This window comes from Halomonas kalidii, assembly GCF_030010475.1.
In the GTDB taxonomy this organism is placed as follows: Bacteria; Pseudomonadota; Gammaproteobacteria; order Pseudomonadales; family Halomonadaceae; genus Halomonas; species Halomonas heilongjiangensis.
In genome coordinates this window covers 112,204-168,380 of the sequence record NZ_JASCQN010000054.1, presented here as the reverse complement: position 1 = coordinate 168,380, position 56,177 = coordinate 112,204, and the positions used below count along the sequence as shown (strand labels likewise).

Below are 56,177 nucleotides of genomic sequence, written 5' to 3'. Positions count from 1 at the left end.
ATTACACCGCAATGGCCATGCCTTCATATTGAAATATCTGGCATTTCATATGGTTGCGATAGCGTCATTCGACCTTGGTCGAAGCGTGATGGGCAAGGATGGGCTGGAATCCCGCACGGGACAGGTGTTGCGGTGTGCGGGTTTCCGCCCAGAGCCTCGTACTATAGCCGTAACTGAATACGCTACCTTCAGGAACTGCTCAGCAGTGCGAACGAAGGAATGGCCGGCACCCTGCCGAGTGGCTCGGGGATGCATCCCCGGATGGGGTGCAGTACCTGTTGTTGGATCGTGCCCGCTGGGATGCGGAGGCAGCACGCGATCTCCTCCGCCAAAGGGCCATCGCTACGCGGGGCCCGCCTGAAGGTGTCCTGGTCCTGGACGAGACCGGCTTTATCAAGAAAGGTCTGCACTCGGCCGCTGTGCAACGCCAGTACAGCGGCACCGCCGGCCGTATCGACAATCGTCAGATTGGGGGCTTTCTTCTCTATACCGCTTCGGATCATCGTGGACAACCATAGACAAGCTCCGTCTTATGGTGCCTAGAAAACAGTAGCTTATGGCCTTGTGTGGCTGAGCGTGGAGATCACTCTATGTTCTGGATCTGCTCGCGCATCTGCTCGATCAGCACCTTTAGCTCCACGGCGCAGCGGGTGGTGCTGGCGACCACCGCCTTGGAGGAGAGGGTGTTGGCCTCGCGGTTGAGCTCCTGCATCAGGAAGTCGAGGCGCCGTCCCACGGGCCCCTTCTGGCCCAGCTGGCGCTCGACCTCGCCGACATGGGTCGCCAGGCGGTCGAGCTCCTCGTCGACGTCGGCCTTGTGGGCCAGCAGCACCAGCTCGGCCTCGAGCCGCTGGGGCTCGAGGTCGGCCTTGACCGCCTCGAGGCGCTCCAGCAGCTGGGCACGCTGGCGCTCGAGGATTTCCGGCATCAGCCGGCGTACCTCGGCCACCTGGGCGTTCACCGCCACTAGCCGCTCGCGAATCAGGACCGCCAGCTTGTCGCCCTCGCGGGCGCGGCCGGCGATCAGGTCGTCGAGGGCGGCATGGAACAGCGCGGTGGCCTCGGCCTTGACGGTCTCGAGGTCCGGGCCCCGGGCGTCGAGCACGCCGGGGTGGTCGAGCAGCGCCAGGGCGTCGGGCATCGGGGCCTCGCTCACCACGCCGCGCACCTCGACCAGGGCCGCGGCGAGGGCCTCGAGCCGTTCGCGGCTGACGGCCAGTGTCGCCGCGCTGCTGGCCGGCTCGAAGCGCAGGGTGCACTCCACCTTGCCGCGGGCCAGGCGCGAGCGCAGCGCCTCGCGGAAGGTCGGCTCCAGGTCGCGCAGGCTCTCCGGCAGCCGGAAGTGGGGGTCCAGGTAGCGCTGGTTCACCGAGCGCAGCTCCAGTTGCAGGCTGCCCCAGTCGGCTTCCCGGCCCAGGCGGGCGAAGGCGGTCATGCTGTGAGCCATGGGAACTCCTGATGCATCGCGGCGTGGGGCACCAGTGTACCCGATTAAGGGTGTAGAATGGCGGCCCCAGGCCGGCAGCGGCCGTGACGCTCAATCGAACGACGAGAGGTTCTATGCGCCCCAGTGGACGACAGCCCGACCAGCCCCGCGAGATCCGCCTGACCCGCGACTATACCCGCCACGCCGAGGGGTCGGTGCTGGTGGAGTTCGGCGATACCCGGGTGCTGTGCAACGCCAGCGTCGAGGCCGGGGTGCCACGCTGGCTACGCGGCAAGGGCCAGGGCTGGGTCACCGCCGAATACGGCATGCTGCCCCGTGCCACCCATACCCGTGGCGGGCGCGAGGCGGCCCGCGGCAAGCAGGGCGGGCGCACCCTGGAGATCCAGCGGCTGATCGGCCGCTCGCTGCGGGCGGCGGTGAACCTCAAGAAGCTCGGCGAGTTCACCATCACCGTGGACTGCGACGTGATCCAGGCCGATGGCGGTACCCGCACCGCCTCGATCACCGGGGGGTGCGTGGCACTGATCGATGCCATCCGCTACCTGCAGCGCGAGAAGAAGATCAAGGGCGACCCCTTCCAGCAACTGGTCAGCTCGGTCTCGGTGGGTATCTTCAAGGGCGTCCCGGTGGTCGATCTCGACTACCCGGAGGACAGCGGTGCCGACACCGACATGAACGTGGTGATGGCCGAGAGCGGCGGGATGATCGAGGTGCAGGGCACCGCCGAGGCGGGCACCTTCTCCCGGGCCGAACTCGACGCCATGCTCGATCTGGCCGAGAAGGCCGGCACCGAGCTGTTCGCCCATCAGCGCGAGGCGCTGGGGATTCGCCGCTGACATGGTGTTGGCGCGAATGGCGCCGGGGACAGCCATGAGCCACTACCTAACGCAACACGCCGGCCCCTGGGCCGGCGTGTTGCGTTCCGGACGGGCCGGAGCGGCGACGAAGGGCGCGATCAGAGCGTCAGGTCGTACTCGACGATCAGCGGGGCGAACTCGGAGAAGGTGGCGTCATGGTCGATCCAGGCGTCGACCACATGGCGGCGGAAGTTGGGGCCCAACACCTGGTAGTCGATGCGCCAGCCCTCCTGGCGTGAGCGCGGCTGGTCCTGGTCGAGTGCCGGCCACCAGGTGTACTCGCCGGCATCGCGATTGATCTCGCGGAAGGTGTCGATGAAGCCGGTGGGGCCGAACACCTGGTCCATCCAGGCGCGCTCTTCGGGCCTGAAGCCGGGGGTGGTCTGGTTGTCCGCCCAGTTGGCCAGGTCGATGGTCTTGTGGGCGATGTGCCAGGTGCCGCAGATGATGTATTCCCGGCGCTTGCGGGCCATCTTGGCCAGGTACTCCTGGTACTGGGCCATGAAGGCCTGCTTGGCGTTCGGGTCGCTGCCGTCGGGCATCAGGAAGCTGGCGATGCTGAAACGGTCGTAGTCGGCCTGCAGGAAGCGGCCTTCGTGGTCGCACTGCGGGAAGCCCAGGCCGTACATGATGGCCTTGGGGATCTTGCGGCAGTAGAGCCCGACGCCGGAGAAGCCGTCCTGCTCGGCGTCGAGGAAGTAGCCCTCGTAGCCTTCCGGGTAGAGGATGCTGTCGTCCAGCTCGAAGCTCTTGGCCTTGAGGTTCTGTACGCAGACGACATCGGCATCCTGGTCGGCCAGCCAGTCGAGAAAGCCCCGACCGACCGCCTCCCGGATGCCGTTGACATTGATGGTGGCGATTTTCATACATGGTCCCTTTTGCGTCGCGCGTGTATGATACCCGACGTTTCGACGTTTGGGTAAATGGCCTTTGCCCATGAACATGATAAGAGAGGCCGAGGGGGAGAGTGACGGCGTGCCCAGGCAGCAGAACGGCGAATTGCAAGCCTACCAGCGAGAGTTCATCGAGTTCGCCATCGAGCAGGGGGTACTGCGCTTCGGCGAGTTCACCCTGAAGTCGGGCCGGGTCAGCCCCTACTTCTTCAACGCGGGGCTGTTCCGCACCGGCCGGGCGCTGGCTCGCCTCGGCCGTTTCTATGCCCGCGCCATCGCCGACAGCGGCATCGCGGTCGATGTGCTGTTCGGCCCCGCCTACAAGGGGATTCCGCTGGCGGCTACCACCGCCGTGGCCCTGGCCGACCACCATGATCGTGACCTGCCCTACGCCTTCAACCGCAAGGAGGCCAAGGCCCACGGCGAGGGCGGCAGCATCGTCGGCGCCGAGCTCGAGGGCCGCATCCTGATCATCGATGACGTGATCACCGCCGGCACCGCCATCCGCGAGGTGATGGGGCTGATCGAGGCCGCCGGTGCCCGGGCCGCCGGCGTGGTCATCGCCCTGGACCGCCAGGAGCGCGGCAATGGCGTGCAGAGCGCGATCCAGGAAGTCGAAGCCAACTTCGGCATGCCGGTGATCAGTATCGTGACGCTGGACATGGTCCTGGCCTATCTTGAACAGCATGCAGGCGATGATCTCCGGGATCATGCGGCGGCCATTCGTGACTATCGCGCGCGCTATGGGGTGCGGGTCGGCTGACCGCAGCACAGCAGTCATGCCCAGGGGGCGGACAAGGAGAGTGACATGAGACGGGTCATCATCACCATCGTCGGGGCGATGCTGCTGGGCGCCGTATCCCTGTCCCAGGCCCAGACCGCCAACCTGGACCTGAACCTCGGCCAGGACGCCGTGCAGTTCGAGGCGGCCGGCGAGCTGACCGACGGTATCTCCCTGGGTGGTGGCGTGATCGACAGCGACGACCGTGGCGATGCCACGGCCTTCCATGCCCAGTTGCTCGGCGTGGAGCGCAACGCCGACTACGATATCGGCGTGGGTGCCCGCTGGACCCAGTTCGACACCGACCATGGCGACGGCGGCGGCCTGGGCCTCGGCGGCTACGGCTATGCCTATGTGCCCGCCATGCCGGCGCTGTCGCTGGGGGGCTACGGCTTCTACACCCCGAGCGCGGTCAGTACCCGTGACCTGCATGACGGCTACGAACTGGGGGTGCGCGCCCGCTATGCCTTCACTCCCAACGTCGACGGCTATGTCGGCTACCGCGCCCTGCGTGCCGATTTCGACAACGATGGCGGTTCGCGCACCCTGGACAGTGGCCCGCTGCTGGGCGTGCGTCTCACTTTCTGAGCCGCTCCCGAGCCTTTCGCGTCGGGCCCCGGATGGGGCCCGACTGCGTTGCGGGTCACCCTGCAGGAGTTTCATGCTCGATATCGTCCTCTACCAGCCGGAGATCGCCCCCAACACCGGCAACCTGATCCGCCTGTGCGCCAACACCGGCTTCCGCCTGCACCTGATCGAGCCGCTGGGCTTCGAGCTCGACGACCGGCGCCTGCGGCGTGCCGGGCTCGACTACCACGAGTGGGCCCGGGTGACGACACACCCCGGCTGGCGTGCCTTTCTCGAGGCGGTGGCGCCCGAGCGGGTGTTCGCCGTATCGACACGGGGACGGACCGGCTATCATGAGCCGGCCTATCGGCAGGGCGATGCCCTGGTGTTCGGCCCCGAGACCCGCGGCCTGCCCCAGACGATGCTCGACGCCCTGCCGGAATCCCGACGCCTGCGCATTCCCATGTTGCCCGAGAGCCGCAGCCTGAACCTCTCCAACGCCTGCGCGGTGATCGTCTTCGAGGCCTGGCGCCAGCTGGATTTCGCGGGAGCCGGCCTGCCGGGGTCCGTGGAAGCCGGCCCCCCGAAGGAGTAAGCGATGTCGATCAAGCAGCGCCTGGCCAAGTTGAACCCCCGTCAGCAGGAAGCGGTGCGCTATATCGATGGCCCCTGCCTGGTGCTGGCCGGCGCCGGCTCGGGCAAGACCAGCGTGATCACCACCAAGATCGCCTACCTGGTGCAGGAGTGCGGCATGAGCGCACGCCGGATCGCCGCCGTGACCTTCACCAACAAGGCGGCCCGCGAGATGAAGGAGCGGGTGGGCCAGATGCTCAAGGGGCGCGAGGGACACGGCCTGACCGTCTCCACCTTCCATACCCTGGGCCTCAACATCATTCGCGCCGAGCTCAAGGCGCTGGGCTACAGGCCCGGTTTCTCGCTGTTCGACCCCGAGGACGCCAAGGCGCTGCTGCGCGACCTGATGAACAAGGACGCCCAGGTCGACGCCGACCAGATCAACCGGGTCCAGCACCAGATCTCCCAGTGGAAGAACGACCTGATCCTGCCCGGCCAGGCGCTCTCCCACGCCGCGGACGACGACGAGCAGTACGCGGCGAGGGTCTTCGAGGCCTACGGTCGCCACCTCAAGGCCTACAACGCCGTCGACTTCGACGACCTGATCCTGCTGCCGGTGGTGCTGCTGCGCGACGATCCGGAGGCGCTCGCCCGCTGGCGGCGCAAGATCCACTACATGCTGGTGGACGAGTACCAGGACACCAACGTCAGCCAGTACCAGCTGGTCCAGCTGCTGATGGGGGAGCGAAAGACCTTCACCGTGGTCGGCGACGACGACCAGTCGATCTACGCCTGGCGCGGTGCCCGGCCGGAGAACCTGGTGACCCTGGGCGAGGACTTCCCGCGGCTCAACGTGATCAAGCTGGAGCAGAACTACCGCTCCACCGGCACCATCCTGCGCGCCGCCAACACCCTGATTGCCAACAACCCCCACGTCTACGAGAAGACCCTGTGGTCGGAGATGGGGCAGGGCGCGGCGATCCGTGTGGTGGTCAACCGCCACGAGGAGGCCGAGGCCGAGCGGGTCGCCAGCGAGATCCTCACCCGGCGCATCAAGGAGCGGGCCGAGTGGCGCGACTTCGCGGTGCTCTACCGCGGCAACTTCCAGGCTCGGCTGCTCGAGCTCAAGCTGCAGCACTACCAGATCCCCTACAAGCTCTCCGGCGGTACGTCCTTCTTCTCGCGCAACGAGATCAAGGACGCCATGGCCTACCTGCGACTGCTGATCAACCCGGCCGACGACAATGCCTTCCTGCGCATCGTCAACGTGCCGCGCCGGGAGATCGGCCCCGGTACCCTGGAGAAGCTCGCCAACTACGCCACCGAGCGCGGGATCTCGCTGTTCGCCGCCTGCCACGAGCTGGGCCTGGAGCAGTTGCTGCCCACGCGGGCCGTGGAACGGCTGTCGCGCTTCACCCACTTCATCGATGGCGTACGCCGGCGCATGGATCAGGGCGATGCCCTCGCCGCCATTCGCGACATGCTGCGCGAGATGGACTACGAGGCCTGGCTCTACCAGAACGCCAGCGCCCCGACCATCGCCGAGCGGCGCATGGCCAACGTCTGGATCCTGATCGACCAGCTCGAGAAGTCGATGCAGCGCGAGCCGGAAGAGACCACGGCGAGCGAGGAGACCGAGACCGAGGGCGTCGAGGCCGCCATCTCGCGCCTGGTGCTGCGCGACATCCTCGAGCAGCAGGCCGAGGAGGACGATTCCGACCGGGTGCAACTGCTCACCATGCACGCCTCCAAGGGGCTGGAGTTTCCCCACGTCTACCTGATGGGGCTCGAGGAGGAGCTGCTGCCCCACCGCAACGCCATCGAGGCCGGCACCGTCGAGGAGGAGCGCCGCCTGGCCTATGTGGGCATCACCCGGGCCCGGCAGACCCTGACGCTGACCCTGGCGCGTCAGCGCAAGGCCTACGGCGAACTGATGGACTGTGCGCCGAGCCGCTTCCTCGACGAGCTGCCCGCCGATGACCTCGACTGGGAAGGGCGCGCCGACAAGGAGGACCCGGAAAAGAAGCAGGCCCGTGGCCAGGACGCCATCGCCGGGCTGCGTTCCTTGTTGAGCTGAATTGGCCGAAGGCTCCTGCCGGGCTTAGGCTCGACGGATCGACCCATAACGCGAAAGGGCGCCAAACGGCGCCCTTTCGTGGTCTCTTCGGGTAGGTCGGTTTACTGCGCCTCGGCGACCATATAGTCGACGATGGCTTGTACCTCCTCGTCGGAGAGGGCCATGGCGCCGCCCTTTGGCGGCATGGCGCCGATGCCGTTGATGGCGCTCTCGTACAGGGCCTCGATGCCCTTGTCGATACGCGGCCCCCAGGCCTCGGCATCGCCCACCACCGGAGCGCCGGCGGCACCGCTGTCGTGACAGGCGACACAGGCCGAACCGGCGTAGAGCGCCTCGCCATCCAGGCCGGACTCGGCGGTGGCCGACTCCTCGTCCTCTGACGCGGCCTCGTCCTCTGACGCGGCATCGTCCTCTGAGGCGGCATCGTCTTCCGGTGCGGCATCGTCGGTGGCCCCTTCCTCGGCGACCTCGTCGTCACCGCCCACGTCCGGCACGTCCATCACCGGGTCGAGCATGTAGGCCACTACGGCTTCCATCTCCTCGTCGGAGAGGTTGGGGTTGCCACCCTTGGCCGGCATGGCACCGACGCCGTTGGTGGCGTTGGCGAGCAGCTCCTCCCAGCCCTTGTCGACACGCTCGGCCCAGGCAGCCTCCTCGCCGCGCACCGGAGCGCCGGCGGCGCCGGAGTCGTGACAGGCGGCACAGACGCTGCCGTAGATGGATTCGCCATCGGCGCCGCTCGAGCCACTGTCTCCGCCGCCATTGCCGCCGGCAGCGGACGCCGTCCCGCAATCCTCGCCCTGCAGGCACAGCTGGCCCACCGGCGTGAGCCGCTCGGCGATGGCGTCACGGTCTTCCTCGGCCTGGGCGGAGGCCAGGCCTGCGGTCAGGCCGAGGGCGGCAAGGCCCCCCATGATCAGCTTGCTGGATTTCACTCTCACCACCTCTTGACGGTCCTGTAATCAAATCTGCCCGTGGCGACGTCGCGAACGGCATCACGACGGCCGAGGGACGCCCTGGCGCGCACAATGGGCGACAGTATACCGGCAACGCTTTCGGCTGGAAAATGTCGCCGCCAATGACTTTGGCCGCATGTTCCTGGTCCTGCTGGGCTCTCGCTGGACAGGAGGGGGGCAGCCGGGTAGGATGTGGACCGCTCGACGACGCCTTCGTCGCGGGCGACAAGCGCCCGTAGCTCAGCTGGATAGAGTATCGGCCTCCGAAGCCGAGGGTCGCAGGTTCAAGTCCTGCCGGGCGCGCCAATTCCAAGGGCCTGCGAGAGATCGCAGGCCCTTCGTCTTTGCATGGGGTGCCGGAAACGGCCCCGGTACCTGCTCTCCACGGGGAGGGGTGGAGCCGAGGGCGGTGTGGCGCCGGGGCTGGATTTCCTGGTGACCGGCTGATAGGTTCGATGGCTTCGCGGGGCGCCGCCATGCGCGCCCCGAGGGCCGCTGAGGCACGTCCCCGGTATCGGTGTCGTGCCAGGGAATGGCGTGGCATAGGCGCCGCCTATCGCCTCCATGTCGCCATTCAATTTAGCCCATCGGCCAAAAGGGGCTACCATGGCCCCCGTATCCTGATCCACCCCCCACCCATCAAGGAGTGATCCACGCGATGTCCCTGATCAATACCGAAGTCAAGCCGTTCAAAGCCACCGCCTTCCACAATGGCGAGTTCATCGACGTCACCGAAGCGAGCCTGAAGGGCAAGTGGAACGTCTTCTTCTTCTATCCGGCCGACTTCACCTTCGTCTGCCCCACCGAGCTGGGTGACCTGGCAGACAACTACGAGGAGTTCAAGAAGCTGGGCGTCGAGGTCTACGGCGTCTCCACCGACACCCACTTCACCCACAAGGCGTGGCACGACAGCTCCGAGACCATCAACAAGATCCAGTACCCGATGCTGGCCGACCCGACCCTGGCCATCTCGCGCAACTTCGAAGTGCTGATCGAGGACGCCGGCTTGGCCGAGCGTGGCACCTTCGTGATCGACCCGGAAGGCAAGATCCAGATCGTCGAGATCAACGCCGGCAACATCGGCCGCAACGCCGAGGAACTGCTGCGCAAGGTCAAGGCCGCCCAGTACGTGGCTGCCAACCCGAACGAGGTCTGCCCCGCCAAGTGGCAGGAAGGCGAAGCCACCCTGGCACCGTCCCTGGACCTGGTCGGCAAGATCTAAGCGATCGACGACCCGCCGCGAGGCCGTCCCCCGGCCTCGCCCGTCCTCTACCCGGGCGGCTTCCGCCCGGGTACCCGTTTCGCGTCCCGATGCCGTCTGCGCGACCCCTCCGAGGGTGTCGTCATGGGCAGCTCGTGACCATGGTTCCCCGAGACCACGCTTACCGAACATGAAGGAAACCGCTGTCATGTTGGACGACAATCTGAAAAGCCAGCTCAAAGCCTATCTGGAAAAGGTCACCCAGCCGTTCGAGATCGTCGCCTCCCTCGATGACGGCGCCAAGTCTGAAGAGCTGCATAGTCTGCTCACCGACATCGTCGGCCTGACCGACAAGATTTCCCTGCGTACCGACGGCACCGATCCGCGCAAGCCGTCGTTCGCACTCAACCGCCCGGGGGAGGAGACCGGCCTGGTCTTCGCCGGCATCCCCATGGGCCATGAGTTCACCTCCCTGGTGCTGGCGCTGCTGCAGGTCGGCGGTCATCCGCCCAAGGCAAGCGACGAGGTGATCGACCAGATCAAGGGCCTCGAGGGCGAGCTGCGCTTCGAGACCTACTACTCGCTCTCCTGCCAGAACTGCCCGGACGTGGTGCAGGCGCTGAACCTGATGGCGATCCTCAACCCCGACGTCCATCACGTGGCCATCGACGGCGCGCTGTTCCAGGACGAGGTGGAAGAGCGCCAGGTGATGTCGGTGCCGAGCATCTACCTGAACGGCGAGCCCTTCGACCAGGGCCGCATGAGCCTCGAGCAGATCCTGGCCAGGGTCGATACCGGTGCCGCCAAGCGCGAGGCCGCCAGGCTCAACGACAAGTCCGCCTTCGACGTGCTGGTGGTGGGCGGTGGCCCGGCCGGCGCCGCGGCGGCCGTGTATGCGGCGCGCAAGGGCATCCGCACCGGTGTCGCCGCCGAGCGATTCGGCGGCCAGGTGCTCGACACCCTGGCGATCGAGAACTTCATCTCCGTGCAGCAGACCGAGGGGCCCAAGCTGGCCGCGGCCCTGGAGGAGCACGTCAAGCAGTACGACGTCGATATCATGAACCTGCAGCGTGCGGTCACGCTGGTGCCGGCCGCCCGGCCCGGCGGCGAGCACCGGGTGCAGTTCGAATCCGGGGCCACGCTGTCGAGCAGGACCCTGATCCTGGCCACCGGTGCCCGCTGGCGTGAGCTGGGCGTGCCCGGCGAGGCCGAGTACCGCAACCGCGGCGTGGCCTACTGCCCGCACTGCGACGGCCCGCTGTTCAAGGGCAAGCGGGTGGCGGTGATCGGTGGCGGCAACTCCGGCGTCGAGGCGGCCATCGACCTGGCCGGCCTGGTCGCCGAGGTCACCCTGATCGAGTTCATGGATGAGCTGCGCGCCGATGCGGTGCTGCAGAAGAAGCTCAGGAGCCTGCCCAATGTCGAGGTCATCACCGGTGCGAAGACCTCCGAGGTGAACGGCGACGGTACCCGCGTCAACGGCCTGACCTACGAGGATCGCGCCAGCGGCGAGCGCCACAGGCTCGACCTCGAGGGTGTCTTCGTGCAGATCGGCCTGGTGCCCAACACCGAGTGGCTCGAGGGCTCTCCGGTGGAACTCTCCGAGCGCGGCGAGATCATCACCGACGAGCGCGGCATGACCTCGGTTCCCGGTATCTTCGCCGCCGGCGATGTCACCACCGTGCCCTACAAGCAGATCGTCATCGCCATGGGCGAGGGTTCCAAGGCCGCGCTGGGCGCCTTCGATCATCTCATTCGAAGCTGACGACACCCCGGCTCGTGGCCGCCACGGCGGTCACTGCGCCCCCTCCGGCCACGCCGGCGGGGGCGACGTCGTTCGGGGCGAGTTGCTCCACGCCGGGAAAAGATGCAAGGCATCGTCAAGTTTCCCCTATCGAGGCCGAAACTATGTACAGTTAGGCTGTGTCTGAAAGGTCGACGAATGGAGGCAGTTTTCAGATAAGTCCGGATGCCACCTGCTATTCCAGGAGACCACCATGGCCGTCGACGCCTCCGGGCCGCCATCAGGCCCCTTTTCGCCTCCCGGCGGTCGCGTTGCAGCACACCCGATGGGGCAGTCGGCACTGGCCTTCGAGCGAGCGCCGGTGGGCCTGGCCGTGGTCGATGGGCGTGGCCTGCTCCAGATCGCCAACCTGCGGTTCTGTGCCCTGACAGGGCGGTCGCTCAAGGCCATGCGCGGCCGGCCGATCGCCGAGCCGCTGCCGGTGGCGCTGGCGGACGAGGCGTCGTCGGCATGGCATACGCTCGAGCTCGACGACCCCTCGGGCGTCGCCCGTGAGCTGCTGGTCATCGTGCAACCGCTGGACGACGGGAAGTCGAGACTGCTGACCCTGGTGGCGCTGGACGAAGCCATGGCGGGGGACGCCCTCACTGGCCTGGCCAGCGCCTGGCTGTTCCGGGATCGCCTCGTCCACGCCATGGAGCGGGCCGACCGCCTCGACCAGGGGCTCGCCCTGTTGGTGATCGAACTCGACGGCCACGTGGCGTTGCCCGGGCGCGTCGGGCCGGCGGTTGCCCGCGGACTGGAGCGTCAGGTGTCCCGGCGTATCGAACAGACCTTTCGGGGCGAGGACAGCGTGGCGCGCCTGGGCTGGGCCCGCTGGGGTGTGCTGATCGAGCACCCGGTCTCGCCGCAGAGTCTCCAGGTCGCCGCCCAGCGCTTCCTCGAGGCGATGGACGCCCCCTTCGATGCCGCCGACCGGCCGTTGCTGTTGACCACTTCCATCGGCATCGCCCGCTATCCCGAGGACGGTGAGGATGACGAGGAGTTGATGGCCCGGGCCGCAGAGGCGCTGTCCCGGGCCGGCAAGGCGGGGCCCGGTCGCCACGATTTCTTCGATGTCCGTCTGCGGCGCCACCTCGAGGAGCAGGAGGCCTTCCGTCGCCAGCTACTCGAGGCGTTGCTGGCGCCGGGCAAGCACTTCCACATCGTCTACCAGCCCCAGGTCGATCCCCTCGGCGGGACCTGCCAGGGACTGGAGGCCCTGGTACGCTGGCAGCACCCTCGCCGCGGCCTGCTGCATCCTCGCGACTTCCTGCCCGAGGCCGCCGCGATGGGGCAGTTGATCCGGCTGGATCGCTGGGTCCTGGAGCGGGTCATCCTCCAGCATCGCCAGTGGCGGGAGGAGGGCTCGCCGCTGGCCTCCCTCGGGGTATCGGTGAACATCGACGTGGCGATGCTGGAGCAGTCGGTCTTCGACAGTCGCCCGCTGGATCACTTCCTGCGCCAGCAGGGGGAGGATCTCTCCTGGCTCTCGCTGGAGATCGAGGGTGCCGGCCTGGCGGCCAGGGGCGAGGCCCATGCCCACCTGCTCAAGCGGCTCGGGCCGCTGGGTGTCCGCCTGGTGGCCGACGAACTGGGCTGCGACCCCCTCGACCTCTTCCAGCTCTCGGCGCTGCCGGTCGGCCGCGCCAAGGTCAGCCGCCGGCTGGTCAGCGGGCTCGGCCGCCGTCCCAATGCCGATCGCACCCTGGTGGCACTGGCGTCATGCCTGGCGGCGCTGGGGGTGCAGGCCGTGGTGGTGGGCGTCGAGACCCAGGCTCAGCTGGAGGTCGTTCGCGGGCTGGATTTCGCCGCGATGCAGGGCAATCTCTTCTCGCCACCGTTGGGCGTCGCCGAGCTGGCGACCTGGCACGCGGCGCAGGCGTGACGGGGCAATCAGGCCGAGGCGTTGAGCCGCCCCGGCTGGCGGCCGGGGCGGCCGCGGGGGTCGTAGAGGGTCTTCTCCGACACCGCATGGATGAAATCGAGCATGCGCTGGTTGTGCGACAGGCGCATGGCCAGCAGCTGGCCGGCCAGGCCATTGAGGCGGTCGGCGCGCTCGGTCGCGTCGAGGGTGGCGTCCCAGCCCGCCAGGCAATCGGCATCGCTGGCCGCTTCCCGGGCGCCCTGGTGGCCGTCGCGGTAGCCCAGGCGCCGCTGGACCTGGCGGCGCAGCTGCTCCCTGCGCTCGAGCTCGGCGAGCAGGGCCTGCTTCTCCGCCGCGATCCGTGCCAGTCGGTTGCCGTCGATCTGCCCGACGGTGAGCGCCTCGAGCTCTTCCTCGAGCAGCACGACGAGGGTGGCGAGCCGCTCCCGCTGGTCGTTCAGCAGTCGTGCCAGGCTCATGCCTCGTCTTTCCCCAGCATCTCGCGCACATTGGCGATCAGGCCATCGGCGATCCGCTCGGCGCGGATCTCCAGGCGCCCTTCGCGGATCGCCTCGCGAATCTCCTCGACCCGCGCGGTGTCGATGTCCTGGCTGCCGTCGGCCGCATGTCGGCTCAGGTGGGTCGTCGCCGCCGGACCGGCAGCCTGGCCGCTCGCCGGGTTCGGGCCCTTGACCTTCTGGGCCTCGTCGCGCTGCTGCGTCTGACCGGGGTGGATCGGCGGGTTCTGGTTGTCGATCTTCAAGATGGTTGCCTCGTGACCGGTGCCTGTGTCCAGGAAGTGAGTCCAGACAGTGAGTCCCGCAAGCGGGTTCCTGGGTGCTTGACCGGACTATCGGCCGCCTCGCCGGAAACTTTAGGCCTGCCGCGTCGTGGCTGGCAGCCTAGCCAAGGGAGGCTCAGAAGTCCACGGCGAGCCGGGCGTCACCGATGACCGTGGCGGTGACCAGTTCACGGTTGGTGAAGCGCACCCTCACCCGCTCGCCTTCGCCGCCGGGCTCCAGCGCCTCGCCTTCGCGGGTCACGCGAAAGCTCGGTCCTTGCGCTTCGACCGTCACCTTCTGGCCGCGTTCGACCAGGGCGCGAGCCTGGAACTGATGGGCCTGCAACGGCGAGCCGGCGGCCAGCGGCCGACGGGCGACCTGGCCGAGCACCTCCGCCTCGTCGACCACCGCCTGACGTGGCAGCCGGCTCAGGTCGCCGCGGCGGGTCTCCAGCAGGTCGGCGGTGATGGCGGTGCCGGGCGCGATCTCGCGCGCCGCGACCGGGTAGTCGCCGATCACCCCCACTTCCGCCTGCAGGTAGCGCACCTGCCGGCCCTCGGCCCCGCAACGCACTCCCACCGAGACCCTGCCGAGCACCGGTTGGGAGGCATGGGTCAGGAAGGGCTGCGGTGCCTCGCAGGCCGGCAGGCGGGCGGAGGGCGGACGCACCTCGATGACCACGTCTTCGCCATGAGCCTGCGCCTGCTCGTAGAGGAAGGCATGCACCCCGGCCATCAAGGCGTCGTCCGCCCGGGTCGGCTGATGGGCAAGCAGCAAGGCCAGCGCCAGGCAGGCACCGAGCAGCCTCGTGGAAAGGCGGGAGGGGCGGCGGTGGGTGGCATCGGTCATGGCGTGCTCGCGAGGGTCGGGGGGTCGCCAGGAGCATTCTAGCGAAGTGGTCGCCGACGAAAGAGTCGAAATGGACCCGGAATGCGGGGTTGTTCGTCCCTTTGGGATGACGCCGGGCTGGCTATTCTCCATCGTCAACGAATTCCGTATTCAGGGAGAGCGCCGTCGTGATCGATCAGCTCGAAGCCGCCTTCAACTTCCATCAGCAGGCCCTGGGTCTGCGACAGCAGCGCCACAAGGTACTGGCCAGCAACATCGCCAACGCCGATACGCCGGGCTACAAGGCGCGGGACATGGACTTCGCCAGCGAGCTGAAGAAGGCCGTGGCGCACGGATCCAGCGGTGGCAAGGGGCTGGCGCTCGCGCGCACCGCCGAGCGACACATCGCCGGCCAGGGGGCCGCCCCGGCCGGCAACGGCCTGCTCTACCGCGTGCCCGACCAGCCCAGTCTCGACGGCAATACCGTGGACATGGATCGCGAGCGCACCCAGTTCGCCGACAATTCGGTGCGCTACCAGGCCGGTCTGACCATCCTCAACAGCCGCATCCAGGGCCTCAAGACGGCCATGCAGCCCGAATGACAGGCAACCGGAGCAAGGAGCCTCTCCCATGTCGATGTTTTCCGTGTTCGATATCGCCGGCTCGGCGATGAGCGCCCAGTCGCAGCGCATGAACGTCACCGCCAGCAACCTCGCCAATGCCGACAGCGTGGCCGGGCCGGACGGCGAGGCCTACCGGGCCAAGCAGGTGATGTTCGAGAGCCGCGCCGCCGCCCGGGGTATCGGGGGTGTCGGCGTGCGCGAGGTGGTCGAGGATCCCTCGCCGATGCGCCTGGAGTACCGCCCCGAGCACCCGCTCGCCGATGACGAGGGCTACGTGGCCATGCCCAACGTCGAGCCGGTGCACGAGATGGTCAACATGATCTCCGCGTCGCGCTCCTACCAGGCCAACGTCGAGGTCATGAACACCAGCAAGCAGATGATGCTGAAGACCCTGACCCTGGGCGAGGGCTGATCCCATGACATCTCCGATCGGTAGCAACGTTCTCAATACCGTCAACGCCGGCTCGGCCGCGGAGGCCAATGCCCGTCAGTCGGCCGATCTGCGCGACAACTTCATGACCCTGCTGATCACTCAACTGGAGAACCAGGACCCGCTCAATCCCATGGAGAACAGCGAGATGACGTCCCAACTGGCCCAGATCAACACCGTCAGCGGGATCGAGAAGCTCAACGAGACCCTGAGCGGTATCACCAGCCAGATCGATGCCGGCCAGACCCTGCAGGCCACCGGGCTGATCGGCCAGGGGGTGCTGGTGCCGGGCGATCGCGTCCTGCTCGAAACGGATGACGAGGGCGAGGCCCATACCACGCCCTTCGGCATCGAGCTCGAGGAGTCCGCCGACAACGTGCGGGTCACCGTCCACGGCAGCGATGGCCAGGTGATCAACCGCTACGACATCGGCGCGGTGAGTGCCGGCGTGGAGTCCTTCGACTGGGACGGCAAGACCCGCGAGGGCGACACCGCCGTTCCGGGGGCCTACCGGGTGAGCGTCGAGGCCACCCGGGGAGACGACTCCCTGAAGGCCGAGACCCTCAACTATGCCGTGGTCGGTGGGGTGACCCCGCCCGATGACGACGGCGGCGTGCGCCTCGACCTGGGGGCCGTCTATGGCCAGGTCACTCTCGATCAGGTCAGGCAGATCCTGTGATTCGCATCCGCAGCACCACCATCAAGACAAGCCGCTAGGCAGAGGAACCAGAGATGAGCTTTTCACAAGCACTGAGCGGCCTGAATGCCGCCAAATCCAGCCTTGGCGTGCTGGGCAACAACATCGCCAACTCCCAGACCGTGGGCTTCAAGGGGGCGAGTAGCCAGTTCGCCGATGTCTTCGCCAACTCCAAGGTCGGCCTCGGCACCCGGGTCTCGGCGGTGCTGCAGGACTTCAGCGAGGGCAATCTCGAGGCCACCAACCGCAACCTCGACCTGGCCATCTCGGGCCAGGGCTTCTACCGCTTCGAGCAGGACGGCGAGATCGTCTACTCCCGCAACGGCCAGCTCAGCATGACGCCGGATGGCTTCCTCGAGAACGCCAACGGGTCGCGGATCATGGGCTACGGCCTCAATGCCCAGGGCCAGGTGCAGACCGGCGGCCAGCCCCAGGTGCTCAACGTGGCCGCCGACGAGATGCCGGCCAGCGCCACCACCGAGGTGGCGACGACCCTCAACCTCGATTCCCGCGAGGTAGTGGGGGAAGAACTCAGCCAAGTGGAGGTCGATGAGCTGGGGGGTGGTACCCAGACGCTGAACTACCATTATTCCAATAACTTCACCACCTTCGATTCGCTGGGCAATCCGCGCAATATCACCGTCTATTACGAGAAGGCCGGCGCCAATACCTGGGATGCCAAGGTAGTGATGGATGGCTCTTATGACGAAACGCAAGCCAATGACTTTAGCGTAGCGTTCAACCAGAACGGTACCCTGGATGCAATAACCGATAGCGGTGGCGCTGCCGTGCCAGGCAATATCCCGCAAATCATGTTCGACTCCGCCTCCATGGGGGGGGATCCTGAAGACCTGGCGTTCGACCTCGATCTGGCCGGTTCCACCCAGTTCGGCAACGGCTCCACCACCAGCGCCCTGACCCAGGACGGCTATACCTCCGGCGCCCTGGTCGGCATCACCATCCGGAACGACGGCACCATCATGCGCAACTACGCCAACGAGCAGTCGCGCCCGGCGGGCCAGATCGCCCTGGCCTACTTCCGCAACCCCGAGGGGCTGAACCCGGCGGGTGACAACGGCTGGAGCGCCTCCAACGCCTCGGGCCAGGAACTGCTGGGGGCACCGGGGACCGGGGTGCTGGGCAGCATCGAGTCGGGGGCCATCGAGACCTCCAACGTCGACATGGCCAAGCAGCTGGTCGACATGATCGTCTCCCAGCGCGCCTACCAGGCCAACTCCCAGACCATCAAGACCCAGGACGAGCTCCTGCAGACCGCCATCAACCTGCGCTGAGGCGCCTGACCCGGGAGCCTGAACCATGGATCGCATTCTCTACACCGCCATGAGCGGCGCCAAGCAGAGCATGGACCAGCAGTCGGTGGTCAGCCACAACCTGGCCAACGTCGACACCGCCGGCTTCCGTGCCCAGCTGCATGCCATGCGCGCCGTGCCGGTGCAGGGCGAAGCGGCGCTGGCCACCCGCACGTCGGTGGCGGCCAGCACGCCGGGATCGGACTTCTCCCAGGGGCCGGTCATGCGCACGGGGCGCGAGCTCGACGTGGCGCTCGAGGGCAATGCCTGGCTCGCCGTGCAGACCCCGGACGGTGGCGAGGCCTACACCCGTCGTGGCGACCTGCAGGTGGACGGCGATGGCCTGGTCACGCTGGTCGGGCGCCCGGTGATGGGCGAAGGGGGACCGATCATCGTGCCGCTGGGCTCGCGTGTCTCGGTAGGCGCCGACGGCACGCTGAGCGCCATCGGCCCCGGCGAGGATCCCGATGCCCTGGTGGATGTCGGTCGCCTGAAGCTGGTCACTCCCGACGCGGCACTGCGGCGCGGCGAGGATGGCCTGTTCCGCCCGGCGCCGGGACCGGAAGGCGAAGTGGCGGCGCTGCCCGCCGACGAGACTGCCAGGGTCGCCAGCGGCGCCCTGGAGGGCAGCAACGTCGGCGCCATCGAGGCCATGGTCGCGATGATCGACGTGGCCCGCCGCTACGAGATGCAGATGAAGGTCATCGGCACCGCCGACGAGAACGCCCAGCGCGCCAACAACCTGCTGTCGATCCAGGGCTGATGCGCGCCCCGCAAGAGGAACCCCCGACATGATCAAGTCTCTCTGGACGGCCAAGACCGGCCTGGAATCCCAGCAGGTCAAGCTGGACGTCATCTCCAACAACCTGGCCAACGTCAGCACCAACGGCTTCAAGCGCTCCCGGGCGGTGTTCGAGGACCTGCTCTACCAGAACCTGCGCCAGCCCGGCGCCCAGAACGACGTGCAGAACCGGCTGCCTTCCGGCATGCAGGTCGGTACCGGCGTGCGTCCGGTGGCCACCGAGCGGCTGCATACCCAGGGCGGACTCGAGCACACTGGCAATTCCCGCGACCTGGCGATCAACGGCAGCGGCTTCTTCCAGGTACTGATGCCCGACGGCTCCACCGCCTATACCCGCGACGGTAGCTTCCAGCTCGACGAGAACGGACAGATGGTCACCGCCAACGGCTACCCGCTGGAGCCGGCGATCATCATCCCCGCCAACGCCCTCTCGATCTCGGTCGGCGAGGACGGCATCGTCTCGGTGACCCAGCCGGGGACCACCCAGGCGATGCAGGTGGGGCAGATCACCCTCTCCACCTTCGTCAACCCGACCGGGCTCGAGAGCATCGGCGGCAACCTCTACCTGGAGACCACCTCCTCGGGCCCGCGCAACGAATCGATGCCGGGCATGAACGGCGCGGGGCGGCTGTTCCACGAGTACGCGGAGACCTCCAACGTCAACGTGGTGGAGGAGATGGTCAGCATGATCCAGACGCAGCGGGCCTACGAGATCAACAGCAAGGCGGTACAGACCAGCGACGAGATGCTGGCGCGCCTGGCGCAGCTGTAAGGCCTGGTGGCCGGGAGTGAACGCGATGAGACGGTGGATCCCCCTGCGTCCGGCGATGGTGCTGCTGGCGCTGGCAGTGCTGGCCCTGGGTGGCTGTGCCCAGGTGCCCCGGGCCTCGGTGGTCGGCGAGCAGGAGAAGATCGCCATCGCCGCGCCACCGCCACGGCTGGCCAACGGCTCGATCTACCAGGCCCATCGGGGCGCCCAGCCGCTGTTCGAGGATCGGCGCCCGCGCATGGTCGGCGACATCCTGACCATCGTGCTCGACGAGCAGGTCAGCGCCAGCAAGAACTCGCAGTCCAGCATGAATCGCAACGGCTCGGCGAGCCTCGACCTGGCCCAGCTGCCCGACGCCCTCGAGCGGCTCGCCGAGATCGACTTCGACCTCTCGGGGACCAGCGACTTCAACGGCGGCGGTGGCTCCGAGGCCAACAACAGCTTCACCGGCACCATCACCGTCTCGGTGCTCGAGGTGATGCACAACGGCAACCTGCGGGTGCGCGGCGAGAAGCAGATCGCCATCAACCAGGGGGCGGAGTTCATCCGCTTCTCGGGGGTGGTCAACCCGCGCACCATCACCGGCCAGAACACGGTGCCCTCCACCTCGGTGGCCGATGCGCGCATCGAGTACGTGGGCAACGGCTATATCAACGAGGCGCAGCACCTGGGCTGGATGCAGCGCTTCTTCCTCAATATCTCGCCCTTCTGACCGGGGGTCAGCATGAGCACGAGTAGAGCCATCATGACCGCTTCCTCCCTGCGCCTCGTCACGTGGCTGCTCGTCCTGCTGCTGGCCGCCTTGCTGGCGCTGCCGGCCCAGGCCGAGCGCATCCGCGAGATCGCCGGCTTCGCCGGGGTGCGCGACAACGTGCTGGTGGGCTACGGTCTGGTGGTGGGGCTCGACGGTACCGGCGATCAGACCATGCAGGCGCCCTTCACCGGCCAGAGCCTCACCAACATGCTCTCCCAGCTCGGCATCACCGTGCCGCCGGGGACCAACATGCAGCTGCGCAATGTGGCGGCGGTGATGGTCACCGCCGACCTGCCGCCCTTCTCGCGCCCCGGCCAGCGGCTCGACGTCAACGTCTCCTCGGTCGGCAACGCCCGCAGCCTGCGTGGCGGCACCCTGCTGATGACGCCGCTCAAGGGGGCCGACGGCGACACCTACGCCATCGCCCAGGGCAACCTGCTGGTGGCCGGCGCGGGGGCCGAGGCCGGCGGCAGCAGCGTGCAGATCAACCAGCAGGCCGGCGGGCGCATCGCCGGGGGGGCCATGGTCGAGCGCGAGGTGGCGCTGGATCTCGGCGCCAACGGCGGCCTGCTCGAGCTCGAGCTCAAGGAGACCGACTTCGGCACCGCCCAGCGGGTGGTGAGCGCCATCAACAACGAGTTCGGGCGTCCGGTGGCCGCGGCGCGCAACGGCCGGGTGATCGCGCTGGACGGGCCGGCCAACGACAATTCCCGGGTCAACTTCATGGCCCGGGTGGAGAACATCCGGGTCACGCCCATGGAAGCCGCCGCCAGGGTGGTGTTCAACTCGCGTACCGGCTCGGTGGTGATGAACAGCGCGGTGACGCTGCACCGCGCCGCGGTGGCCCACGGCAACCTCTCCATCGTCATCGACACCCGTTTCGGGGTCAGCCAGCCGGCACCCTTCGGTGAGGGCGAGACGGTGGTGGTTCCCGACAGCGAGATCGAGATCCAGCAGCAGGACGCCTACCTGCGGATGGTGGAGGGCGCCGACCTGGTCGACGTGGTCAACGCGCTGAATGTGCTCGGCGCCACGCCCGACGACCTGATGGCAATCCTCGAGGCCCTCAAGGCCGCCGGCTCGCTGCGCGCCGACCTGGAGATCCTGTGATGAGCATGGAAGACGTCGGCGGCCAGTTCGCCCTCGACATGCAGGGCCTCAACCGCCTCAAGCACAGCGCCCGCCAGGACCCCGCCGGCGGGGTGCGGGGCGCCGCCCAGCAGTTCGAGGCGCTGTTCATCCAGATGATGCTCAAGAGCATGCGCGATGCCGTGCCCACCACCGGACTGATCGACAGCAAGCAGACCGAGTTCTACCAGTCGCTGCTCGACCAGCAGTGGTCCCAGACCATGGCGTCCCGGGGCATCGGCCTGGCCGACAGCCTGGTGGCCCAGCTCGAGGGCAGCGGCATGGTGTCGGCGCGGCAGCAGCCAGGCAGCGCCGTCGACGAACTGATCGCCGGCATCCCCCGTGGCGCGCCGCGGCCACTGCAGGACGCCCTGCGCCCCGAGGCGGCGGACGACGAGCCCGAACCGATGGCGCCGGACGACAAAGCGGTGGCACCCGCCAGCTTCATGGAAGCCCTGGAGACCGCGCCGGCCGGTTTCCTCGATCGGGTGGCCGCGGTGCCGTCCGGTGAGCAGGCCGCCGCGGTGAGCCGCGAGCCGGTCTCGGCCTCACGACAGGCGACCCGTGCCGACGGCAGCGACGGCGCGCCGCCCGACCATGTCCAGGCCTTCCTCGACAGGCTCTCCGGCCCGGCCCGGGCGGCCGGTCGCACCACCGGCGTGCCGGCCGAGCTGATCCTCGCCCAGGCGGCCCTGGAGACCGGCTGGGGACGCCACGAGATCGCCACCGCCGATGGCCGCAACAGCCACAACCTGTTCGGCATCAAGGCCGGCAGCGGCTGGGAGGGGGCCACTACCGAGGTCACCACCCACGAGTACCTGAACGGCCGGCGCACGAAGGTGACCGACAGCTTCCGGGTCTACGACTCCTTCGAGGCGGCCTTCACCGACTATGCCCGGCTGATCGGCGACAACCCGCGCTACGCCCGGGTGACCACCGCGCCGAGTGCCGAGCAGGCGGCCCGGGAGCTCCAGGCCGGCGGCTATGCCACCGACCCGGCCTACGCCGACAAGCTGATCGCGGTGATGGACACCCTGGGGCCGACGGGGCCGACGGGGCCGCGGGCCGGCGAGTCGCTGGTCTTCTTCAGTTACTGAGCCCGGTCGGGAGGCGCGGCGGAGGCCTCAAGTTCTCTCCGGCATTGCCGATAAGGGAAGCATTGGCTTAAGGAAACGACAGCATGAGCATTTTCTCCATCGGGCTCAGCGGCCTCAACGCCGCCCAGAACGCCCTGAACACCACCAGCAACAACATCAGCAACGTCTATACGCCGGGCTACAACCGGGAACTGGTGCTCCTGGGGGAGAGCCGTGCCGACGGCGGGGTGCGGGTCAACGACATCCAGCGCCAGTTCAACCAGTACGTGGCCGACCAGTTGAATGCCGCCACCAGCAGCTCCAGTGCGCTGACCGCCTACCAGGGCCAGATCAGCCAGATCGACAACCTGCTGGCCGATCGCGAGGCCGGGCTGGCGCCCTTGATGCAGCACTTCTTCTCGGCGCTGGAGGACCTGGCCGGGGCCCCCTCCGACCCGGCGGCCCGTCAGGGCGTGCTCGGCACTGCCGATACCCTGACCGCCCAGTTCCGCGCCTTCGACGGCTACCTGCAGGACATGCAGGCGGGCATCAACGGCCAGATCGCCGACGAGGTCACCCAGATCTACAACACCACCGAGCAGCTCGCCACCCTCAACCGCGAGATCGCCCTGGCGCGTGCCCGTCAGGGCGAGGCGCCCAACGGCCTGCTCAACCAGCGCGATCAGCTGGTCCATGAGCTCAGCGAGCGCCTGGACGTGCGGCTCAACGTCCAGGACGGCAAGACCTACAACATCAGCCTGCCCAACGGCCAGCCGCTGGTGTCCGGCACCGACCACTATCGCCTCGAGGCCATGGACTCCCCCGGCGACCCGCAGCGCACCGTGCTTGGCTATCGCGACTCGGGTGGCAACCTGGTCGCCCTGCCGGAGAGCACCGTCAAGGGGGGCGCCCTGGGCGGGCTGATGGACTTCCGCGCCGAGACCCTGGACAAGACCCAGAACCAGATCGGCCAGCTGGCCGTCTCCCTGGCGGTGGGCGTCAACGCGCAGCACGCCCAGGGCATGGACCTCAACGGCGAGCCGGGCGAGGAGTTCTTCGCCATCGGCACACCGCGCGCCTACTCCCATGACCGCAACAACGGCACGGCGGAGATCGGCGCCACCCGCTTCGACACGGCCCAGATCCAGAACCTGCGGGCCACCGACTATACGGTGCGGGTCACCGCCGACGGCCCCCCGCCGGAGTTCCAGGTGATCCGCGAGGACAATGGCCAGGCGCTGGATGCCGACGAAGTGAGTTTCGATCCGGCCGAGGGTGAGCTGAGCTTCGGTGGCGTGGTGCTGACCTTCGACGACGCGGCCGACCTGCAGGTCAACGACCGCTTCGAGATCCAGCCGGTGCGCCGCGCCGCGGCCGACATGGAGAGCAATCTCCGCGACCTGGACAAGATCGCCGCGGCCCAGCCGGCCAACCCCGCCGACGATCCGGCGGACTGGGTCTTCACCGGCAGCGGCGACAACCGCAATGCCCTGGCGCTGCAGGACCTCCAGGACGCGCTGCTGGTGGGCGGGCGCGCCTCGCTCAGCCAGGCCTATGCCGGCCTGGTCAGCGACGTGGGCAACCGCACCAATATCGTCCAGGTCAACCTCGAGGCCCGCCAGGGCCTGACCGACCAGCTCAGGGCCGTTCAGCAGTCCGAATCCGGGGTCAACCTCGACGAGGAGGCCGCCAACCTGCTGCGCTACCAGCAGTTCTATTCCGCCAATGCCCGGGTGATCGATACCGCCTCGACGGTGTTCGACACCATTCTCGGCCTGCGCAACTGATCCCGGGGGAGTCACACGATGCGTATCAGCACCGTCACCATGTTCGACCAGAGCGTCTCGTCGATGAACCGCCAGCAGGGCGAGTTCATGAAGGTGGGTCAGCAGATCGCCTCCGGCCGCCGGGTGGTCAATCCCTCCGACGACCCCCAGGCCGCCTCCCGTGCTGTGGGCGTCTCGCAGGCCCAGGCCGTGACCCAGCAGTACGCCGACGCCCGGGTCAGCGCACGCAATGCCCTCGCCCAGTCCGAGAGCGTGCTCAACAGCGTCAGCAACGCCATCACCGGCGGCAAGACGCTGCTGGTCCAGGCCGCCAGCGATACCCTGAGCGACGCCGACCGCCAGTCGGTGGCCTCCGAGTTGCGCGGCATCTACGAGACGCTGATCGGCCAGGCCAATGCCACCGACGGCAACGGCCGCTACCTGTTCGGTGGCTACAAGGACGACAGCCCGCCCTTCATCCGCGATGGCGACGGCAAGGTCGAGTACATCGGTGACCAGAGCACCCGCGCCCAGCGGATCGACGCCTCGCGGCTGATGCCGGTGGCCGACAACGGGGCGAGGATCTTCCAGAGCGTGGCCAGCGGGGCGGGCTATATCGCCGAAGCCGGCGACAACGCGGGCAATGTCACCTTCAAGGGCCCCCAGGTCACCGACCCGGCGGATCCCGATTTCGGCGAGACCTATACCTTGACCTTCGACGAGGACGGTGGCGGCAACCCGACCTTCGAGGTGACGGCCGCCGACGGCAGCGTGGCGGCTGACGGTGCCTACGTCGCCGGCCAGCCCATCGCCTTCGGCGGGCTGAGTCTCACCCTGGACGGCACCCCGGCGCCGGGCGACGAGATCCGGGTCGGCCAGGCCGAGGCGATGAACAGCGACCTGTTCGTGTCCTTCGAGAAGGCCCTGGCGGTGCTGGAGACCCCCACCACCACGCCGGCCGAGAAGGCCGAGCTGCGCAATACCCTCAACACCGTGATGCGCGAGCTCGACAACGGCCTCGACAACGTCCTCACCGTGCGCGCCTCGGTGGGGGCTCGGCTCAACGAGCTCGACGTGGTGGATGCTGTGGGCGACAACCGCATGATCAACTACGAACAGACGATGTCGGATCTGGTCGACCTGGACTATGCCGAGGCGATTTCCGAATACAGCCTGCGCCAGGTGGGCTTGCAGGCGGCCCAGCGGGCCTTCGTCGATATCAAGGGGCTGTCGCTCTTCGACTATCTGCGCTGATACCGACACCGGTTCCAACGGCCATGGGCACGACTACCTCCCGCCATGGCCGCTTGTCCCGCCCAGGCGCCCCGCCCGGGCGGTTTTTTTGCGCTCAGCCGACGCCCGAGAGCGGCGCCAGGGCCTCGAGGAGCTGGCGCAGGAAGTCGATGGCCTGGGCGAACAGCCCCTGCAGGAAGCGGCCGATATCGGTCATCAGCACCATCATCAGCGCCAGGCCCACGGTCAGCGAGGTGGGGAAGCCGATGTTGAACACCGTCAGCTGCGGGGCCGAGCGGTTGAGGATGCCCAGCGCCAGGTTGATGATCAGCAGCGCGCCCACCAGCGGCAGGGCCAGCAGCATCCCCGAGACGAAGATGGTGCCGCCGTAGCGGGCCAGCATCTCGAAGGCGCCGGGATTGAAGCCGCCCAGGCCGATCGGCAGGGTCTCGAAGCTGGTGGCCAGGATCTCCAGCACGATCAGGTGGCCGTCGAAGGCCAGGAACATCAGCAGCGTGATCATGTAGAGGAAGCGCGACAGCACCACCATGTTGGTGCCGCTGCCGGGATCGAAGAAGGTGGCGAAGGCCAGGCCCATCTGCAGGCCGATGAACTCGCCGGTGGCCTGCACCACGGCGAAGGTGACGCGCATCACCATCCCCATGGCGATGCCGATCAGCACCTGCTCGATCATGATGCCGAGCCCCGCCCAGGAGAGCACCGCGATGGTCGGCGGCGTCGGCAGGTTGGGGGCGATCACCACGGTCACCAGGGCGGCCAGGCCCACCTTGGCCTGGCGGGGGACGCTGGAGTGCCCCCACAGCGGCGAGGCCGCCAGGAAGGCGGTGAGCCGGGCGAAGGGCCACAGGAAGGCCACCAGCCAGCCCTGCAGCTGGGCGAAGGTGACGTCCACCATCAGGACATTCCCGCCATCACGAGACCATCGACGGGATGTTCATGAACAGCTCGCGGGTGAAGTCGGTGATCAGCTTGAGCAGCCAGGGGCCGGAGAGCACCAGCACGACGAACACCCCGAGGATCTTGGGGATGAACGACAGGGTCATCTCGTTGATCTGGGTGGCGGCCTGGAAGAGGCTGACCGTGAGGCCGGTCACCAGGGCGGTGAGCAGCAGCGGGCCACCGAGGAAGAGCGTCACCTTCATGCCCTGGTAGGCCAGGCCCATCACCATTTCGGGGGTCATGCGTCGCTCCCGGTCATATGAAGAAACTCTCCGCCATCGAGCCCACGATCAGCTGCCAGCCGTCGACCAGCACGAACAGCATCAGCTTGAACGGCAGCGAGATGGTGATCGGCGGCACCATCATCATGCCCAGCGACATCAGGGTGCTGGCCACCACCAGGTCGATGATCAGGAAGGGGATGAAGATGGTGAAGCCGATCTGGAAGGCGGTCTTCAGCTCGCTGGTGACGAAGGCCGGCACCAGGATGCGCAGCGGCACGTCCTCGGGCCCCTGCATCGGCCCCACCTCGGCGAGGCGGGCGAACAGCGCCAGGTCGGGCTCGCGGACCTGGCCGAACATGAACTCGCGGAACGGCTCCTGGGCCAGCCGCAGGAACTCCTCGAAGTCGATCTGCTCGGCGGTGAGCGGCAGCCAGGCGGTCTCGTAGACCAGGTTGAACACCGGGGCCATGACGAAGAAGGTGAGGAACAGCGCCAGCCCCAGCAGCACCTGATTGGGCGGTGTCGCCTGGGTGCCCATGGCGGTGCGCAGCAGGCTGAGCACGATGATGATGCGGGTGAAGCCGGTCATCATCAGCAGCATGGCCGGCAGGAAGGCCAGGGAGCTCAGCAGCAGCAGCGTCTGCAGCGAGAGCGACCACTGCTGGCCGCCATCCTCCAGCGGCTGGCTGACGATGCCGGGGAGCTGCTGGGCCAGGGCCGTGCCGGGCGGCCACAGCAGTAGCAGCGCCGCGAGCCCCGCCGTCAGGCGAAGAAGGGGGCGGCTCACGATCCGTCTCGCCCCAGCCCGCTGTTGTGCTTCAGCGCCTTGGCGAAGCGCGTCGCGAAGCCGTCGCCCTCGGCGAAGGCCGGCCCGTCCCCGGTCGTCGTCTCACCGGTCGGCGCCGGGGCGGGGAGCTCGTGGAGCTTGCTGACCTGGCCGCCGCCCACGCCGAGCACCAGCCAGGTCTCTTCCACCTGGACGATCACCACCCGCTCGCGGTTGCCCACGCTGGCGCCGCCGACCACCCTCAGGCGGCCGCCGTGCGCCTGGCGGTTCACCCCGACGCGTTTCAGCAGGGCGCTGGCGACGAGAATGATCACCACGATCAGCGCCAGGGCGGCGGCGGTCTTGCCCAGGGTGGCCATGCCGATCAGGGCATCGCCGCTGGCCACGGCGTCGAGGCCGCCGGAGGAGGCAGGGGAGTCGCTCATCGGTTCAGTTTCTGCACGCGCTCGGAGGGGGTGATGATCTCGGTGATGCGGATGCCGTACTTGTCGTCGACCACCACCACCTCTCCCTGGGCGATCAGGTAGCCGTTGATCAGGATGTCCATGGGCTCGCCGGCCAGGCCGTCGAGCTCGATCACCGAGCCCTGGGCCAGCTCGAGCAGTTGCTTGATGGTGATCCGGGTACGGCCGAGCTCGACGGCGAGCTTGACCGGGATATCCATGATCATCTCCAGGTCGCGCGCCGCGGCGCTGCCGCGACCCTGCTCGAGGGGGCGGAAGACGCTCTCGCCGGCGGCCTTGGCCCTGGCGGGCTCGGGCGCGTCGTCGGGGGTGTCGTCGCCGGACTCCGAGGCGGCCTGCTCGGCCATGGCGGCGGCCCAGGGGTCGTCGTCCCCGGGGCCCTCGCCCGGCTGTTGCCCGGCCGTCTCTTGTTCGGCGTTCTCCTGTTCGAACATGGCATCGGCCCAGTCGTCGTCGATGCTCTGATCGGGCTTCTTGGGATCAGTCATGCTTGGATTCCTTGAATGGCGGCGCCGACCCCTTGACGAAGGCGTCGGACGACGCGGTGGTCGGGGCGTGGTCGATCATGCGGATCACCCGCAGGGCCCGTTGCTCGTGCTGGCTGCCGTAGTCGCACTCCATCACCGGCACCCCGTCGACGCGGGCGATGACCGACTCCGGCAGCTCCAGGGGCAGGATGTCGCCCACCTTGAGCGCCATGACGTGGGCGATGCGGGTGGGAAGGGTGGCGAAGTCGGCCACCAGTTCCACCTCGGAGTGGCGGATCTCGCCGGCCATGCGCTTCGTCCAGCTGCCGTCGGGATCGTGGTGGCCGTCGTTGAGCGGGTTGGCCAGCAGATCGCGCAGTGGCTCGATCATCGAGTAGGGCATGCAGATCTGGAAGTTGCTGGCGAGGTTGCCGACTTCCAGGTTGAAGGAGGTGGTCACCACGATCTCGTTGGGCGAGTTGGTGATGTTGGCGAACTTCGATTGCATCTCCGAGCGCAGGTAGCCGATCTCGAGCGGATAGACCGACTTCCACGACTCGCTGTAGGCGTCGATGGCCAGGTTGAGCAGGCGCATGATGATGCGTTGCTCGGTGTTGGTGAATTCGCGTCCTTCCGACTTGGTCACGAAACGGCCGTCGCCGCCGAACAGGTTGTCCACCACCATGAACACCAGGCTCGGCGGGAACACGATCAGCGCCGAGCCGCGCAGCGGCTTCATGGCGATGATGTTGATGTTGGTCGGTACCGGCACGTTGCGCGAGAAGTCGCTGTAGCTCTGGTAGCGCACCGCATCCACGGTGATGTCGGCGCTGCGCCGCAGCAGGTTGAACAGCCCCATGCGGAAGTGGCGCGCGAAGCGCTCGTTGATGATGTCCAGGGCGTGCAGGCGCTCGCGGATGACCCGGTGCTGGGTAGCCGGGTCATAGGGGCGAATGCGCGAGTCGTCAGCGCTGCTGGCGGTGGTCTCTTCCTCGCCGCTGACGCCCTTGAGCAGGGCGTCGATCTCTTCCTGCGACAGCAGATCGTCTTGGGACATGAAGGATCGGTTCCCCGAGGGTTATTGCACGATGAACTCGGTAAAGAGCACGTCTTCGATCACCAGTTCGGGCTGGTGATCGGTCATCGGCGGATCCAGCACCGCCAGCACCTGATCGCCGAGGCGTTGCTTGCTTGACGCGCCGGTCAGCTCGCTGGCCTGCTGGCCGGAGAACATCATCAGCAGGCGGCTTCGCACCTGGGGCATGTGAGCCTCGAGAATCTCCCGGGTCTCCTCGTCACCCACCTTCAGCGAGAGCCCGGCATAGAGCAGGCGCGAGCCGTAGGCATCGTCGGCCAGGTTGACCGTGAAGGGGTCGATCTTGACGAAGATCGGCACACGTCGCTCCGGCACGACCTCGGCCTGGGCCGCCGCCGGCTCGGTGGTATTGCGCTGGCCGAGCACCAGATAGATCGCCGCCGCCGCGGCGGAGGAGGAGAGGACCACCAGGATCACCATGAGCCACAGCAGCTTTCTGGAGCCACCCTTCGATGTCGCCATTGCCTTACCTATCCAGAGTGTTGTGGTGCCAGTCTGCCCAGTATGCGGTCCCGGGCCGATGCACCATGAAACGAACAGGCCCCGGGAAAGGGCCTATCTTGGCTTTTTGCAGCGGCCGGGTCGGGACGCTACCCGAGGCACCGGCTCAGGCGTAGAGGTCCACCCGGCCGTCGAGAGCGATATCGGCCGCGGCCGTCGTGGCTGAAGCCCCGTGGCCATCGAGCTCGTCGCCGGGCTCACCGGCGACACCGCCGCCGGCCGAGCCACGGCCGGCGAAGTCGCGCGGCGCTTCGTCACGCGGCTGTTCGCCCACCGAGGCCTCGCCGAGGCTGATGCCCTGCTCGGCCAGGGCCTCGCGCAGCTGGGGGATCGCCTGCTCCACGGCGCTCCTGACCGGGGCATGGGCCGAGAGGAACTGGGCCTGGGCGGCCTGTTCGCTCACCTTCAGCGAGACCGTCAGCGGGCCCAGTTCGGCGGGGTTGAGGTGCAGCTCGATGCGCTGTTCGCCACCGCGCTGGCCGAGCATCACCAGTTGCTGGCCGACCTGCTGGGTGAATTGCTGGGGCCAGGCCGGGCTGGCGAGCGGTGCCGGCAGGGTGGCCTGGGTGGCAGTCGGTGTGGCGACGCTGGTCGCGCCGGCCGGCTGGCCCTGCAACAGGGCGGCGAAGCCCTCGCCGCGGGCATCGACGGCCGCCGGCGGGGTATCGCCCCGGGTGGCTGGTGCGGTGGGCAGTGCGGCGGGCAGCGGCTCGGCGGGCTGGGCGGCGGGCCGCGCCTCGCCCGCGGCACGAAGGGTGTCCAGGGGGCTGGGGGCTCCGCGATCGGCCGGCGTTCCGCTCGCCGCCAGCTCGATCCCCACCGGTCGGGCGCGCCCGGCATTCACTGCGGGGGCCTGGGCGTCGCGCCCCGAGGCGCCCGGCGGGACTTGGCCGGCCATGGCCAGGGCCGGCCAGGCCTCGGCGTCGGGCAGGGGCTCGTCGGGCAGGTCGCCGGGCAGCGCCTCCGGCGCGACCTCGGTGGTGTCGATCCGGGCAGCGAGCGCCTCGGCGTCTAGCGCCAGCCCGGTCGGGGCGTCGGCCGGCACCGGCGTGTCGGCCCGGCCCGCCCCCTCGATCAGCGCCAGGCGCTCGGCGATCTCGGCCAGGCGGGCGTCGCCGCCTTCCACCGGTTCGCCCTCGCCCAGGGCCTGCATCATCACTTCCCGGCTGCCCCGGGTGAGGCCGGCCGCGAGCTCGAGCGGCAGGCGCTGTCCGGTGCCGGCGGGGTGATCCCCCGGGGCGGTGCCGGGGGCAGCCGACCGGCCGGCCTGGGCCAGCGCCAGGGAGAATCCGGCCGGTGCGCCGGGGCGCGGCGTGCCGGCGGCAGCCGAGCCCTGGCCCGGGGTAGACGCGAGTAACAGCTGAATGTCCATGTCGGTTCTCCGGCGGAATCAGGGTTCGCTCGAGGCGTAGCGTTCGCGGACCAAACGGCCGTTGACCAGGTCGTCGCTGGTGCGCAGCTCCCGGCGCTGCTCCTGCAGGCTCTGCTGCATCGCCCGGCGGGAGACCAGGGTGTCGTAGGAGGAGAGCTTGCGCTGCTCCTGCTGCCACTGGGCCTGGCTGCGGCCGACGCGCTGCTGCTGGGCGGCCAGCGCCTGGCGGGCGCGGGCCAGGGCGTCGTCCAGGGAGTCCAGGAACTGTTGGTAGTTGCGCATGGTGGCCGGGTCGATGCCCTCGCCCATGGCCTGCTGCAGGCGCTGGGCGTACTCCAGCCGGTAGCGGCCCAGCGACTCCAGCTGGCCCGCTACCTGGCGTTCGCTGGCGCGTTCGCCGGCGAGTGCCTGGCCGGCCTGGTCGCGGGCGTCCCGGGCCAGGTCGACCAGGGTCTCGAGCGGCGTGGATGCGGATCTCATCGTGTCCCTCCGAGTACGCTGGCCAGCCCCTGGTGCGATGCCGCCAGGGGGGCGCTGTCATCGATGTGCTGTTGCAGGAAGGCTTCCAGCTCCGGGTAGCGCTGGACGGCCTCGTCCAGCTGCGGGTCGTGTCCGGGGCTGTAGGCACCGACGCTGATCAGGTCGCGGTTGCGCTGGTAACGGGAGAACAGGCGCTTGAAACGCTGCGCCAGCTGCAACTGGCCGTCGTCGACGATGGCGGTCATGGCACGACTGATCGAGGCCTCGATGTCGATGGCCGGGTAGTGCCCGGCCTCGGCGAGTTCCCGCGAGAGCACGATATGGCCATCGAGGATCGCCCGGGCGGAGTCGGCGATGGGGTCCTGCTGGTCGTCGCCTTCGGTCAGCACGGTGTAGAAGGCGGTGATCGAGCCGCCGCCGCGCGCGGCGTTGCCGGCCCGCTCCACCAGGCTCGGCAGCTTGGCGAACACCGAGGGCGGGTAGCCCTTGGTGGCCGGCGGCTCGCCGATGGCCAGGGCGATCTCGCGCTGGGCCATGGCGTAGCGGGTCAGCGAGTCCATGATCAGCAGCACGTCGCGGCCCTCGTCGCGGAAGCCTTCCGCCAGCCGCGTGGCGTAGGCGGCGCCCTGCAGCCGCTGCAGCGGCGAGGTGTCGGCGGGGGCGGCGACCACCACGGCGCGCCGGCGCCCCTCCTCGCCGAGGATGTTGTCGATGAAGTCCTGCACCTCGCGACCACGCTCGCCGATCAACCCCACCACGATGACGTCGGCCCGGGTGAAGCGGGCCATCATGCCGAGCAGCACCGACTTGCCGACACCGGAGCCGGCGAACAGCCCCATGCGCTGGCCGCGGCCGACGCTGAGCAGGGCGTTGATGGCGCGGATGCCGACGTCGATCTGACCCTCGATGGGCGCCCGGGAGAGGGGGTTGAGCGGCGGGGTCTGCAGGGTGGCGCGGGGCACCTCGTCGAGCGGGCCCCGGCCGTCGAGCGGCTCGCCGTTGCCGTCGACCACGCGACCGAGCAGGGCCTCGCCGAGCGGGAAGCGGCGGGCGCCGTTGCCCCCCTCCTCGCCCAGCGGGAAGACCCGGGCGCCAGGCAGCAGGCCGGTGATCTCGGCCAGCGGCATCAGGAACAGCTTCTCGCCGGCGAAGCCGACCACCTGGGCCTCGGCATGGCGTGTCGCCTCGTGGCGATAGGGGGCCGGCAGCTCGATGCGGCAGGCGCTGCCCAGCGGCGCCTGCAGGCCGATGGCCTCGATCACCATGCCGGTGGCGCGCACCACCCGGCCGCTGGCGCGGAAGGGCGGTACCCGTTCGACGCGTGCACGCACCCGCTGCAGCGACTGCTGCCAACGCCGATGGTGCGGGTTGGCCGGGGCCGGGGCGCTCACCGGGGGGGCCCGTCGCCGTCGGCGGGCCGGCGCCGCCGTACCTGGCCCTTGACGGCCTGCCAGCGGCTCTCCCAGGTGGCGTCGAGCTCGCCGCTGGCGCTGGTGACGCGGCAGCCGCCGCGGCTGAGCTGGTCATCGGGCTGGAGCGTCCAGCCGGCCGCCTCGAGCTCGTGGCCGAGGTGTTCCTCGACCAGCCGGTGGTCCAGCGGGTGCAGCCACAGGCGCGGCTTGCCGGTCATGGCCGGTTCGGTGTGCAGCAGGGCGCGGACGATCTCCAGTACCTGGCGCGGGCGGGCCTTGAGCGCCTCGCCGGCGAGCTGGCGACCGGTGGCCAGCGCCAGTTCGACCAGTTCGCCGGCGACCTCCTCGTCGAGCCGCGCCAGGGCCTCGCCGAACTGCTCGGCCAGCGGCAGCAGCGGGGCCAGGGTCTCGCGGGTCTCGCGCTCGAACGCCAGGCGAGCCTGCTCGCGGCCTTCGGCCAGGCCCTGGGCCAGGCCCTCGGCGTGCCCGGCCGCGAAGCCTTCGTGGTGGCCCTGTTCGCGGGCCTCCTGGCTCACCCGTTCGCGCAGGGCGCGCAGCTCGGCCTGGCGCTGGAAGGCCGCCTTGCGCCGGGCGGTCTCGCCCGGCGAGGGGCCGTCGTCCGCGGGGGCTTCCTCGTGCCGACCGACCAGCTCACCCATCTGCCAGCGGCGCCAGGGAACCTCGTTGTCCCGCAGCGGCTGGCGGTCAGTGGAACGGTTCGCATCAGACATAGGTGTCGTCCCCGCCGCTCAGCACGATCTCGCCGGTGTCGGCGAGGCGCCGCACGACCTGCAGGATCGCCTTCTGTTCGGCTTCCACCTGGGAGACGCGGATCGGCCCGCGTGCCTCCATGTCCTCGCGCACCAGGTCGGCGGCGCGCTGGGACATGTTGCGCAGGAACTTGTCCATGAGCGCCTCGGGGGCCCCCTTGAGGGCGACCACCAGGGAGTTGGTGTCGATCTCCTTGAGCACCAGCTGGATGCTGCGGTCGTCCAGGTCGAGCAGGTTCTCGAACAGGAACATCTCGTCGATGATCTTCTGCGCCAGGTCCTCGTTGTGGGCGCGCACCGTCTCGATGACGGTCTCCTCCTGGCTGGAGTTCATCAGGTTGAGGATCTCCGCCGCCGTCCTCACGCCGCCCATCTTGCTGCGCTTGAGATTCTGGCCGTCGAGCATCCCCGAGAGCACCTCGGTGAGCTCCTGCAGGGCCGCCGGCTGCACGCCGCTGAAGGTGGCGATACGCAGCACCACGTCGTTGCGCAGCTTGTCGTCGAACAGCTCGAGCACGGCGGCGGCCTGGTGGCGCTCCAGGTGGATCAGCACCGTGGCGATGATCTGCGGGTGCTCGTCGCGGATCAGCTCGGTCACCAGCGGGGCTTCCATCAGGTTGAGCGCGTCGATGCCGGAGCTGGCGCCGGAGGTCTCGAGGATGTCCTCGATCAGGCTCGAGGCGCGCTCGCTGCCCAGCGCCTTGGTCAGCACCGAACGGATGTGGTCGCTGGAGTTGAGGTTCAGCGCGATGAACTCCTCGGTCTCCTGATGGAATTCCGCGAGCACCTGCTGCATCTCCTCGTGGGAGACCTGGTCGAGGCGCGCCATCTCGGCGCTGATCTGCTGGATCTCGCCGGCCGAGAGGTACTTGAACACCTCCGCCGCGCTGTCCTCGTCGAGGGCCAGCAGCAGGATGGCGCTGCGTCGAGCGCCGCTGAGTGTCTGGGCCTTAGTCATGCTTGGTCATCCAGCTGCGAACGATCATGGCGACCATGCGCGGGTCCTCGTGGGCCATCTCGCGCAGGTCGCTGAGGTTCTGTTCATAGGCCGAGGACTTGCGCTTGCGCCGGCGCGGCGACGGGTAGGTCTGCTCCTCCTCGCTCTCCGCGGCCATGGGGCTCGGTTCGTCGCCGTCGCCGACCTGGGCCCGCAGGGTGGGGCCCGGCTGCGGCAGGGCCGCCGGTGCCTGGGTGTGGCGCTTGATCAGCGGGCGCAGGATCAGCAGGTAGAGCAGCAGGGCGGCCAGCGCCACCAGCAGGTAGCGGCCCAGGGTGAGTGCGATCTGGTGGACCTGCGGCGATTGCCACCACTGCGGGGCGTCCTCGCGCTCGTCGACGCGGCTGAACGGGCTGTTGACCACCTCGATCGCGTCGCCGCGGGCCGCCGAGAAGCCCATGGCCTGGCGCACCAGCCGCTCGATCTGGGCGATCTCCTCGGGGGCGAGGGCCACGCGGGTCGGCGCACCGTTCTCGTCGACGTCGTCGCGGAAGTTGACCACCACCGCGGCCGACAGCCGTTTCACCTGGCCTAGACGGTGCTGCACATGGGCCACGCTGCGATCGACTTCGTAGTTGGTGACGTCGTCCTGGCGCAGGTTGTTTAGGGCCTGCGACCCGTTTTCCTCGTCCTCGTCGCCCTCTTCACCCTCTTCGCCCTCGGGCAGCTCGATAGGCGAGGGCGCCGTGCCGGGCGGGGTGTTGCTCAGCGCGCCGGGAATGCCCTGGGCCAGATCGTCGCCGCCGTTGTAGGAGAGGCTCGACTGGCGGCTGCGCACGGCGGCTTCGTTGGGGGGCTGATTGGGGCCGTAGCGCTCCGAGGTCTCCTCGCGACGGGAGAAGTCGATCTGGGCCGCCACCTGGGCGCGCACGTTGTCGCGGCCGAGGAGCGGCACCAGGATGTTCTCGATGCGCCGCTGGTAGGAGCGCTCGACCTCGTCGATGTAGTCGAGCTGGGTACCGTCCAGGTCGCGGCCGTTGGCGCTGTGCATCGACAGCAGGCGACCGCTCTGGTCGACCACCGTGACGTCCTCGGCGGCCAGTTCCGGCACGCTGCTCGAGACCATGTGTACGATGGCGTTGACCTGGCCGTCGCCGAGCAGACGGCCCGCGTGGAGGGTGAGGATCACCGAGGCCTTGGCCGGCTCCCGGTCGCGCACGAACACCGACTGCTTGGCCAGGGCCAGGTGCACCCGGGCGCGCTCCACCGGCCCCAGGGACTCCATGGAGCGTGCCAGCTCGCCCTCCAGGCCACGCTGGAAGTTGACCTGTTCGGCGAACTGGCTGATGCCGAAGGCCTGGCCGTCCATCAGCTCGAAGCCGACATTGCCGCCCCGCGGCAGGCCCTGCTCGGCCAGCTGCAGGCGCAGGCCGTGGACCTGGTCGCCGGGCACCAGCAGCGCCTGGCCGCCCTCGCTGAAGCGGTAGGGAACGCCGCGGCTGTCGAGCTCGCTGATGATGCGGCCGCCATCGGCCTCGCCGAGGTTGCTGTAGAGCACCCGGTACTCGGGGCTGCGCGCCCACATCAGCAGCGCCACCACGATGGCGATCGAGGCGGCACCGACGATCAGCAGCGGAATCAGCGGATTGCCGCGCATCTGGGCCATCAGGCGCTCGAGGCCCGCCTGGCGAGGGGTGTCCCGTTGCCGGGAGGCATCCTGAGTGCCGGTGGCCGAGGCACCATTGCTCATGCGCACCACCTCACGGGGGCGCTGCGGTGGATTCCGGGTACCACGGTCATTGAAGAAGAAGGCATGTCCTGCATCCGTTCATCGCGGTTGGCCGCCTCGGTGTACAGGCGGAACTCTGATGGACGCCATTATCCGTGGCAGCGTCGAGCGCGAATCGCGGAAAAGCCCCGTTTTTCGTGTCCAATTGGGCGCATGGTCACCCCGACGGGGCTGGTAGCCTTGGCAGCACTGCTTTTCCATTACCGTTCTTGATTACCGTCACAGGCGAGGGTCTTCCATGAGCTCACCCGCGATTCAGTCGGCACTGACCCAGATGCAGTCGCTGGCGACCCAGGCCGCCGGCCAGTCGCCCAAGGGCCAGCAGGTGGCCACGGCGGTGGGGGCAGGCGGCTTCGCCGGCGAGCTGCAGGCCTCGATCCAGCGCATCAATCGCCTGCAGCAGGCCTCGGCGGCCAAGGCCGAGGCCTTCCAGGCCGGCGACCCCGGTGTCGAGCTCAACGACCTGATGGTCGACATGCAGAAGGCCAGCGTGGCCTTCCAGATGGGGGTCCAGGTGCGTAACCGCCTGGTGACGGCGTACAAGGACGTGATGAACATGCAGGTGTAGTCTTTCCTGCTGCGCTCGATATCCAGGCCGCCGGCGGTACTCACAATCCTCATTGAGCAAACTGTCAACTCCGGTTGTTGCGCTCCGGCGGCGGCCTGCCTCTCATCGCTCGCGACGGAAATACACTCGGGCCGATACCGCGTCACGCTTCCAGATCGATCAGGCGCCCTTGCACCTCTTCCAGCCGCTCGGCGATCTTCAGTACCTCCTCGGCGGGAATCTGGCGGATCACCTCGCCGCTCTCGCGATCGACGATGCGGGTCACCACCCGTGATGCGTACTCACCCAGCTCGAACTGCACCCCGTAGTGACGCATCACCTCGTTGATGCGCTGGATGGGCTCGACCAGTTCGCCCCTGCCCAGCGCCACGCTGCTGCTCTCGGCCTGGGCCAGGGCGCCCCCGGCGGCGGGCAGGTTGGCGAGTACCCTCTCGACCTGCTGGCGCGGCGTCAGGTCGTTGAAGGGTGAGGTCGAGGGGGCGAATGTCGCATCGGTCAGCGGTGAGCTCATGGCCGGCTTCCTTCTTTATGGTGCTTGCTGTCGTGATAGACCGCGCCGGTGCCGGCCGCGGCGTCCCTGGTAGATTCCGTCACGCGTGACAGTCACGAGTCACAGTCATGCGAGAGTATCGGCACGCCGGGCCGGGGCTTTAATGCCGGTGCCCGCCGACAACGCCTCCAGGCGATGGCTGCCGCGGGCCTCGCCCACGCCGATCTCGAGGAGCAGGGCATGCCGGCAGCCGAGCCGGGCCTGGCAATGGTGCAGTTTCTTCAGTTCCCGGTGGCGGGAACGGAGCTGGGTGCTCTTGTGCAGCTCGATCACCGCCAGGCGTTCGTCGTGGTGGCGGCGATGGATCAGCAGGTCGGGAAAGATGGTGCGCGCCTCGGTGGCATCGCTGGTGGTGGCGACCACCAGGTGACCCTTGCGCTGGCTGGGGTCGACCCAGCAGTTGAACTCGCAGTCGACGTCCCAGTCGGGGAACAGCGGCTGCAGGTGGCAGGCCAGCCGGCAGGCGATGCTGCGTTCGCTCGCCTCGGCGTGCAGCAGGGTCGCGTCGCGCTCTTCCAGCCGGGTCAGGGCGAGGGCGAGCCTGTCGACGACATCCGAGTCCGATGTCGTGGGGAAGGTCTCCATGCGGGTCATCGTTGCGTCCTCTCCTTCGGGTCAGCCATCCGGGGATCGCGTTTATTCTTGGTCCCCTGGCTATCGGCCGTTGGCGCGGCATCTTTAATCCCGCCCCGGGTCGCGTGGCATCAAGCTTTGCCCGGTTTGGCCGATTGACTGCCGGGCGGCCGGGCTGCGAGGGCGGCGACGTCGCCGGGCGGGCGCCCAGGCGCTACACTCGGTGCAACCGGTCGTTTCCCCGGGAATGCGACACCCCACGCAGGGAGAGACATGAGCCAGGAACCCGGCAACACCCCGATCGGCGAGCGGGCCAGCCGGCCGCGGCTCACGGTGGACGAGCAGAAGCAGTTGATCCACGCGCGCGACCTGGCGCTCTGCGAATCGCGCCAGCACCTGCAGCTCGCCGAGCGGATCCTCGACGCCTCGCAGGAGGGGATCGTCATCACCGATGCCGAGACGCGCATCGAGTTCGTCAACCCCGCCTTCACCCGCCTCACCGGCTACCGCCTGGAGGAGGTCGTCGGCCGCACCCCGCGGGTGCTCTCCTCCGGCCGGCAAGACGCCGCCTTCTACCAAGGCATGTGGCAGGCGCTGCAGGCCGACGGCTACTGGCGCGGCGAGATCTGGAACCGGCGCAAGGATGGCCAGCTCTACCTGGAGCAGCTGACCATCACCGCCATCACCGACGACCAGGGCGTGACCCGTCGCTATGTGGGGCTGTTCACCGACATCACCCAGCTCCGCGAGAACGAGAAGCGGGTGCGCCAGCTGGCCTACTATGACGCCCTCACCGGCCTGCCCAACCGCCGTCTGCTGGAGGACCGCCTCGAGTTGGCGATTCGCCACGCCCATCGCCAGGACCAGTGCCTGGCGGTGATCTTCATCGACCTGGATCACTTCAAGCGGGTCAACGACACCCTCGGCCATGCCGTGGGCGACGAGCTGCTGCTCAGGGTCGCGGAGCGGCTGCACCACCGCCTGCGCGAGGACGACACCCTGGCCCGCCTGGGCGGCGACGAGTTCCTCGTGCTGCTGCCCGAGCTCGATGGGCCGGACGAGGTCGCCCGGGTGGCGCGGCGGCTGATCGAGGCGGTCAGCGAGCCCTTCGAACTGGGTGGGGGCGAGTTCCGGGTCGGCTGCAGCCTGGGCATCAGCCTCTATCCGGACGACGGCGCCACTCCCGAGGACCTGGTGCGCAACGCCGACGCCGCCATGCACCGTGCCAAGCAGCAGGGGCGCAACACCTATCGGCTCTACCAGGCCGAGATGCATGTCCAGCATCACCAGCAGCTGGCGCTGGAGACCGCTCTGCGCAACACCGTGGAGAGCGGCGTGGGGCTCGAGATGCACTACCAACCCCTGGTCGACCACGACGGCGGCGGGCTGCACTCCGCCGAGGCGCTGCTACGCTGGACCCACCCCGAGTTCGGCGTCGTCCCGCCGAGCGAGTTCATCCCCCTGGCCGAGCGCTCGGGGCTCATCGTGCCGCTGGGCGACTGGGTGCTGGCGCGGGTGTGCCGCCAACTGGCCGACTGGCGCCGCGCGGGGCTTTCGCCGGTGCCGGTGGCGATCAACCTGGCCGCCCAGCAGTTCATGCAGCCCGGCCTGGTGGAGGGAGTCCGCACGCAGCTGGCGGCCCACGACCTGCCGGGCCACCTGCTCGGCTTCGAGCTCACCGAGAGCACCCTGATGGAGCGCGGCGAGCAGGCGCTGGAGACCCTCGAGGGCCTGGGCGCCATCTCCGGCCACGTGGCCATCGACGACTTCGGTACCGGCTACTCGTCGCTGAGCTACCTGCACGAGCTGCCAGTGAGCATCCTCAAGATCGATCGCAGCTTCATCCAGGGGCTGGGCGAGACGCGCCGCAGCGGGGCCATCGTCGCCGCGGTCGGCGGCATGGCCCGAGAGCTGGGCCTGAGCGTGGTCGCCGAGGGCGTGGAGACCGAGGCCCAGCGCCTGGCGCTGGCCCGCTTCGACATCGACCTGATCCAGGGCTACCTCACCGGGCGCCCGGTCGATGCCGCCGGGTTCGAGCGGCGGTGGCTGAGGACTCTGGTGGCGTGGCAGGACGCCGCCGGCAGGGAGTGAGCCCTGCATCCTAACGTCGTAGGCAAGGCGGCCGATCTAGCGCCGGACGACTTCGCCCCCCGTCAGCGTCCGACGAGCCCGAGATGGCCTGAAAGTTTTCGTTTCCGCTAAAGTCCGCTGCAAAGCAGCCGAGTACCAGAGGGTGAGGAGGAAAATTCACCCGACAGTGCAAGGCGGCATCATATGCGGTATAGGCGAGGGTTCTGCGCACCGTGCCACGCCGCGATTTTCCCGCGCAGACATTTGTGCAGCGTTTCCCTAAAGTTGCCTCGGAAGAGGCCGATAGAGTAGGTAACCTTGGTTTACGAACAGCCGTTCAAGGAAGCGAATATATGGCAAGTATTTCCGCTCTCGGAGTAGGTTCCGGCCTCGATCTCGGTGGCCTGCTCGACCAGCTGCGCGATGCCGAACGCCAGAAGCTGCAGCCGATTGTCGAGCAGCGAACTCAGGAGCAGGCCAGGATCTCGGCCTATGGACGCCTGCAGACCGGGCTGGACAAGTTTCAGGACGCGGTAAGCAAGCTTAACGATGCCTCCTTCTTCAATAGCTTGACCACAGAGGTGCTGGGCGATGGTGTCGGCGCTACCGCAGGAGAGGACGCGGTGGCCGGGCGCTATGAGGTCAGCGTCACTCATGCCGCCAAGTCGGGAAGCCTGGCCAGTACCCGGGTCGATAACCTCGACGATCCCCTGACCGACGCCGGTGCCAGCATCGACCTTACCTTCGGCGATGGCTCAACCCACAGCGTGGCACTGGCTCAAGACGCTACCCTGGCGGATATTCGCGATACCATCAACGATGATCCGGACGCCGGGGTGACGGCCTCCATCATCAATGATGGCAGCGGGAACCGCCTGGTACTGAGTTCCAAGGAGAGCGGTGCAGATGCCGGCATCACCAATATGGCCTTTACCGGTCTGAGTGGCGGCGTCACCCTGGATGAGGATGCTGCCACCCACCAGGCGGGACGCGATGCCTTGCTGAATATCAATGGTATCGAGATCACCAGCACGTCCAATACCGTGGAAGATGCCATACAGGGGGTGACCCTCGCATTGGATGCCAGTGCCGAAGGCAAAACGGCCACGGTGGTGGTCGAGCAGGACAGTGAGTCCCTCAAGGAGGCCGTCGGCGAGTTCGTTTCTGCCTATAACGAGATGAAATCCACCATCGGGCGGATGACGGCGGTGACCGGTGACCCGGAGACCGCCGGCGAGTTGGTCGGCGATCGCGCCGTGCGCACCATCGAGTCGCGTCTTAGTCGTGATCTTGGCGGCCTGGTGGAGGGGGGGGATATCGAGCTTTTCTCCCAACTGGGCATCTCGTTGACCCCCGAGGGGCGCCTGGAGCTCGACGAGACCAGGCTCGATGAGGCGATCGCCACCAATCCCCAGGCTCTGGCCGACTTCTTCGCCGGCGATAGCGATGAGGCCGGTATGGCCGGACGCCTGGAGGCGACCCTGGATCAGGTACTGGATAGCGAGGGAATTCTCAAGCGTTCCATCGACAGTTCCGAAGGGCGAGTGGAGCGGCTCGAGGATCGCTTCGATCGCACCGAATTGCGTGTCGAGCGTACCGTCGAGCGTTACCGCCAGCAGTTCGGTCAGTTGGATGCCATGCTGGCCCAGATGAACTCCATCAGTGCCTATCTCTCGGAACAACTCAGTGCACTGAATTTCCAGAACGATTCGTAGTCCTTCCCGAGCGATTTCCCATACGCGGGCCCGACTGTTCGGGCCCGCTTTCGTATTGGAGCGCAGGTAATGCGCTGGGTGTCAGCGGGGGCTGTACCGGGCTGGGTGTCGTCTCTGGGGGATACGAAAAAATTCATCTTCCCCCTAAAGTCCTGCCCGGCCTGGCCGTTAACTAGGGTAACGGCCAACGGCGCCGTTGAGGCAGGCCCGAGATGCTGGGCCAGGAAACCAAAGGTTCAGTGGGCCCGCCAATGGAGCCCTCAACGCAAGAAGGAAATCACCATGTCCGTGATCAACACCAACATCACCGCCCTGATCGGCCAGAACAACCTGAAGTCCTCCCAGTCCATGCTGGCCCAGGCCCAGGAGCGTCTCTCCTCCGGTCTGCGTATCAACAGCGCCGCCGACGACGCCGCCGGCCAGGCCATCGCCAACCGCATGAGCGCCCAGATCACCGGCATGAGCCAGGCGCAGCGTAATGCCAACGACGGCATCTCCCTTACGCAGACCATGGAAGGCGGCCTGAACCAGATCAGCGACAACCTGCAGCGTATCCGTGAACTGGCGGTGCAGGCGGCCAACGATACCAACTCTGCCGAAGATCGGGCTTCCATCCAGCTCGAGATCGATGAGCGTGTCGCAGAGATCGATCGTGTGGCCGGCGCGACCACCTTCAACGGCACAGACCTGCTGAATGGTGTTGCAACGCTGAACATTCAGGTGGGTGCTAACACTACTGGCGGTGTCGACGATATTTCGGTCGCTACTGTCGATGCACAAGCAGCAGCACTGGGTGTGGATGCACTGGATGTCACTAGCTTTGCAAGTGCTCAGGCTGCCATCGATTCCGTCGATACGGCCCTGCAGGATATCGATGATAACCGGGCGACCCTGGGTGCGACCCTGAACCGCTTCGATTCGGTGATCGAGAACCTGTCCACCAATATCACCAACCTGACCGAGGCCCGTTCTCGCATCGAGGATGCCGACTACGCGGTGGAGGTCTCCAATATGACCCGCGCGAATATCCTGCAGCAGGCGGGTACTTCGATGCTGGCCCAGGCCAACCAGACCCCGCAGAGCGTGCTCTCCCTGCTGGGCTAAGACCCAACCGCTTGACAGCAAGTATTGCGCCGCGCAGTCCTTGCCTCGAGGCTGGCCCATTGGCCAGCCTCGCTTCGTCGTGGGCGCGGGTGGCTAGGCTAAGTGGAGAAAAGGCGGGTAGTGAGAGGCTATTTGCCACCATCCCCCCTCGGCAAGAATCGCTATCCTTGGCAGTTATCATCGTATCCGACTGTCAAGGTGCCCTTGCCATGGCCAAGAAAAATGCCCGTCGACGCTCCACCACGCGCGCGCCCGAGGCCGGGAATCCCTTACCGGCCGCTCAACTCAGCACCTTCGACATGGCGTTTCAAGGGGGGGATTACCCTCGAGCGCTGCGGTTGGCCGAGGCCATGGTACAAGGCTTTCCTCGATCGGCTCAGGCCAGAGAGCTTCAAGCCAATGTGCTGGGGCGGCTAGAGCGATTTGCCGATGCCGGTGATGCCATGGCAAGGGTGGTGGAACTGGTGGAGAAGCCTGGTGCCGCCCAACGGCTGAAGCTGGCCCAGTACCAGATGCTGGCAGGGAGGGCCGCGGCAGCGGTGGCGGCCCTGGAGGAGATCGTCGAGGCCAAGCCATCCCACTTGACAGCACTGGTATGGTTAAGCCGGGCCTATCATCAACTGGGCAATAACCGTAAGGCCCTTGAGGTCAATGACCGTGCCCTGGCGCTGGATGCCCGTCATGAAGAGGTACTGCTGTGGAGAGCGCGCATCCTCGATCAGCTCAAGCACCATGATGATGCCCTGGAGACCCTGGAGCGACTGTCAGCAGTCAACCCGAAGCACACTGGGGTGCAAAACCATATCGCGGCCCTCCATGTCAAGGAGGGTAACTATAAGAAAGCCGAGGCACATTTTGCGAAGGAGCTAGAGTTAGACCCCACGAATGGCCAGGTGCATTCGAACCTCCTGATGGCGGCACACTATAATCCGGAATATAGTGCCAAGGATATCTTCGCCAAGGGACTTGAGTGGGATAAACGCTTTGCCAAACCATCTCCCTCGGGCCGCGCCAATACGTTGAAGGAGCCAGCGAAGAAGCTGCGTATTGGCTTGCTATCCGGCGGTTTCAGAATGCACCCGGTGGGGCAGATGCTACTTCCGGCACTACAACACCTCTCTTCAGAACAGTTCGAAATAATTGCTTACAGCACTAACCAACTGGCCGACAAACTGACTCATGATATTCGGCAGGTGGTACACCGCTGGCAGGTAATCGAAGGATTGAGCGATAGTCAGCTGGAACAGAAGATACGTGATGACGGTATCGATATCCTGATCGATATGAACGGTGCCGGTGAGGGATCGCGTTACGATACCTTGACTCGTGAACCTGCTCCGCTGATCGTCAAGTGGGTAGGGAGTCTGATCAATACTACCGGGATAAGCTGTTTCGATTACCTTATCAGTGACGCCATCGAAACCCCAGAAGGTATCGACGATTATTATACCGAGAAATTGATCCGGCTTCCCGATGATTATATCTGCTACCATATTCCAGAGCATGCCCCAGATGTTAAGACTCTGCCTGCACTGAAGAATGGCTATGTCACCTTCGGCTGCTTGAACAACCCTGCCAAGCTATCGCCGCCGATGTTGGCAGAGTGGGCCGTACTCCTTCATGAGATCCCGGGTAGCAAGCTGTTGCTAAGAGGGGTCCAGTTCGAGAGCGAGCGTTATCGAAGTAAAGTTTTCGGCACTCTTTCCGAGCACGGAATAAGTAGCGATCGCCTGATTCTGGAAGGGCCTGCTCAGCATCGAGAATTTATGGCTACCTACCAGCGCATCGATATTGCTCTGGATACCTGGCCCTACTCCGGGGGCCTGACCACCTGCGAGGCCCTGATGATGGGGGTGCCGGTAGTGACCCGGGTGGGCCCCACATTCGCCGGCCGCCATAGTGCGACACACTTGGTCAATGCCGGGCTTCCCGAGCTGGTCACCGATAGCTGGGAAGACTTCCGCAAGCGGTCAAGGGAACTGGTCAATGATTTGCCAAGCCTGGCAGTAATCAGAGCTTCCTTGCGTACCATCCTGATGGATTCCCCGATCTGTAACGGCCCTCGTTTTGCCAATCACCTGACCACGGCCCTGCGTGCCATCTGGCAGCGCCACTGCGAAGGCAAGGCCCCCGAGGCGCTGACCTTCAGCAAGAGTGGGGCGGCCCGGTTCGCCGGTGAGGACGCACCGGTCAAACTGGCCATGACGCTGTTCAGTGATGGCTTCGACTGGCAACTGGAGAGCCCGGTCGTTGCCATGGATAACGGTGCCGGACTGGCGAGCCGTGACGATGTTGGTGAGCTGCTCGCCAGCGGCCGGCTTGCGCTGTTGAGCTTCGATCCATGCAACACACTGGCTGGGGTGCACCACCTGGCCCAGCGTGGAGAAATCCAGCACTTCCCGGATGTTACGCTTGGGGATGGCCAGCCGGTTACGCTCTACAGGCGCAGTGGAGAAAAGCCCACCAGTCTGCACTCTTCGAGTGGGACGGAAGGGAATGCCAGGCAAGAGCAGATTCCCAGTGTGGCCCTCGATGGCATCGAGGGGCTGCCAAGTATCGATCTGCTGGTGCTGGACGATGCCCACGACAGCCTGGGGATCCTGAAGCACGGTACTGAAGCCTTGAAGGATACCCTGGTGCTGCAGGCAGGCGTCAGATTCAACCCTGTATATGCCAACCAGCCCGAGCTAGGCAAGGTTATCGAATGGGCGAGCCAGCATGGCTTCCGTTTCTATTGCTTCAATAACCTGCACTACCGTAGCCACTTACCGGATAGCGTGCCGGCAGAAAAGCGGCAGGCGACGGAGTTGATGAGTGCAGATGCGCTGTTCCTGCCGAGCCTCGAGCGTATTGATAACATGCAGGAGGCACAGCGGATAAAGCTCGCGTTCCTGTTGCATGCGGTATTTGGAATCAAGGATATAGCGTATTCGTTACTGTCCAGGGATAATAGGGGGTTGGCCAAGAAATATCTTGCTGATCATGGCGTGGTCGATGGCGTTGGTAAGGAAGAGGAATCCGAGCTGTCCGTGAGGAAGGAGAAGCGAAAAGTCTTTGTCGTTGGGTTCCCCAAGTCAGGCACATCGACTATTCAGAAGGCGCTGGAAAAAACAGGATACTCTTCCGCTCACTGGAAAGTGGAAGAAGGATATGTCGGGGAGCTGATGTATCGAGGTTTGGAAGATCATGATGATCCCTGGTATTATCTGGCGCGCTATGAGGCTGTAACTCAGGCGGACGTCTGTCTTCCGGATCAAGGAGTTGATTGTTGGCCTAATCTGGATTTCCATGTCATAAAAAAAATCAAGGAGAAACATCCTGACTGTCTGTTCGTGCTGAACTGGAGGGAGCCAAAAGATACAGTCTCTAGTATTACTAGATGGAGGGATTTGCAGTCGCGTATTCTCAAGAGTGAGGCGCCGCGGCTGCCTAAAGGCGTAGGGGGTGACTCTGAAATCTTGTATTGGATAGAAGAACATATTGGTCGGGTAAGGGAGTTCTTTAAAGACGACCCGAATTTCGTTGAAATAGATATTTCTGATGCGGATGCCCCCGATGTTCTGGGTGACAAGCTCGGCTTGAAATTGGGCTGGTGGGGGGTGGCTAACGCAAATGCACGAAACAAATCTGTTCCTGTCCCAGATGAGCCTTTTATGTCGAGTGCTGAGAAGCAGCTCTTCAAGGCGGAGCTTTGTGCGGCAGAACACTACTTCGAGTTTGGTTCGGGGGGGTCTACTGTATGGGCGGTCAAGCAGGGCTTGAGTGTCAAGGGTGTTGAGAGCGATAATAAGTGGGTTTTTTCATTAAAGAGCAGGCTTGGGGAGAAGTGTCAAGTTGATGCTGTCGATATTGGAGAGACCAGGGAGTGGGGTTTTCCGGTGTCAATGGAGTGCGCTGATAAATTCCCCAGCTACAGCTTGTCGATTCATCAGCATCAAGATATTTTTGACTTGATTCTCGTAGATGGCAGGTTCCGTGTTGCTTGTACGCTTGCAGCCATTGAGCATATTGTTTCCAAGCATTCGGATCCTGGGCGGGCAAGAATATTTATTCATGATTTCTGGAATCGGTCGCAGTACCATGTGGTTCTAGAGTTTCTGGAAACTATCGAGCGCGTGGAAACTGCTGGTGTTTTTCGAGTAAAAGAAAATTGTGATATGAATGGGTTGAAAAAACTCTGGAAGAAATATTCGAAGCAGCCTGCATGAGGGCGCCAAGTGATGGCGTTCGAACGGGAGGAGCCGTGACTCGAGAGCGGAACGTCCGTACGCCATGCCCACCATCGATGTGGTGATCGAACTCTCCCACGACGCCTGCCTGGCCCACTACGAGGGGCGGGTGGGACAGCTGCATACCCGCAGCCTGGACGGCCGGCGGGTGCTCTTTCCCGCCGAGGCGCTGCGCCGGGTGGTGACCCGCGACGGGGTGCACGGCACCTTCCGCCTGACCTTCTCCGCGGAGGGGCGCTTCGAGTCCATCCGGCCGCTCGCCTGACGCCAGCGGCGCGCAGCCCGGTTCAAGCACCCCCTATTTATGCCGATAGTCTAATGGAGAGCTGGCATTGTGCGGCGTTCGCCCGCAACATCGTCGCTAGCTCGGGTGTAAGACCCCGATCGCCCGTGTCAGCCTCGTTCGATCGGATCGCAGGGAGTCTCGTCGTTCATGCCGTTCAAGACCCGGGATCTCGCTCTGGATACCCTGCTGTTGATGGTGGCGGCCACCTTCGTGTTGATGGGCTCGGCCGCGCTGCTGGCAGGGGCCCTGGGGGTCATGCACTATCCCCTGCGCTTGTTGCTGGTGCCGAGCGTGGCTGCCTCGATCCTGCTCTGCGGCATCGGCCTGCTGGCGGCGGTGCAGGGCTGGACTCGGGTGCGGTGGCTGGCCGGCGGTGGGCTGATGGCCCTGGCCCTCTACACCCTCGTGCACCATGGCCTGGTCGGGAGCGGCGGGGGCGACACCGCCTCCCCCGGCGGTGGGCCGCTCCTTGCGCCGCCGCTGGCGGGGGGCTTGCTGGTCGGTGGTGGCCAGCGACGGCACCACGCTCGGCACCGTCGCGCTCTACTGCCGCGAGCCCGGCGGGCCCTCGGAGCAGGAGGCGACGCTGATCGGCAAGGCGGTCGGGCTGGTGGCGCTGGCGGTGGAGCGTCACCGCGTCAGGCATTCGCTGCGGGAGAGCGAGCAGCGCTACCGCTCGTTGTTCGCCTACAACCCGGACGCGGTCTTCTCGCTGGATCTCGAGGGCCATTTCGTCAGCGCCAACGCCACTTGCAGCACGGTCACCGGCTACGCCGTCGAGGAGATGCTGGGCGCCCACTTCGCCGCCTTCGTGGTGGCCGACGACCTGCCGCGCATCCAGGGCTATTTCGAGGCGGCATGCCGGGGCGAGAGCCGTCACTACGAGCTGGATATCCTGAACCGCGACGGGGAGCGCCGGGCACTCGACCTGCTCAACCTGCCGATCGTCGTCGACGGGCGGGTGCGCGGCGTCTACGGCATCGCCAAGGACATCACCGAGCGCCGCCGGCAGGAGGCCCGGCTGCGCACCCTGCAGCGCGGCGTGGAGGCCAGCGTCAACGGCGTGGTGATCGCCGATGCCCGCCAGCCGGACATGCCGATCGTCTACGCCAACGCCACCTTCATGAAGATGACCGGCTACCGGGAGGACGAGATTCTCGGCCGCAACTGCCGCTTCATGCAGGGCGAGGAGACCGACCCCGAGGCCGTGGCGATGATTCGTCGCCACCTGGCCGAGCAGCGCAAGGTGCTGGTCACCCTGCGCAACTACCGCAAGGACGGCACCCCCTTCTGGAACGATGCCTTCATCTCGCCGGTACGCGACGGCGAGGGCCGGGTGACCCATTTCGTCGGCGTGCTGCACGACATCTCCGAGCACAAGGCCTACGAAGCGCGGCTGGCCTACCATGCCAGCCATGATGCCCTGACCGGCCTGGCCAACCGGGCGCTGTTCGAGGATCGCCTGGCCCACGACTTCGCCCTGGCGCGACGCCACGGCCACCAGTTAGCGGTGTTGTTCGTCGACCTGGACGACTTCAAGCCGATCAACGACAGCCTGGGCCATGCGGTGGGTGACCGGGTGTTGATGGAGGTGGCGCGCCGCCTGGCCGATGCGGTGCGCCCCGGCGATACCCTGGCGCGGCTGGGCGGCGACGAATTCGTGATCCTGCTCCCCGATCTGCACCACGAGGAGCAGGCCATGGAGGTGGCCGAGCGATTGCTGCCGATGGTCGCGCGCCCCTACTGCGTCGACGGGCACGAGCACTACCTGACGTGCAGCGTGGGGATCGCCGTCAGTCGGGACGACACGGCACAGCCCCAGGAGCTGATCCAGCAGGCCGACATGGCCATGTACAAGGCCAAGCAGCAGGGGCGCAACGCCTACCAGTGGTTCACCCGCGAGATCACCGAGAAGGTCGGCGAGCGCGTGGCGCTGCGCAACGACCTGCAGGAGGCCATCGACGGCGGCCAGTTCGAACTGCACTACCAGCCGCTGATCGGTCGCGGCGACCGGCTGGCCGGGGTCGAGGCGCTGCTGCGCTGGAACCACCCGGTGAAGGGCTATGTCTCGCCGGCTCGCTTCATCCCGCTGGCCGAGTCCACCGGCCAGATCATGCCGATCAGCGAGTGGGTGCTGGAGCGCGCCTGTCGCGACATGCAGGCCCTGGCCGCCAGGGGGCTGGGTCAGGTGCGGGTGGCGGTCAACCTGTCGCCACTGCAGTTCCACCGAGCCAGCTTCCTCGCCACCCTGCGGCATACCCTGCAACGGACCGGGTTGCCCCCCGAGCAGCTCGAGCTCGAGCTCACCGAGGGCATCCTGATGGACGATACCGAGGCGGCGATCGACATCCTGCATGCCCTGAGGAGCCTGCGGATCGGCGTCTCCATCGACGACTTCGGTACCGGCTACTCCAGCCTGAGCTACCTGAAGCACCTGCCCATCGGCAAGGTCAAGATCGACCGCAGCTTCATCAACGAGGTGACCCTCAGTGCCCATGACGCCGCCATCGTCCAGGGCATCATCTCCATGGCCCATCACCTGGGGCTGGCGGTGGTGGCCGAGGGCATCGAGACGGCGGCACAGCACCAGCGGCTGGCCGACTACGGCTGCGACATCTTCCAGGGCTTCCTGCTGGCCCGTCCAATGCCGCTCGACAGGCTCGAGGCCTTCCTCAGAGCACGCCTGCCGGCCTGAGCGGGGCCTCGGCGGCTCACCTCGAACTAAAGTTCGTCCTGGCCTGGCCGATAGCCCGACAGGGCAGGGCTCCCCGTGTCGGGGGCGCGCATCATCGGACGGACACGAGGCTGGGATGACACGACCGCAGGAAGGCTATACCCGGGTGGAGAGCCCATCGGAGATCGAGTCGCTGCTCGAGGCGCTGAGCGAGCCGGGCGGTGCCTCCCTGCAGCTCGAGTCGCCGGACGGCAAGCCGCTGCCGGTGCTGGTCGCGGAGCAGCAGCCGGGGGGGCACCTGCTGCTCGACATCAGCGCCATCCGCGAGGTCGCCGGCGAGCTCGGGCGCGGCGCGGCGTTTCGCCTGCTCGGCCAGGCCAGGGGCAAGATGCTGCGCACCCCGCCGCTGGCGATGAGCGAGTGCCATGAGGCCGGGGGGCGGATGCTCTGCACCAGCCCCTACCCCCTGGCCCTGGAGGTGCTGCAGCGTCGTGAATCCTTCCGCGCCAAGCTGCGGCTGGGCATGGAGGTGGGGGCCATCGTGCGGGGGGACGAGAAGGAGGCGTCGGTCCAGGGCGATCTCAAGGACCTGTCGCTGGAAGGCTGCCAGCTCGAGCTGCCCCTCGGGGCGGCGAGCCGGCTGGCGTCGCCCCTGCCGCTGGAGATCGAGCTCTGTTTCCCCAACGGCAGCCGCCTGGCGATCCGGGCCAGCCCTCGCCACCACGTGGTCGATACCGAGCGCCAGGCGGTGCGCGCCGGCTTCCAGTTCGTCGCGCCCAACGGCGAGCAGGAGCGCCAGTTGTGGTTCTTCGTGCGCGAGATCGAACGGGAGGCGGCGCGCCAGTCCAACGAGGCGGATGTCTCGCTGCTGCCGTCGCTGCTGTTCCAGACCGAGCCCGCGGGCTCGCCGCCGGTGGGGCGGCGCAATGTGCAGGCCTACGCCACGCCCATGGCCAGGCGACTCGCCCGGGTAGCCGGCTATCTGGATGCCCAGCTCCTCGAGCTGCAGCAGGAGCGTTCGCTGGATGCGGTGCAGTTGTCGCGCCATGCCGACCGCCTGCTGGCGCTGCACGAGGAGGATCGCGAGGGGGTGCTGTTCGCCACCCGTTGCATGCGGCGCGAGCCGGCACTGGTGCGCCATGGCCTCGCGGTGGCGGTGCACCTGCTCGACCTGGCGGCCGTCGGCGGCATGCCCCGTGACGTGTGCAAGGCCCTGGTGGCCTGCGCCATGGTGCATGACCTGGGCAAGGCGCTGCTGTCGAAGCGGCTGCTCGAGGCGACCCGGCTCGATGCCGACCAGCGGGCGGCGCTGCATGTCCATGTGGCCCTGCTGCGGCCACGGCTCGAGCAGTGCCACTGGCTCGCCAAGGGGGTGGTGGAAGCCGTGGTCGAACGCATCAACGAGCGTCTCGACGGCAGCGGCTACCCCCATGGCCTGGCCGGCGAACGGCTCCACGAACTGACGCGCCTGGCCATGGTCGTCGATGCGGTCGAGGCGATGCGCCGCGACCGGCCGGATCGCCCTGCCTGGCGGGTGGCGGATGTCTACCGCCACCTGCTGAGCCACCCTGGGCAGTTCGACCAGCGCTGGGTGAAGCGCTATATCCAGCACTTCGGCCTGCTGCCGATCGGCTCCCTGGTGCGGTTCGAGGGCGGCGAGCTGGGCTGGGTGCAGGGCCTGGACGAACGCGGGCGGCCGGCCCGGGTACAGCTCACCGGCGAGGCCGTGCCCCCGGGCGAGTCGCTCGGCGCGGTCCTGAGTGGCGACCGCCTGGCGGCGCTGGGGCCACCGGTGGCCGAAGTGCCGGTGTCCACTTGAGCCTAAAGTCCTGCGGCGAACCGCCGATAGAAGGAAATAACCCTTCGGACAGGGGCTTTTCGTCGCAGTATCCGGCGAAGTGCCTGGCAGACTGGTCTGGGTCGAAAAGGATGCGTAATGCGGCCAGCTCGATGCCATGATCGCCAGCATGAACCAGACCAGCGACTACCTGACCCAGCAGTTCGACATGATGACTGCCCAGCTCGGGCGCAAGCAATGATCGGGTCCGGCCGGTGCCGCCCGCATGAGCCCGGCCCGAGTAATACGAGAGGAGTGACAAGCCCATGAACGTCATGCGCGGAGCGGCGGCCTACGGCCGCGGAGCCGGTGCCTATGCCCGGGTCGGTGTCGAGAGCGGGGTGATGTCCGCCAGCCCCCACCAGTTGATCGTGATGCTCTTCGACGGGGCCCAGGCCTCGATCCGTGCCGCGCGCATCCACATGCAGGCCGGTAACGTCGCGGAGAAGGGCAAGGCGATCTCACGGGCCATGGACATCGTCAACAACGGCCTGCTGGCGGCGCTGGACGCCGAGCGCGGTGGCGAGATCGCCGAGCGCCTGGCATCGCTCTACGACTATATTGCGCGGTTGCTGCTGGCGGCCAACCTCCATGACGACGAGGCGAGCCTGACCCAGGCCGAGAAGCTACTCGACGACGTGGCCTCCGCCTGGCGCGAGATCGGCGGCTCCCCCGCACAGGAACGATGATGAGACACCAGATCCCCCCCGAAGCCCAGCAGGCCCTGATCGCCGCCTATGAGGCACTGCTCTCGCGCTCATCGCGGATGCTCGACTCGGCCCGTGACGCGGACTGGGAGGCGCTGGTCGACCAGGAGACCGAGTACGTGGTGCAGGTCGAGCACCTCGGCCGCCTGGATGCCGAGCTGCCTCTCGATGACGAGCGGGTCGAGCGCAAGGCCGAGCTGCTCGAGCGCATCCTCGAGCAGGACCTCGAGATCCGCCAGCGGCTCATCGAGCGTCGTGACGAGCTCGACCGCCTGATCGGCAGCTCGCGGCAGCAGTTGGCGCTGTCACGCACCTATGGCCCGCAGCAGGCCGCGTCGGAGACGATCGATGCCGAGTGGCGCTTCACCAAGAAGCCGTCGTGAGCGGTATCAACCTCCTCATCGACACCCTGCTGCACCAGGTGCTGGGCAAGCGGGTCGATACGCCACCGCCAAGGGAACTCAACGAGCCGGTCAGGCCGGTGTCGCCCGCCGAGGCACCCCGCGCCCTGCACAGCGACTCGCGGCTGGATGCCCGGGCCCGTGAGTCGATCACGCCCGAGATTGTCCGGACCGCGCGTCAGCCGGCAGGTGCGCCGGTCGCCCCCCGGTCGACCGGCGAGCCCCCGCCCCCCTCCACCCAGACCCACTTCACCCCCTCGGCGCGCTCCATCGCCGATCTGCTGATCCGCTTCCCCGCCCCGCCCTCGGTGATGCGCCCCCCGCTGCCACTGATCGCACCCGACGATCCCGCCTCGCCGGCCCAGCTCGCGGAGCGCCTGCAGGGCAGCGTGCGCGACAGCGGCCTGTTCTACGAATCCCACCTGACGCGCTGGTTCCGCGGCGAGCTGCCCCGCGAGCAGCTGCTGCACGAGCCGCAGATGTGGCGCACCCGGAGCTTCACGCCCGCCTCGCCGGCCGCGGTCCGCGAGGTGCTGGCTCCGCTGCAGGCGCATGCGCCGCCGAGCGGGGCAAGCCGGGGGAGGGGCGGCGACGCGCTGCCCGGTGCCGAGCGCGGCACCGCGATGCCGGTTTCCTCGGGGCCTGTGGCGGCGGGAGGGGCGGCTTCCCCGGCGCCGCCGACGGGCGGGACGACCGTCACGGCAACGGCCGCCGGTGGCGTCGAGGGGCGTGACCCCGGCCTGCCGGCGGCGGGTCAGCCGGTGCCGGCCGAGGAGGCGGATCGGCCGGTGCGCGTGGCACGGGAGCCGTTGCACGAGAGCCTGCAGGGTATCGTGCGCCATCAGTTGGAGATGCTGTCCATGCCGGTGCTGCGCTGGGAAGGTGACGTCTGGACCGGCATCTTCATGGCGCTGGTTCTGCATCTGCCCGCTGGCCAGGGGGAGGGGGAGGCGCCGGACGATGAGGCTGGCCGCCAGGAGCGGGAGTCCCGGGGCTGGCGCACCGGGATGACGCTGCAGGTGGCCGGCCTGGGTGAGGTGGGGGTCGACCTCTGGCTGCGTGGCGAACGGCTGGATCTCGATCTCGCGGCCCGCGAGCCCGGCGTGTTGCGAGCGCTGGAGCGGGGGGGCGGCCGGCTGACGGCGCGCCTCGAGGCCTGCGGCCTGGTGGATGTCCGGGTGCGGGTCGGGCCGGCCGGCCCCGAGGAGGTGTCATGAGCGACAAGCCGTCGGAGCAGCGCAAGCGTGCCGTGGCGCTGGCCTATCGCGACGGCGACGATGCACCGCGGGTGGTGGCCAAGGGCTATGGCGAGCTTGCCGAACGGATCATGGCCGAGGCGAAGCGCCAGGGCATCCACGTGCACGACGCGCCGGAGCTGGTGGCGCTGTTGATGCATCTGGATCTCGACGAACGGATCCCGCCGAGTCTCTACCGGGTCATCGCCGAGTTGCTGGTCTGGGTGCGCGAGATCGCCGACGAAGCGAATGGTGGGGCCAGATAGCTGTTTGTGTTTGTAAAAAAATGTTAGTGATTTGTAAAAAACCAAAGTAACCTTTGTCGTATTATAGACACTAAGCCTTTCCCCTTACGTCAGGAGCATGTTTTTTCTCATCTTTTTTTGGGGCCCTGTTGCCGATCGTCTCTTGACGACCTTCGGAGGCGGAGTTTCGTAGGATTGCAAGTCGGAAATAAATGTACACAATCTGTCAACGGAACTGACGTCCGCGACGACGACCATGTCGCAAGAGCATGGTCGGGCGGGAATAACAATGACGTCGTGTGTCGATTTTTCACGACCCCATACCTAGGCGCAGGGAACCATGAACGATACCAGTCTTCTGGACGAGATCGAGGAACTCAACCTCGCCTACCTCCTTCTCGCACAGCGCATGCTGCACGGCGATCGTACCTCGGCGATGTTCCGCCTGAAGATCGACGACGAGATGGCGGATCTACTGCTGTCGCTGAATGCCCGGCAGCTGGCGAAGCTGGCGCGGACGAACCAGCTGCTGTGCCACTTCGGCCACGTGAGTGCCGAGCGGCTGCGCCAGGTGACCCATAACCAGCGCGAGCAGGGCCTGTCCCGCTTTCACGCCGCCCTGCTGATGGCCACCCGCCCGGACGAGCTGGCGGTGGGGGCCTGAATCATGTCGCAGAAGAGTCTGGTCACCGAAATGGAGCAGGTCCAGCTGGCCATCGAGCTGATCGAGCTCGGCGCCCGGCTGCAGGTGCTGGAAACCGAGACCGACATCAGCCGTGCCCGGTTGATCAGGCTCTACAAGGAGGTCCGCGGCATGTCGCCGCCCAAGGGCATGTTGCCGTTCTCCACCGACTGGTTCATCACCTGGCTGCCCAACGTCCACTCCTCGCTGTTCTACAACATCTACCTGCGGCTGCGGGAGGATCATGGCTGTGAACGTATGGAGGCCTTCGTGCGGGCCTTCCGGCTCTATCGGGAGCAGGTCCAGATCGATGGCCTCGAGATGGTGCTGGGGCTGACCCGGGCCTGGACCCTGGTGCGCTTCTTCGAGAGCGACCTGTTGCAGCTCTCCGGGTGTACGCGCTGTGGCGGCCACTTCGTCGCCCATGCCCACAGCCCCTCCCACGACTATGTATGCGGCATCTGTCAGCCTCCCTCACGGGCCGGCAAGACCCGCAAGCGGCAGAAGGCCCCGGTCCCGGCCGTGGCCAGCGGCAATGGGCTGGACCCGGCCATTCGCCACCGGGCCTGAATCCCCTTGATACCCCCAGACGCCCCGCATCGGGGCGTCTTGCCGTCTGGCCCCCGATTTTTTCCCGCCGCCCGCCTCAAGTCCGGTTCGTCCCTGCCGATAACGGAGATGACGCTCCCGCCGCCATGGGCGTGCCTGGTGTGGCGGGGACTCGATGGCCCAGTGCCGGCCGCGGGACATGCAACGTTGTGAGAAGAGGACACCGGCAGTGCTGATACCCCTTGGATATATCGTCGTCATCCTCTGCGTGTTCGGTGGCTTCGTGCTGGCCG

At 67.2% G+C, this 56,177-nt stretch carries 55 protein-coding genes, 1 tRNA gene and 1 pseudogene (1 of these 57 running past the window's edge); 36 read left to right on the top strand and 21 right to left on the bottom strand.

What is annotated here, in order from left to right; genetic code table 11:
- Positions 1-177 precede the first annotated feature (177 nt).
- A pseudogene (locus tag QLQ85_RS21315) lies at positions 178-488 on the top strand (transposase); the annotation flags it as partial.
- 95 nt (positions 489-583) lie between these two features.
- Here QLQ85_RS21315 and QLQ85_RS21310 read toward each other — a convergent pair.
- Positions 584-1,447 carry a YicC/YloC family endoribonuclease gene (locus QLQ85_RS21310; protein ID WP_282740837.1) on the bottom strand — a complete coding sequence of 288 codons (864 nt, stop codon included), beginning with the start codon at positions 1,445-1,447 and terminating at the stop codon, positions 584-586.
- A 113-nt stretch (positions 1,448-1,560) separates the two neighbouring features.
- On the opposite strand from QLQ85_RS21310, the gene rph reads away from it, so the two are divergent.
- Positions 1,561-2,283 (top strand): ribonuclease PH, encoded by a 723-nt coding sequence (rph, locus tag QLQ85_RS21305; protein WP_282740836.1) that lies wholly within the window; start codon positions 1,561-1,563, stop codon positions 2,281-2,283.
- Positions 2,284-2,402: 119 nt separating this feature from the next.
- Here rph and QLQ85_RS21300 read toward each other — a convergent pair whose 3' ends face one another.
- Positions 2,403-3,170: an exodeoxyribonuclease III gene (locus tag QLQ85_RS21300; RefSeq protein ID WP_282740835.1), complete on the bottom strand. Its 768-nt coding sequence runs from the start codon at positions 3,168-3,170 to the stop codon at positions 2,403-2,405.
- A 76-nt stretch (positions 3,171-3,246) separates the two neighbouring features.
- Here QLQ85_RS21300 and pyrE point away from each other — a divergent pair, with 76 nt between their 5' ends.
- The 4 genes from pyrE to rep all read left to right on the top strand — a co-directional run bounded on the left by pyrE (position 3,247) and on the right by rep (position 7,195).
- Positions 3,247-3,960, top strand: coding sequence for an orotate phosphoribosyltransferase (pyrE, locus tag QLQ85_RS21295; protein WP_282741015.1), 714 nt, complete (start codon positions 3,247-3,249; stop codon positions 3,958-3,960).
- Positions 3,961-4,005: 45 nt separating this feature from the next.
- Positions 4,006-4,566, top strand: coding sequence for a YfaZ family outer membrane protein (locus QLQ85_RS21290; protein WP_282722576.1), 561 nt, complete (start codon positions 4,006-4,008; stop codon positions 4,564-4,566).
- 73 nt (positions 4,567-4,639) lie between these two features.
- Positions 4,640-5,140: a tRNA (uridine(34)/cytosine(34)/5-carboxymethylaminomethyluridine(34)-2'-O)-methyltransferase TrmL gene (gene trmL, locus QLQ85_RS21285; RefSeq protein WP_282740834.1), complete on the top strand. Its 501-nt coding sequence runs from the start codon at positions 4,640-4,642 to the stop codon at positions 5,138-5,140.
- A gap of 3 nt (positions 5,141-5,143) precedes the next feature.
- Positions 5,144-7,195 (top strand): DNA helicase Rep, encoded by a 2,052-nt coding sequence (gene rep / locus QLQ85_RS21280; protein ID WP_282740833.1) that lies wholly within the window; start codon positions 5,144-5,146, stop codon positions 7,193-7,195.
- A gap of 101 nt (positions 7,196-7,296) precedes the next feature.
- Here the strand turns inward: rep and QLQ85_RS21275 are convergent, their stop codons facing one another.
- A complete protein-coding gene (locus QLQ85_RS21275; RefSeq protein ID WP_282740832.1) occupies positions 7,297-8,130 on the bottom strand; it encodes a c-type cytochrome in 834 nt (277 codons plus the stop codon).
- A gap of 250 nt (positions 8,131-8,380) precedes the next feature.
- On the opposite strand from QLQ85_RS21275, the gene QLQ85_RS21270 reads away from it, so the two are divergent.
- The 4 genes from QLQ85_RS21270 (at position 8,381) to QLQ85_RS21255 (ending at position 13,023) form a co-directional block, all read left to right on the top strand.
- Positions 8,381-8,457, top strand: a tRNA-Arg gene (locus QLQ85_RS21270).
- A gap of 352 nt (positions 8,458-8,809) precedes the next feature.
- Positions 8,810-9,373 carry an alkyl hydroperoxide reductase subunit C gene (gene ahpC / locus QLQ85_RS21265; RefSeq protein ID WP_282740830.1) on the top strand — a complete coding sequence of 188 codons (564 nt, stop codon included), beginning with the start codon at positions 8,810-8,812 and terminating at the stop codon, positions 9,371-9,373.
- A gap of 187 nt (positions 9,374-9,560) precedes the next feature.
- Positions 9,561-11,117: an alkyl hydroperoxide reductase subunit F gene (ahpF, locus tag QLQ85_RS21260; RefSeq protein ID WP_282740829.1), complete on the top strand. Its 1,557-nt coding sequence runs from the start codon at positions 9,561-9,563 to the stop codon at positions 11,115-11,117.
- A 232-nt stretch (positions 11,118-11,349) separates the two neighbouring features.
- Entirely contained in the window at positions 11,350-13,023 is a 1,674-nt protein-coding gene (locus tag QLQ85_RS21255) for an EAL domain-containing protein (protein WP_282740828.1), read from the top strand.
- Positions 13,024-13,031: 8 nt separating this feature from the next.
- Here QLQ85_RS21255 and QLQ85_RS21250 read toward each other — a convergent pair whose 3' ends face one another.
- The 3 genes from QLQ85_RS21250 to flgA form a co-directional block, all read right to left on the bottom strand.
- Positions 13,032-13,481, bottom strand: a complete 450-nt coding sequence (locus QLQ85_RS21250; RefSeq protein WP_282740827.1) for a flagella synthesis protein FlgN — start codon at positions 13,479-13,481, stop codon at positions 13,032-13,034.
- On the bottom strand, positions 13,478-13,765 hold the full coding sequence (gene flgM, locus QLQ85_RS21245; protein ID WP_282740826.1) for a flagellar biosynthesis anti-sigma factor FlgM: 288 nt from the start codon (positions 13,763-13,765) through the stop codon (positions 13,478-13,480). The genes QLQ85_RS21250 and flgM overlap by 4 nt, the downstream gene beginning before the upstream one ends.
- A gap of 154 nt (positions 13,766-13,919) precedes the next feature.
- Complete coding sequence (gene flgA, locus QLQ85_RS21240) at positions 13,920-14,633, bottom strand: flagellar basal body P-ring formation chaperone FlgA (protein ID WP_282740825.1); 714 nt, start codon at positions 14,631-14,633, stop codon at positions 13,920-13,922.
- Positions 14,634-14,800: 167 nt separating this feature from the next.
- Here flgA and flgB point away from each other — a divergent pair, with 167 nt between their 5' ends.
- The 11 genes from flgB to flgL all read left to right on the top strand — a co-directional run bounded on the left by flgB (position 14,801) and on the right by flgL (position 25,221).
- Entirely contained in the window at positions 14,801-15,214 is a 414-nt protein-coding gene (gene flgB, locus QLQ85_RS21235; protein ID WP_282740824.1) for a flagellar basal body rod protein FlgB, read from the top strand.
- A 28-nt stretch (positions 15,215-15,242) separates the two neighbouring features.
- Positions 15,243-15,647: a flagellar basal body rod protein FlgC gene (flgC, locus tag QLQ85_RS21230; protein WP_282722587.1), complete on the top strand. Its 405-nt coding sequence runs from the start codon at positions 15,243-15,245 to the stop codon at positions 15,645-15,647.
- A gap of 4 nt (positions 15,648-15,651) precedes the next feature.
- Positions 15,652-16,344: a flagellar hook assembly protein FlgD gene (flgD, locus tag QLQ85_RS21225; protein ID WP_282722588.1), complete on the top strand. Its 693-nt coding sequence runs from the start codon at positions 15,652-15,654 to the stop codon at positions 16,342-16,344.
- Between the two features lie 53 nt (positions 16,345-16,397).
- Positions 16,398-17,654, top strand: a complete 1,257-nt coding sequence (gene flgE, locus QLQ85_RS21220; RefSeq protein ID WP_282740823.1) for a flagellar hook protein FlgE — start codon at positions 16,398-16,400, stop codon at positions 17,652-17,654.
- A gap of 25 nt (positions 17,655-17,679) precedes the next feature.
- Positions 17,680-18,435, top strand: coding sequence for a flagellar basal body rod protein FlgF (locus QLQ85_RS21215; RefSeq protein ID WP_282740822.1), 756 nt, complete (start codon positions 17,680-17,682; stop codon positions 18,433-18,435).
- A 28-nt stretch (positions 18,436-18,463) separates the two neighbouring features.
- Positions 18,464-19,246: a flagellar basal-body rod protein FlgG gene (flgG, locus tag QLQ85_RS21210; protein ID WP_282722591.1), complete on the top strand. Its 783-nt coding sequence runs from the start codon at positions 18,464-18,466 to the stop codon at positions 19,244-19,246.
- A 25-nt stretch (positions 19,247-19,271) separates the two neighbouring features.
- Positions 19,272-19,955 carry a flagellar basal body L-ring protein FlgH gene (locus tag QLQ85_RS21205; RefSeq protein WP_282740821.1) on the top strand — a complete coding sequence of 228 codons (684 nt, stop codon included), beginning with the start codon at positions 19,272-19,274 and terminating at the stop codon, positions 19,953-19,955.
- 33 nt (positions 19,956-19,988) lie between these two features.
- Positions 19,989-21,107, top strand: coding sequence for a flagellar basal body P-ring protein FlgI (locus QLQ85_RS21200; protein WP_282740820.1), 1,119 nt, complete (start codon positions 19,989-19,991; stop codon positions 21,105-21,107).
- On the top strand, positions 21,107-22,222 hold the full coding sequence (gene flgJ / locus QLQ85_RS21195) for a flagellar assembly peptidoglycan hydrolase FlgJ (RefSeq protein ID WP_282740819.1): 1,116 nt from the start codon (positions 21,107-21,109) through the stop codon (positions 22,220-22,222). Before QLQ85_RS21200 ends, flgJ begins: the two co-directional genes overlap by 1 nt.
- An 83-nt stretch (positions 22,223-22,305) precedes the next feature.
- Positions 22,306-23,988: a flagellar hook-associated protein FlgK gene (flgK, locus tag QLQ85_RS21190; protein ID WP_282740818.1), complete on the top strand. Its 1,683-nt coding sequence runs from the start codon at positions 22,306-22,308 to the stop codon at positions 23,986-23,988.
- An 18-nt stretch (positions 23,989-24,006) separates the two neighbouring features.
- Positions 24,007-25,221 carry a flagellar hook-associated protein FlgL gene (gene flgL, locus QLQ85_RS21185; RefSeq protein ID WP_282740817.1) on the top strand — a complete coding sequence of 405 codons (1,215 nt, stop codon included), beginning with the start codon at positions 24,007-24,009 and terminating at the stop codon, positions 25,219-25,221.
- Positions 25,222-25,315: 94 nt separating this feature from the next.
- Here the strand turns inward: flgL and fliR are convergent, their stop codons facing one another.
- The 13 genes from fliR to fliF all read right to left on the bottom strand — a co-directional run bounded on the left by fliR (position 25,316) and on the right by fliF (position 36,420).
- A complete protein-coding gene (gene fliR / locus QLQ85_RS21180) occupies positions 25,316-26,116 on the bottom strand; it encodes a flagellar biosynthetic protein FliR (RefSeq protein WP_282740816.1) in 801 nt (266 codons plus the stop codon).
- A 16-nt stretch (positions 26,117-26,132) separates the two neighbouring features.
- Positions 26,133-26,402 carry a flagellar biosynthesis protein FliQ gene (gene fliQ, locus QLQ85_RS21175; RefSeq protein ID WP_282740815.1) on the bottom strand — a complete coding sequence of 90 codons (270 nt, stop codon included), beginning with the start codon at positions 26,400-26,402 and terminating at the stop codon, positions 26,133-26,135.
- 13 nt (positions 26,403-26,415) lie between these two features.
- Positions 26,416-27,150, bottom strand: a complete 735-nt coding sequence (gene fliP, locus QLQ85_RS21170) for a flagellar type III secretion system pore protein FliP (protein WP_407650435.1) — start codon at positions 27,148-27,150, stop codon at positions 26,416-26,418.
- Positions 27,151-27,167: 17 nt separating this feature from the next.
- Positions 27,168-27,596, bottom strand: a complete 429-nt coding sequence (gene fliO, locus QLQ85_RS21165; protein WP_282740814.1) for a flagellar biosynthetic protein FliO — start codon at positions 27,594-27,596, stop codon at positions 27,168-27,170.
- Entirely contained in the window at positions 27,593-28,123 is a 531-nt protein-coding gene (fliN, locus tag QLQ85_RS21160) for a flagellar motor switch protein FliN (protein WP_282740813.1), read from the bottom strand. The genes fliO and fliN overlap by 4 nt, the downstream gene beginning before the upstream one ends.
- Positions 28,116-29,159 (bottom strand): flagellar motor switch protein FliM, encoded by a 1,044-nt coding sequence (gene fliM, locus QLQ85_RS21155; RefSeq protein WP_282722601.1) that lies wholly within the window; start codon positions 29,157-29,159, stop codon positions 28,116-28,118. The genes fliN and fliM overlap by 8 nt, the downstream gene beginning before the upstream one ends.
- A 21-nt stretch (positions 29,160-29,180) precedes the next feature.
- Entirely contained in the window at positions 29,181-29,660 is a 480-nt protein-coding gene (gene fliL / locus QLQ85_RS21150; protein ID WP_282722602.1) for a flagellar basal body-associated protein FliL, read from the bottom strand.
- Between the two features lie 145 nt (positions 29,661-29,805).
- Positions 29,806-31,071 carry a flagellar hook-length control protein FliK gene (locus QLQ85_RS21145; protein ID WP_282740812.1) on the bottom strand — a complete coding sequence of 422 codons (1,266 nt, stop codon included), beginning with the start codon at positions 31,069-31,071 and terminating at the stop codon, positions 29,806-29,808.
- 18 nt (positions 31,072-31,089) lie between these two features.
- Positions 31,090-31,551 carry a flagellar export protein FliJ gene (fliJ, locus tag QLQ85_RS21140; protein ID WP_282740811.1) on the bottom strand — a complete coding sequence of 154 codons (462 nt, stop codon included), beginning with the start codon at positions 31,549-31,551 and terminating at the stop codon, positions 31,090-31,092.
- Positions 31,548-32,942 (bottom strand): flagellar protein export ATPase FliI, encoded by a 1,395-nt coding sequence (fliI, locus tag QLQ85_RS21135; protein ID WP_282740810.1) that lies wholly within the window; start codon positions 32,940-32,942, stop codon positions 31,548-31,550. Before fliI ends, fliJ begins: the two co-directional genes overlap by 4 nt.
- Complete coding sequence (locus QLQ85_RS21130) at positions 32,939-33,694, bottom strand: flagellar assembly protein FliH (protein WP_282740809.1); 756 nt, start codon at positions 33,692-33,694, stop codon at positions 32,939-32,941. Before QLQ85_RS21130 ends, fliI begins: the two co-directional genes overlap by 4 nt.
- Positions 33,687-34,691 (bottom strand): flagellar motor switch protein FliG, encoded by a 1,005-nt coding sequence (gene fliG / locus QLQ85_RS21125; protein WP_102627939.1) that lies wholly within the window; start codon positions 34,689-34,691, stop codon positions 33,687-33,689. Before fliG ends, QLQ85_RS21130 begins: the two co-directional genes overlap by 8 nt.
- A complete protein-coding gene (gene fliF / locus QLQ85_RS21120) occupies positions 34,684-36,420 on the bottom strand; it encodes a flagellar basal-body MS-ring/collar protein FliF (protein WP_282740808.1) in 1,737 nt (578 codons plus the stop codon). Before fliF ends, fliG begins: the two co-directional genes overlap by 8 nt.
- 277 nt (positions 36,421-36,697) lie before the next feature.
- Between fliF and fliE the strand changes: the two genes are divergently transcribed.
- The gene (fliE, locus tag QLQ85_RS21115; protein ID WP_282722609.1) at positions 36,698-37,027 is read left to right on the top strand and encodes a flagellar hook-basal body complex protein FliE; all 330 of its coding nucleotides are present in this window, start codon (positions 36,698-36,700) and stop codon (positions 37,025-37,027) included.
- A 142-nt stretch (positions 37,028-37,169) separates the two neighbouring features.
- Here fliE and QLQ85_RS21110 read toward each other — a convergent pair whose 3' ends face one another.
- Entirely contained in the window at positions 37,170-37,538 is a 369-nt protein-coding gene (locus QLQ85_RS21110; protein ID WP_282740807.1) for a flagellar protein FlaG, read from the bottom strand.
- A gap of 105 nt (positions 37,539-37,643) precedes the next feature.
- Positions 37,644-38,171: a hypothetical protein gene (locus QLQ85_RS21105; protein ID WP_282740806.1), complete on the bottom strand. Its 528-nt coding sequence runs from the start codon at positions 38,169-38,171 to the stop codon at positions 37,644-37,646.
- A gap of 252 nt (positions 38,172-38,423) precedes the next feature.
- On the opposite strand from QLQ85_RS21105, the gene QLQ85_RS21100 reads away from it, so the two are divergent.
- From QLQ85_RS21100 to motA, 14 genes are all read left to right on the top strand, one after another.
- Complete coding sequence (locus tag QLQ85_RS21100) at positions 38,424-40,241, top strand: EAL domain-containing protein (RefSeq protein WP_282740805.1); 1,818 nt, start codon at positions 38,424-38,426, stop codon at positions 40,239-40,241.
- 212 nt (positions 40,242-40,453) lie between these two features.
- Positions 40,454-41,935, top strand: coding sequence for a flagellar filament capping protein FliD (gene fliD, locus QLQ85_RS21095; protein WP_282740804.1), 1,482 nt, complete (start codon positions 40,454-40,456; stop codon positions 41,933-41,935).
- Positions 41,936-42,217: 282 nt separating this feature from the next.
- Positions 42,218-43,039, top strand: a complete 822-nt coding sequence (locus QLQ85_RS21090; RefSeq protein WP_282740803.1) for a flagellin N-terminal helical domain-containing protein — start codon at positions 42,218-42,220, stop codon at positions 43,037-43,039.
- Between the two features lie 209 nt (positions 43,040-43,248).
- Positions 43,249-47,247, top strand: coding sequence for an O-linked N-acetylglucosamine transferase family protein (locus tag QLQ85_RS21085; protein ID WP_282740802.1), 3,999 nt, complete (start codon positions 43,249-43,251; stop codon positions 47,245-47,247).
- Between the two features lie 64 nt (positions 47,248-47,311).
- Positions 47,312-47,533: a DUF2835 domain-containing protein gene (locus QLQ85_RS21080; protein WP_282740801.1), complete on the top strand. Its 222-nt coding sequence runs from the start codon at positions 47,312-47,314 to the stop codon at positions 47,531-47,533.
- 490 nt (positions 47,534-48,023) lie between these two features.
- Positions 48,024-50,249, top strand: a complete 2,226-nt coding sequence (locus QLQ85_RS21075) for a sensor domain-containing protein (protein ID WP_282740800.1) — start codon at positions 48,024-48,026, stop codon at positions 50,247-50,249.
- Positions 50,250-50,364: 115 nt separating this feature from the next.
- Positions 50,365-52,047: an HD domain-containing phosphohydrolase gene (locus tag QLQ85_RS21070; RefSeq protein ID WP_282740799.1), complete on the top strand. Its 1,683-nt coding sequence runs from the start codon at positions 50,365-50,367 to the stop codon at positions 52,045-52,047.
- Between the two features lie 284 nt (positions 52,048-52,331).
- A complete protein-coding gene (gene fliS, locus QLQ85_RS21065; RefSeq protein WP_282740798.1) occupies positions 52,332-52,754 on the top strand; it encodes a flagellar export chaperone FliS in 423 nt (140 codons plus the stop codon).
- On the top strand, positions 52,754-53,155 hold the full coding sequence (locus QLQ85_RS21060; protein ID WP_282740797.1) for a flagellar protein FliT: 402 nt from the start codon (positions 52,754-52,756) through the stop codon (positions 53,153-53,155). Before fliS ends, QLQ85_RS21060 begins: the two co-directional genes overlap by 1 nt.
- Entirely contained in the window at positions 53,152-54,390 is a 1,239-nt protein-coding gene (gene fliK / locus QLQ85_RS21055; RefSeq protein WP_282740796.1) for a flagellar hook-length control protein FliK, read from the top strand. Before QLQ85_RS21060 ends, fliK begins: the two co-directional genes overlap by 4 nt.
- Positions 54,387-54,674, top strand: a complete 288-nt coding sequence (locus QLQ85_RS21050; protein ID WP_282740795.1) for an EscU/YscU/HrcU family type III secretion system export apparatus switch protein — start codon at positions 54,387-54,389, stop codon at positions 54,672-54,674. The genes fliK and QLQ85_RS21050 overlap by 4 nt, the downstream gene beginning before the upstream one ends.
- A 319-nt stretch (positions 54,675-54,993) precedes the next feature.
- Entirely contained in the window at positions 54,994-55,317 is a 324-nt protein-coding gene (flhD, locus tag QLQ85_RS21045; RefSeq protein WP_282740794.1) for a flagellar transcriptional regulator FlhD, read from the top strand.
- 3 nt (positions 55,318-55,320) lie between these two features.
- A complete protein-coding gene (gene flhC, locus QLQ85_RS21040; RefSeq protein ID WP_282740793.1) occupies positions 55,321-55,905 on the top strand; it encodes a flagellar transcriptional regulator FlhC in 585 nt (194 codons plus the stop codon).
- A gap of 208 nt (positions 55,906-56,113) precedes the next feature.
- On the top strand, positions 56,114-56,177 hold the 5' portion of the coding sequence (gene motA, locus QLQ85_RS21035) for a flagellar motor stator protein MotA (protein WP_282740792.1). It continues 809 nt past the right edge of the window; 64 of the gene's 873 nt are visible here — the first part of the coding sequence; the start codon lies at positions 56,114-56,116; its stop codon lies beyond the right edge, outside the window.

Bases quoted from the DNA above. Each gene is read 5' to 3' on its own strand.
- QLQ85_RS21310 (WP_282740837.1), bottom strand. From the start codon at position 1,447: ATGGCTCACAGCATGACCGCCTTCGCCCGCCTGGGCCGGGAAGCCGAC.
- rph (WP_282740836.1), top strand. From the start codon at position 1,561: ATGCGCCCCAGTGGACGACAGCCCGACCAGCCCCGCGAGATCCGCCTG.
- QLQ85_RS21300 (WP_282740835.1), bottom strand. From the start codon at position 3,170: ATGAAAATCGCCACCATCAATGTCAACGGCATCCGGGAGGCGGTCGGT.
- pyrE (WP_282741015.1), top strand. From the start codon at position 3,247: ATGATAAGAGAGGCCGAGGGGGAGAGTGACGGCGTGCCCAGGCAGCAG.
- QLQ85_RS21290 (WP_282722576.1), top strand. From the start codon at position 4,006: ATGAGACGGGTCATCATCACCATCGTCGGGGCGATGCTGCTGGGCGCC.
- trmL (WP_282740834.1), top strand. From the start codon at position 4,640: ATGCTCGATATCGTCCTCTACCAGCCGGAGATCGCCCCCAACACCGGC.
- rep (WP_282740833.1), top strand. From the start codon at position 5,144: ATGTCGATCAAGCAGCGCCTGGCCAAGTTGAACCCCCGTCAGCAGGAA.
- ahpC (WP_282740830.1), top strand. From the start codon at position 8,810: ATGTCCCTGATCAATACCGAAGTCAAGCCGTTCAAAGCCACCGCCTTC.
- ahpF (WP_282740829.1), top strand. From the start codon at position 9,561: ATGTTGGACGACAATCTGAAAAGCCAGCTCAAAGCCTATCTGGAAAAG.
- QLQ85_RS21255 (WP_282740828.1), top strand. From the start codon at position 11,350: ATGGCCGTCGACGCCTCCGGGCCGCCATCAGGCCCCTTTTCGCCTCCC.
- QLQ85_RS21250 (WP_282740827.1), bottom strand. From the start codon at position 13,481: ATGAGCCTGGCACGACTGCTGAACGACCAGCGGGAGCGGCTCGCCACC.
- flgA (WP_282740825.1), bottom strand. From the start codon at position 14,633: ATGACCGATGCCACCCACCGCCGCCCCTCCCGCCTTTCCACGAGGCTG.
- flgC (WP_282722587.1), top strand. From the start codon at position 15,243: ATGTCGATGTTTTCCGTGTTCGATATCGCCGGCTCGGCGATGAGCGCC.
- flgD (WP_282722588.1), top strand. From the start codon at position 15,652: ATGACATCTCCGATCGGTAGCAACGTTCTCAATACCGTCAACGCCGGC.
- flgE (WP_282740823.1), top strand. From the start codon at position 16,398: ATGAGCTTTTCACAAGCACTGAGCGGCCTGAATGCCGCCAAATCCAGC.
- QLQ85_RS21215 (WP_282740822.1), top strand. From the start codon at position 17,680: ATGGATCGCATTCTCTACACCGCCATGAGCGGCGCCAAGCAGAGCATG.
- flgG (WP_282722591.1), top strand. From the start codon at position 18,464: ATGATCAAGTCTCTCTGGACGGCCAAGACCGGCCTGGAATCCCAGCAG.
- QLQ85_RS21205 (WP_282740821.1), top strand. From the start codon at position 19,272: ATGAGACGGTGGATCCCCCTGCGTCCGGCGATGGTGCTGCTGGCGCTG.
- QLQ85_RS21200 (WP_282740820.1), top strand. From the start codon at position 19,989: ATGACCGCTTCCTCCCTGCGCCTCGTCACGTGGCTGCTCGTCCTGCTG.
- flgJ (WP_282740819.1), top strand. From the start codon at position 21,107: ATGAGCATGGAAGACGTCGGCGGCCAGTTCGCCCTCGACATGCAGGGC.
- flgK (WP_282740818.1), top strand. From the start codon at position 22,306: ATGAGCATTTTCTCCATCGGGCTCAGCGGCCTCAACGCCGCCCAGAAC.
- flgL (WP_282740817.1), top strand. From the start codon at position 24,007: ATGCGTATCAGCACCGTCACCATGTTCGACCAGAGCGTCTCGTCGATG.
- fliR (WP_282740816.1), bottom strand. From the start codon at position 26,116: ATGGTGGACGTCACCTTCGCCCAGCTGCAGGGCTGGCTGGTGGCCTTC.
- fliQ (WP_282740815.1), bottom strand. From the start codon at position 26,402: ATGACCCCCGAAATGGTGATGGGCCTGGCCTACCAGGGCATGAAGGTG.
- fliO (WP_282740814.1), bottom strand. From the start codon at position 27,596: ATGAGCGACTCCCCTGCCTCCTCCGGCGGCCTCGACGCCGTGGCCAGC.
- fliN (WP_282740813.1), bottom strand. From the start codon at position 28,123: ATGACTGATCCCAAGAAGCCCGATCAGAGCATCGACGACGACTGGGCC.
- fliM (WP_282722601.1), bottom strand. From the start codon at position 29,159: ATGTCCCAAGACGATCTGCTGTCGCAGGAAGAGATCGACGCCCTGCTC.
- fliL (WP_282722602.1), bottom strand. From the start codon at position 29,660: ATGGCGACATCGAAGGGTGGCTCCAGAAAGCTGCTGTGGCTCATGGTG.
- QLQ85_RS21145 (WP_282740812.1), bottom strand. From the start codon at position 31,071: ATGGACATTCAGCTGTTACTCGCGTCTACCCCGGGCCAGGGCTCGGCT.
- fliJ (WP_282740811.1), bottom strand. From the start codon at position 31,551: ATGAGATCCGCATCCACGCCGCTCGAGACCCTGGTCGACCTGGCCCGG.
- QLQ85_RS21130 (WP_282740809.1), bottom strand. From the start codon at position 33,694: ATGTCTGATGCGAACCGTTCCACTGACCGCCAGCCGCTGCGGGACAAC.
- fliG (WP_102627939.1), bottom strand. From the start codon at position 34,691: ATGACTAAGGCCCAGACACTCAGCGGCGCTCGACGCAGCGCCATCCTG.
- fliF (WP_282740808.1), bottom strand. From the start codon at position 36,420: ATGAGCAATGGTGCCTCGGCCACCGGCACTCAGGATGCCTCCCGGCAA.
- fliE (WP_282722609.1), top strand. From the start codon at position 36,698: ATGAGCTCACCCGCGATTCAGTCGGCACTGACCCAGATGCAGTCGCTG.
- QLQ85_RS21110 (WP_282740807.1), bottom strand. From the start codon at position 37,538: ATGAGCTCACCGCTGACCGATGCGACATTCGCCCCCTCGACCTCACCC.
- QLQ85_RS21105 (WP_282740806.1), bottom strand. From the start codon at position 38,171: ATGACCCGCATGGAGACCTTCCCCACGACATCGGACTCGGATGTCGTC.
- QLQ85_RS21100 (WP_282740805.1), top strand. From the start codon at position 38,424: ATGAGCCAGGAACCCGGCAACACCCCGATCGGCGAGCGGGCCAGCCGG.
- QLQ85_RS21090 (WP_282740803.1), top strand. From the start codon at position 42,218: ATGTCCGTGATCAACACCAACATCACCGCCCTGATCGGCCAGAACAAC.
- QLQ85_RS21085 (WP_282740802.1), top strand. From the start codon at position 43,249: ATGGCCAAGAAAAATGCCCGTCGACGCTCCACCACGCGCGCGCCCGAG.
- QLQ85_RS21080 (WP_282740801.1), top strand. From the start codon at position 47,312: ATGCCCACCATCGATGTGGTGATCGAACTCTCCCACGACGCCTGCCTG.
- QLQ85_RS21070 (WP_282740799.1), top strand. From the start codon at position 50,365: ATGACACGACCGCAGGAAGGCTATACCCGGGTGGAGAGCCCATCGGAG.
- fliS (WP_282740798.1), top strand. From the start codon at position 52,332: ATGAACGTCATGCGCGGAGCGGCGGCCTACGGCCGCGGAGCCGGTGCC.
- QLQ85_RS21060 (WP_282740797.1), top strand. From the start codon at position 52,754: ATGAGACACCAGATCCCCCCCGAAGCCCAGCAGGCCCTGATCGCCGCC.
- QLQ85_RS21050 (WP_282740795.1), top strand. From the start codon at position 54,387: ATGAGCGACAAGCCGTCGGAGCAGCGCAAGCGTGCCGTGGCGCTGGCC.
- flhD (WP_282740794.1), top strand. From the start codon at position 54,994: ATGAACGATACCAGTCTTCTGGACGAGATCGAGGAACTCAACCTCGCC.
- flhC (WP_282740793.1), top strand. From the start codon at position 55,321: ATGTCGCAGAAGAGTCTGGTCACCGAAATGGAGCAGGTCCAGCTGGCC.